We start from the raw sequence: 57,231 nt of genomic DNA, 5'->3' as shown, positions 1-57,231 counted from the left end.
CAGTAGGCCTTTGCGTTGCTGTCGCTATTCATAAAAGTCATCTCCTGAAGAAGTGATGCCTGTCGATCGGACGGCGTGGGCCGCCACACTTGTGCACGCCACGAACACACGGTCCGAGGCGCTACGCGGCGGACTTTGTTTTCGCTTGCTTACAGATAAATTGCGCTGGGCCACCTTTTCTCCCAAAGCTAGGGAATGCCCCTAGAAGAAAGCCGCGAAGCTGACGCGCAGCTTTCAAATCAGGAGCATGGGCCGCTCGGGGCGGGGGCAGTTGCCCGGCCTGGCTGGGCAAGCACGGGGGCCCGCGTGTCCACCGGCCGCCGCGCGCATTGCGGGAACTACTGACAATCACTTACACATTGCGATTTGCGTGCACCCAGCGATGCGTCCAGAATTTGTGACGAATCTCACATCTGGAAGCTGTCACCAGGGGGAGCCATGACCCGCAAGGCAAGCACCACGTCCCAGCGCAAACCCCATGCCCTTGGACTGCACATCGGCATTAACGAGGTGAGCGCCGACCACTACGCCGGCTGGACCGGCCCACTCGCTGCCTGTGAATTCGATGCCCACGACATGGCGGCGATCTCGAAGTCTGCGGGCATGAAGAGCACCGTGCTGCTCACGAAAAAGGCCACACGCGCCAGCGTCCTTGCAGCCGTCCGCAAGGCCGCCAGGGCTCTGGTGGCGGGTGACCTGTTCTTCATGAGCTATTCAGGCCACGGCGGCCAGGTGCCCGACGTGAGCGGCGAGGAACCCGACAAGCTCGACGAGACCTGGTGCCTGTTCGACGGCCAGTTGATCGACGACGAGCTCTACTACGAACTCAGCCGCTTCAAGGCCGGCGTGCGCATCCTGGTGCTCTCCGACAGTTGCCACAGCGGCACCGTGGTGCGCGCCGCGCGCCCCGCGCCGGGCACGCCCGAGCACCGCCCACGCATCATGCCGCGCGCCGTGGGCTTGCGCGTCTATGCCGAACACAAGGCTTTTTATGACCAGCTGCAGGCCGACGTGGCCAAAGCCGCCGGTGGCGCGGTGGACGATCCCGACACGGCGCTGGCCAACGTCACCGTGAGTCCCCGGCTCACCGCGATCGTCAAGGACTTCCATCCGGCGGTGATCCTGATCTCGGGCTGCCAGGACAACCAGTTCTCGATGGACGGCAACCACAACGGCGCCTTCACCGAACAACTGCTCGGTGTGTGGAACAACGGCAGCTTCAAGGGCAGCTACGCGAGCCTGCACGCGCGTGTGCGCGCCGGCCTGCCCCCCACGCAGTCGCCCAACCTGTTCACGCTCGGACCGGCCGCGGCGTTCCTCAAACAGCAGCCCTTCTCGGTCTGAACGCCGCGCGCCCACGGTCCCGTTTCCGCATCGCTGCCCAAGGGAGGGTTTCATGCTCGGCATCCAGAACCATCGACTCACCGGACCCGATGTGAGTTTTCGCCAGACACCGAATGTCGGCGGAACGCTCAAGCCCCGCTTCGTGCTGCTGCATTACACGGCCGGGCGCAACCTGGAGAGTTCGGTCGAGTCGTTGTGCACGAAGAAGCCTCAGGGCAATGCCTCGGCGCATCTGGTGCTGGGTCGCGACGGGCGCATCGTGCAACTGGCCGCGTTCAATGCCGTGACCTGGCACGCCGGCGCCAGCCAGTGGGGCGGCCTCGATGGCCTCAACCACCACGCCATCGGCATCGAGATGGACAACGCCGGCCTGCTGCACAGGGAGGGCGAGCGCTACGTGTCCTGGTTCGGCAAGTCCTACCCCGAGGACGAGGTGCACGTCGCGGAACACCGCCATGGGGGCGGCCTGCGCCCCTGGCACGGCTTCACCGAGGTGCAGATCGGGCGCGCGCTCGAGCTCTGCGAACTGCTGGTGGCGCACTACGGCCTGGAGGACGTGCTGGGGCACGAAGACGTGGCGCGCGGGCGCAAGGTCGACCCCGGGCCCGCCTTTCCGCTGGCTGCCGTGCGCAGCCGCGCCGTGGGGCGCGGTGCCGACGTGATGCCGCGATGGCTCGTCAACGCCAGCAGTCTCAATATCCGCAGCGGTCCGGGGGCGGACCACCCCAAGGTCGCGCCGGCACTCAGGCGCGGCACTGAGCTCGTGCTGCTGGAACCGAGGGACCGCTGGAGCCGCGTTGCGGTGGTGGGCGCGACCGATCTGGAAGGCTGGGTCTGCAACGACTTCGTCGCCCGCCTGCCGGCCACGCGCGCCAGCGCCGGGGCCCCGATCTCGCGCAGCCAGCGCGCCCTGGCGCCCGCGCCGCGCCAGCGGGCGGCGACCAAGACGACCACGAAACGCCCCGCGCGCAAGAACGCGGCGAAAAAGGCCCGCGCATGAACACACCCATCACCTTCATCGTGCGCGGCCAGCCCCAGCCACTGGCGCCCGCCACGCGCGGTGCCGGCGGCGCGGCGGACACTACGTCCTCGTTCGGCGGCACAGCCACCGTCACGCAGCGTGTTCGCGTGGGCGCACTGCGCGGCAGCAGCGACGAGGTGCGCGTGAGTGCGCGCCCCGGGCTCGACGCCGTGGTGCTGCACATCAGCAATGGACCTTCGCTGATGCTGCACCCGGAAACCGCGCGCGACCTGATGCTGGCGCAGTCCGGCCTCACGCGCGGTACCGCCGCCAGCCGCTCGCGCGGCGGCGCGGGGCTGCCCGACGAGGTCAGCGTGCCCACGCAGCTGGCCTGGCAGGGCCTGGAGCGGGCCGGCGCGGTCTCGCGCGGCGCGGCGCGCGGGCGCCTGGGCGAAGTCCTGCTCTCGGCCATCGAGGTTGTCACAGGTCTGCTCAAGGAACCGGCGGCCAGGCTGACCGCCGCGAAGATCGGCGCGCGCGTCGACGGCCAGGTCGACCCGGGCGTGTACCTGCTGCCGGTCGAGGCCTTCGCGGCGCCGCTCAAGGGGCGCCCGAAATTGCAGCGCATTCCCCTGCCGGAGCAGCCCGGGGACCCGGTTCTGGTGTTGCTGCATGGCACCTTCTCCAACACCCAGGGCACTTTCGGCAAGCTGTGGCAGGAACACCCGCACAAGGTGCGCGAGCTGTTCGCGCACTACGGTGGGCGCGTCTACGGCTGCGACCACCCCACCCTGCTGGCCAGCCCGATCGACAACGCGCTGATGCTGGCCCGCGCCCTGCCCAATGGCGCGCGCGTGCACCTGCTGACGCACTCGCGTGGTGGCCTGGTGGCCGAGGTGCTGGCGAGGGTGTGCGCGCGGCCAGAGCTGACCGAGCGCTCGCTCGCGCCGTTCAAGGCCCCGGCGCAACGCGCGCAGCTCAAGGCCCTGCGTGATCTGGCCGCCGAACTCAAGGGGCGCGACATCCGCATCGAACGGGTCGTGCGTGTGGCCTGCCCGGCGCGCGGCACGCTGCTGGCGTCCCGGCGCCTGGACGCCTATGTGTCGGTGCTGAAATGGTCGCTCGAACTCGCGGCCATTCCGGTCGCGCCGCTGCTGCTCGATTTCATCGCCGAGGTGGCCAGCCAGCGCACCGACCCGGCGCTGCTGCCCGGGCTGGAGGCCATGACGCCGCAAAGCCCGCTGGTGCAGTGGCTGCACGCCAGCGAGGGCGAAGGTGGCGGCCCGCTGCCGGGGCAACTGCGCGTGGTGGCCGGCGACATCCAGGGCGACTCCATCATGTCCTGGGTCAAGACCCTGCTGGCCGACGCGTTCTACTGGACCGACAACGACCTCGTGGTGCAGACCCGCTCGATGTACGGCGGCACGCCGCGCGCGCCGGCCGGCGGCCACGCGGCGGCCACCTTCGTGCTCGAACGTGGCGGCAAGGTCACGCACTTTGCCTACTTCAGCCACCCGCGAACCTCAGAGGCCATCTGCAGCGCACTGCTGGAGGAAACACCCGCGGGTTTTCGTCCCATCGGCCCGATGTCCTGGGCCGGCAGCACCAGCGACGGCCTGCGCGGCCGCGCGCGCGCGGGTGCCGAGGCACCGGCGGCCGACCGGCCCGCGGTGATCCTGCTGCCAGGCATCCTCGGCAGCCATCTCAGCGTCGACGGCAAGCGCATCTGGCTGAGCATGCGCATCCTCGGCGGCCTCGGCCGGCTCTCGTACCAGGAGGGCACGAGCAACGTGCAGCCCGATGGCGCAATCGGCATGGTCTACGACGACCTGGCCGAATTCCTCTCGGCCACGCACCAGGTGATCGAGTTTTCCTTCGACTGGCGCCGCCCGATCGAGGAAGAAGCAAGGCGCCTGGCCGGCGTGATCGACCAGGCCCTGAGCGCGCGCGCCACCACCGGCCAGCCGGTGCGCCTGCTCGCGCATTCCATGGGCGGCGTGGTCGCGCGCACGGTGCAGCTCGAACGCCCGGACGTGTGGCAGCGCTGGCTGGAGCGCCCGGGCTCGCGCCTGCTCATGCTGGGCACACCCAACGGCGGCTCCTACGCGCCCATGCAGGTGCTCACCGGCGACGACCGCATGGGCAACGCGCTCTCGTCATTCGGACTGCCGTTCCAGGACCACAAGGCGCGCAGCCTGATGGCCGCCATGCCGGGCCTGCTGCAGTTGCAGGCCGGGCTGCTCGACCCGGCCATCGGCCTCGGGCAGAGCGCGCGCTGGCAGGCGCTGGCCGATCAGGATGCACAGGTTCTGGAGCAGGCCAACTTCTGGCACGGCGCGGAGGGCCAGCAGGCCATCTACCGCTGGGGCGTTCCCTCGCAGGCCGTGCTCGATCGGGCCATTGCGCTGCGCCAGCGGCTCGACCGCCAGCGCGACGAGGCCCTGGCCGGCTTCCGCGACCGGGTGGTGATGGTGGTGGGGCATGCGCGGTCCACGCCAGCGGGTTTCGAGTTCGATCCGCGCGAGGGTCTGGTCTACCTGGACCAGCCCGAAGGCGGCGACGGGCGGGTCACGCTCTCCAGCGCCCTGCTGCCGGGCGTGCGCGCCTGGAAGGTCGACTGCTCGCATGGCGACCTGCCCGACGCCGAACAGGCCTTCGAGGCTTATCTTGAATTGCTTCGGCACGGCGACACGCAGCGACTGCCCATGGTGGCCGAGGCGCCGGCCACGCGCGGCACAGTGGCGCGTGCGGAAGCCCCGGCGCTGGTGCGCAGCCGGCCATCGCGCCAGCGCGGGCTGCCCGGCGAACCACCTGCCGACGCGGCCGAACTGTTCGGGTTCTTCGAGGAGGAGCCGAGCGGTGACACGCCCGCGCACAGCGCGCTGCGCATCAGCGTGCACAACGGCAACCTCAAGTTCGTCAGTCACCCCTTGCTCGTGGGCCACTACGTCTCCTCCGCGCTCACGGGCACCGAGGGTGTGGTGGACCACTTCATCGGAGGCGCCATGTCGGCCTCGCTCGCCGCCGGCCTGTACCCCGAGGCATCTGGCACGCACCAGATCTTCACCAACAACCGGCAGGACCCCGACAACCCACTGGCCCTGCCCAGGCCGCCGCATGTGGTGGTGGCCGGCCTGGGCGAGGAAGGCAAGCTGCGCAGCCTCTCGCTCACCGCGACCGTGCGCCAGGCCACGCTGGCCTGGGCCCAGCGCGTGGCCGAGACGCCGGGACAGGGAACGGCGCAGTTTGAACTCGCCGCCACGCTCATCGGCAGCGGCGGCAGCGGCATCAGCGTGACCGCCTCGGCGCAGGCCGTGGCGCAGGGCGTGCGCGAGGCCAACCAGAAGCTCGCCGCCGGCGGCTGGCCGCAGGTGAGCCATCTTCGCCTGATCGAGCTCTACCTGAGCCGCGCCACCGAGGCCTGGAGCGCACTGCGCCTGCTGGCGCAGGCCGCGCCCGAACACTTCGCGCTCACGCCCACCGTGGTCTCGGGCATCGGCGCGCTGCGCCGCCCGCTCGACAGCGGCTACCGCGGCACCGCCTACGACTTCATCAGCGCCACCACGGAGACCGACGAGGCGGGAGAACCCAGCATCGTCTACACGCTGGACACCCAGCGCGCGCGCGCCGAGGTGCGCGCGCAGGCCACGCAGGCCCAGCTCGTCGGCGAACTCGTGCGCCGCGCCTCCAACGACGCCAACCGGGACCCGCAGATCGGGCGCACCCTGTTCCAGTTGCTGGTGCCGGTGGAGATGGAGGCCAGCCTGGGCGACACCAGCGAGCTGCTGCTCGAACTCGACGACGGCACCGCCGGCATCCCCTGGGAACTGCTGGACGCGCCGCACGACGGGCGCGGTGGACCACGGGCACCCTGGGCCATCCGCAACAAGCTGCTGCGCCGCCTGCGCACGGTGGAGTTCCGCAGCCAGGTCAGCGACGCGCGGCGGGAGGACGCGGTGCTGGTGATCGGCGAGCCGCGCTGCGATCCGGCGCTCTACCCGCCCCTGCCGGCGGCCCGCGCCGAGGCCGAGGCAGTGCGCGACGCGCTGCGTGCCGTGCTAGACGGTGACCGGGTCAACGCGCTGATCGCACCCGACGAAGGCCTGGGGCCGGACGCGGCCGCCGTCACAACCGCCCTGCTCGCCCGGCGCTACCGCATCGTGCACATTGCCGGCCACGGCGAACCCGAGCTGGAGCGGCCGGGGCTGCCGCCGCTGCTGCGCGGCGTCGTGCTCAGCGACAACACCTTCCTGGGGCCCCGCGAGGTGCAGGCCATGCGCGTGGTGCCCGAACTGGTGTTCCTCAACTGCTGCCACCTCGCGGCCGACCCGGGCAAGCTGCTCAAGGAGGGCTACGACCGCGCGCGCTTCGCCGCTGGCGTGGCCAAGCAGCTCATCCGCGTCGGCGTGCGCTGCGTCGTGGCCGCCGGCTGGGCGGTGGAGGACGACGCGGCCAACCAGTTCGCCGCCGCGTTCTACAAGGCCCTGCTCTCGGGCCAGCGCTTCATGGACGCGGTGCAGGCCGCGCGCGTGGCGGCCTATGCCGCCAGCCCGGGCGGCAACACCTGGGCGGCCTACCAGTGCTACGGCGACCCGGAATGGGTCTGGCAGCGCGACGAGGCCGACCGGCGCCGCACCCCACCCCCGCTCGCGCAGGTGTATGCCGGCATCGCCTCGCCGGTGGCGCTGGCGCTGGCGCTGGAGACGCTGGCCGTGCAAAGCGCCACGCAGGGGGCCGCGCCCGAAGGCCAGCGCGAGCGAATCCGCTACCTCGAAGCCCGCTTCGAAGCCGAGTGGGGCGGCATGGGCGCCGTGGCCGAAGCCTTTGGCGTGGCCTGCGCGGCGGCCCATGACATTGACCACGCGCTGCAGTGGTACCGCCGCGCCGTGGCCGCCAACGACGGCAGTGCGTCCGTCAAGGCCAGCGAACAACTCGCCAACCTGATGGCGCGCCAGGCCTGGGAACGCGCCGATGCGGCCCAGCGTGCCCAGGTCGACGTCGCCCGGCTCAAGGCCCTGCTCGCGCAAGGCCGCGACGACATCGAAAGCGCGCTGCGCACGCTGGAGGCGCTGGTGGCCGTGGCGCCCACGGTGGAGCGCGAAAGCCTGCTCGGCTCGGCCTGCAAGCGCCTGGCCCTGCTCGAAGGCCTGGCACACCAAGGGGACGCCCGCCGACGGGCCGCCACCCGCATGGCCGAACACTACGCCCACGCAGAGGCGCTGGCGCTGCAGGCCGGCCTGAGCGACGCCTTCTATCCCGCGCTCAACCTGCTCGCGGCCGAGCTCGTGGCGCACGGGAGCGCGCCACGCTGGCCGGGCTTCCATGCCGAACGCCTGAGCCGCCTGCGCGAAAACCTGGAGCGCAAGCGACGCGACGACCCCGACTTCTGGAGCGTGGCCGGCCTGCCCGAACTCGGCGTGTACGAAGCACTGGCCGCGCGCAACCTGCACGCGCAGTTGCCTCGGCTGCTCGGAGCCTTTGAGGAACTGCACCGGCGCGCGGGCACCCCCTGGATGTGGGCTGCGGTCGCCGATCAGCTCGACTTCGTTCTGTCCGAGCACGTTGGCGGCGGCGCCGATGCGAAAGCCGCGCAGGAGCTGCGGTTGCGGCTGCACCAGTACGCGGGGCGCCCGGCCCCGCCCGGTGGCACCCCCACAGGACCATGAGCCGCATCTTCATCAGCTACCGGTCGTCCGACGGAAAGAAGGACGCGGACCGCCTGTGCGCGGATCTGAGCCGCCTCTACGGTGATGACCAGGTGTTCTTCGACAAGCAGGACCTGCGCGGCGGCACCGCCTGGCGCAGCGCCATCGTGGCCGCGCTCGGCGGCAAGCCCGTGGTGCTGCTGCTGTTCACGCCCGATCTGCTGGGCATGCAGCACCCCGAAGGCGGGCGGCGCATCGACCGGGACGACGACCCCATCCGCGACGAGATACTGACGGCACGACAACACGGCGCGCTCATCGTGCCGCTGTTCACCGAGGGCATGACAGCACCAGCCCGCGCCGATCTGCCCGAGCCGTTGCGCTTCCTGAAGGACGCGCACGGGCTGAAACTGCGCACCGAGGACTGGGCCACCGACCTCGCAAGGATCGTGTCCGACCTGCGGGACCAGGGCATCGTGCCGCGCGACGAACCCAACGGCGCCTCGGTGCCACGGCGCGGATTTGCCCAGCGCGTGCAGCGCGGCCTGATGTGGGTGGGCGCCTTCTTCGTGTCGCTCTTCGCGCTCGGTCTGCTGGTGTCGGCATTTGACGACGAAGACGAAGCCGCATCGACCCTGGCGTCGGACGCCGCCACGGCCGAGGCCCTCTTCAGGGCGCTGCAGGCGATCGCACCGCCCCCGGCACCGGTGGCGACACCGCAGTTGCCGGCCCCGCCCGACATCGCCGGCCTGTGGTGGTCCATCGACGAGAACAACCGGCGCCTGCGCGTGCTGTTCACGGTGGTAGGCACCACGGTGGAACTGCAGACCGATCCTTTCCCGGTGAACTGGTACCCGCACTGGCAAGCCTACGCCCAGGGCGTGCGCAGCCAGGGACTGGTCGTCAGCGAGGTGCGCTACGTCGGCAATGGCGTGCTCAGCCACGTCATGGGTGTGCCCCGCATCGAGATCCCATACCGCGCCGTCACCGGCGACGGCCGTGGCCCGCTGGACACCGGCAGCGTGGTGCTCAACGCCAGCGCCGATGGCCGCGAACTCACCGGCCAGCTCTGGAGCAATGGCGAACAGGCCGAGACACCGCTGCGCCTGGTGCGCACCCCATGAAGTTTCAGCAGGGACAGCCAAGGAGAACCCCATGAACCAACCCGTCCACGTCTGCACGCAGCGCGTGCTGCCCGCCGAACTCATGCGCTTTCAGCCTGTCGCGCGCAGCGGCGGGCGCACCCGCGCGATAGCCCTGCTCGGCAAGCTGTGGATGAACGGCAGCACGCTGCGCGTGCGCTTCATGGGTGGCACACCCGAGCAGCACGCCAAGGTGCGCGAACAGGCCGCCTGGTGGACGGCGCACGCCAACCTGGTGTTCGACTTCAACAACGCGGCGGACGCGGAAATCCGCATCGCCTTCGACCCTGGCAAGGGCGCGTGGTCCTACGTGGGCACCGATTGCCGTGGCATCCCGCTGGACCAGCCCACGATGAACCTGGGCTTCATGGACGGCGGCACAGTGGCGCATGAGTTCGGCCACGCCATTGGCCTGATGCACGAACACCAGAACCCGGCCGGCGGCATCGAATGGAACGAAGCGGCGGTGATCCGCGACCTGTCGGGGCCGCCAAACCACTGGAGCGAAGCCACCATCCGCCACAACGTGCTCAACAAGTACCGTGCCGACCAGATCAACGGGACGGCCTTCGACCCCGACTCCGTGATGCTCTACTTCTTCCCCGACAGCTGGGTAAAGAGCGGCGTGGGCACGCGCGCCAACCCCACGCTTTCAGCCGGCGACAAGACCTTCATCGGCAGCGCGCGCGCCTACCCGAAACCCGCGCCGACGGTGGTGAACGCGAAGGAGATCAAGGTGGGCGCGACGCGGCGCACCTCTGCCGCGATCGGCCAGTTCGGTGAAGAGGACCTGTTCCAGTTCGTGCTGACCGAAGGCGGCCCGCACATCATCGACACGCGCGGCTCCACCGATGTGGTGATGAAGCTGTTCGGCCCCGACAGCCCCACCGCCTTGATCGCCGAAGACGACGACAGCGGCGTGGACACCAATGCGCTGATCCGGGCCAACCTGATTCCCGGGCGCTACTACGCGCAGGTGCGGCACTACAACCGCACCGGTGGCGTCGGCAAGTACACCATCAAGGTGCGCCGGGCGGCGTGACCGGCCTCAGGCCGCGACGGCTTCGGCCTCCACCACCGGCTGGCGGATCAGGTAATCGAAGGCGCTGAGCGCGGCGGTGGAGCCGGCGCCCGCGGCGATCACGATCTGTTTGTACGGCACCGTGGTGCAGTCCCCGGCGGCGAACACGCCGTCCACGCTGGTATGGCCTTTGGCATCGATCTCGATCTCGCCAAAGCGGCTCAGCGCCACCGTGCCTTTGAGGAACTCGGTGTTGGGCACCAGGCCGATCTGCACGAACACGCCTTCGAGCTCGATGTGCTTCGCGTCGCCGCTCACACGGTCCTTGTAGCCCAGGCCGTTGACCTTGCCGTTGGCGCCGGTGATCTCGGTGGTCTGCGCGTTCACATGCACCGTCACATTGGGCAGGCTCCTGAGCTTGCTCACCAGCACGGCGTCCGCCTTGAGGGCGTCGGCGAATTCGATCAGCGTCACCTGCTGCACGATACCGGCCAGGTCGATCGCGGCCTCCACGCCCGAGTTGCCGCCGCCGATGACCGCCACGCGCTTGCCCTTGAACAGCGGGCCGTCGCAGTGCGGGCAGTAGGCCACGCCCTTGTTGCGGTACTCGGCCTCACCGGGCACGTTCACATTGCGCCAGCGCGCGCCGGTCGAAAGGACCACGCTGCGCGCGCTCAACGTGGCGCCGTTGGCCAGCTGCACCTGCACGAGGCCGCCCGGTTCACTGGCGGGAATGAGCTTCTCCGCGCGCTGCAGGTTCATGATGTCCACGTCGTAGTGGCGCACCTGTGCTTCCAGCGCCGCGGCGAACTTCGGGCCATCGGTCTCCAGCACGCTGATGTAATTCTCGATCGCCATGGTGTCATTGACCTGGCCACCGAAGCGTTCGGCTGCCACGCCCACGCGAATGCCCTTGCGCGCCGCATACACCGCCGCGGCCGCGCCGGCGGGGCCACCCCCGACGATGAGCACGTCGAACGGATCCTTCGCATCGAGCTTCGCGGCTTCGCGTGCGTCGGCGTTCACGTCAAGCCTGGCCACGATCTCCTCGGCCGTCATGCGGCCCGAGCCGAACACCTCGCCATTGAGGAAGACGATGGGCACGGCCATGATTTCGCGCGCGTTCACCTCGTCCTGGAAGGCGCCGCCTTCGATGACCGTGGTCTTGATCTTCGGGTTCAGGATGGCCATCAGGCTCAGGGCCTGCACCACGTCCGGGCAGTTGTGGCAGGTCAGGGACATGAAGACTTCAAAGTTGAAGTCACCATCCAGCGTGCGGATCTGCTCGATCAGGTCCTGCTCGACCTTGGGCGGGTGACCGCCGGTCCACAGCAGCGCCAGCACCAGGGACGTGAATTCGTGGCCCAGCGGCAGGCCGGCAAAGCGCAGCGATGTGCCGCTGCCGGCGCGCTGAAGGGTGAACGAGGGCCGGCGTGCGTCCTGTCCATCGGTCCTGAGGGTGATCTTGTCGCTGCGCAGGCCCTGGATGGTCTGCAGCAGTTCCAGCATTTCGCGGGAGTTCTCAGAGTCGCTCAGCGAGGCGACGAGCTCGAAGGGTTGCGTCACGCGCTCGAGATACGCGCCGAGTTGTGCCTTGAGGGTGTCGTCCAACATGAGTGTTTCCTTTTCAAGCGACTTTGAGAACCGGCCTCCTCATATTTCCAGAGGCGGCCAGGGGCAAGCCCGGCAGGCCTTGTGGGCCTGCGGGTTCTTCGGGGGCAAACCGGTGAGGGCAGGCCTCATCACGGTTTCACTGCCTGGTGGATCAGATCTTGCCGACCAGGTCCAGCGATGGAGCGATGGTCTTGGCGCCTTCGTTCCACTTGGCCGGGCAGACCTGGCCAGGATTCTTGGCCACGTACTGGGCGGCCTTGAGCTTGCGCAGGGTTTCCTTGACGTCGCGAGCGATCGCGTTGTCGTGGATCTCGGCGGTCTTGATCACGCCATCGGGGTTGACGATGAAGGTGCCGCGCAGCGCCAGCCCTTCTTCCTCGATGTGCACGTCGAAAGCGCGGGTCAGCTGGTGCGTGGGGTCGCCGACCAGCGGGAACTTGGCCTTGCCCACGGCGGGCGAGGTCTCGTGCCACACCTTGTGCGAGAAGTGGGTGTCGGTCGTGACGATGTAGACCTCGGCGCCGGCCTTCTGGAACTCGGCGTAGTTGTCGGCCGCGTCTTCCACTTCGGTCGGGCAGTTGAAGGTGAAGGCCGCGGGCATGAAGATCAGCACCGACCACTCACCACGCAGGCTGGCGTCGGACACGGGCACGAACTTGCCGTTGTGGAAGGCCGTGGCGGAGAAGGGTTTGACGGTGGTGTTGATCAGGGACATGGTTTTTCCTTGGTGGAGTTGAGAAAAAGGGACGCTTGCGGAACAAGCAATGGGCCAACTATAGACACAATCTATCGATGTGTCGAATTGATAGTGCCAATCCGCATCATAGCTTTTGTTGCTGTGCAGCATGGACGAGTCGCCACGACATGTCCATGAAAACGCTTCTGTTTGCTATGAATTTTTACAATTTAATGCGAATCGTTCTTGTTTGATTTATGATCGCGGGCTCCAGCCAGCCAGAACGCCCGTGCGTTGCAGCCAGCCGACAACCTCCTCTGCTCGTTGCCACCATGTCCCACCGGAAAAACCGCCAGCGTCCTGCACGCCGCCTGCCCAGCCCCCAGACCCCGACCAGCGCCCCCGCCCTCCTGCCCTTGGGCGCCATGCTGCTGGCCGGCTCCATGAACGCCATGGCTCAGACCGCGCCAGCCACTCCGTCCAACACCCTGGCCACCGTCGAGGTGCGTGAACAGGCGGAAGCGCCCGAGGGCAAAGACTCGGTTCGAGCGGTCGAAACCGGCATCGGCAAAGGCCGGCAGCAGCTGCGCGATATCCCGCAGTCGGTGACCGTGGTCACGGAAAAGCTCATTGACGATCGCAACCTGGACACACTCAAGGAAGCGCTGAAGAACACTGCGGGCATCACCTTCCTGGCGGCGGAAGGCGGCGAGGAAGACATCCGCCTGCGCGGCTTCGCTCTGCAGTCCACCGGAGATTTGTTCATCGACGGTATGCGCGATCCGGCCTTCTACGATCGCGACACCTTCAACCTGGACCGCATGGAAGTGCTGCGCGGTTCGGCCTCCATGTTGTTCGGGCGGGGATCCACCGGCGGCGCGGTCAATCAGGTCAGCAAGGTGCCGCGCCTGATCGACGAACACCAGGTGGACTTCACCCTGGGCAGTCACGCCTACCGCCGCGTCCAGGGTGACTTCAACCTCAAGACCGGCGAAAGCGCGGCGCTGCGCATCAACGCCATGATCACCAAGGCCGACAACAACGGCGCGGGCTCCAGCATCGACAAGAATGGCGTGGCGCTGGCCTACCGCTGGGGTATTGGTGAGCGCGACGAATTCCAGGCCAGCCTCTACAACCTGGACAACAACAACGGCATCAACTACGGCATTCCGTACATTGCGCCGTACGCGGGCGCACCCAACACCGAACGCGTGCTGCTGCCGCTGGACCCCAAGAACTACTACGGCCTGGCCAGCGACTACAGCGACGGCAGCGCCACCTTCGGCACCTTCAGTCACATCCACCGATTCGACCGCGAAAGCGAGCTCAAGTCCCAGGTCCGCGTGGGCACGTTCAAGCGCGACCAGCGCTCGGGCGCGATCCGCTTCGGCAACGCTGGCCTGCAGCCTGGCGGAGTGGCCGCCGACCTGACCAACTTCGGGCCCAATACCGTGCTCACCCGCGGCACGCACCTGAAGATCCAGGACATGGACAACATTCATGTGCAGAGCGACTACAACGGCAAGTTCGAGGCCCTGGGCTACAAGCACGAGTTGCTGGCGGGTGTGGACGCCTCGCGCGAGAAGAAGACCGTCTACGCCGCGCGCAACGCGGCGCAAGGTGGCGTGGTACCCACCAAACCGACCACCACCATCGGCACGCCCAATGACGGCGCCTGGGTCGACGAGTCCTCGCGTGTGCTGCGCGTGAGCAACCAGTACGTGGCCACCGGATGGGGCGCCTACGTGCAGGACGTGATGCAACTCACCCCGGCCTGGAAGCTCGTCGGCGGTCTGCGCTACGACAACCTGACGGGCGACTACGACGCGTTCTCCATCCCCAACGGTGCGCCTGGACCTGTCACCGCCACCAGCTACCGCATGAAGGTCTCGGAGGTCTCGCAGCGCGTGGGCGCTCTCTTCCAGCCGAACGCGCTGCACTCCTATCACTTCTCAGCGGGCACCTCATTCAACACGTCGGGTGACGCGTATTCGCTGGGCGCCTCGAACGTGGACACGCCGCCCGAAAAGAGCATCAACCTCGAACTGGGTGCAAAGCTCGACTCGGCCGACAAGCGTTTCACCACCCGCCTGGCCCTGTTCCGTTCCACCAAGCTCAACGAGCGCAACACCGACCCCGATCTGCCTGTGGTCACCCTCTCGGGCAGGCGCCACGTCGCCGGCTTCGAGGCCGACCTGGCAGGACGCATCACGCCGAAGTGGGAAATCTTCGCCTCCTACATGTGGATGCCGGTCGCCAAGGTGGACGAAGCCGCCCCCTGCCCGGCCGTGGGTTCGTGTTCGCAGAACACCCCCGGCGAGCGCGTGGGCGATCGCCCGGCGCTCACACCCGAGCACAGCGGTACGGTGTGGAGCACGTGGCAACTCACCCCGAAGTGGCGCGTGGGCGCCGGCCTGAACTTCCGCGGCAAGCAGAAGCCCACGCGCTCTGAATTCCATGTGCCGAGCTATGTCACGGCCGACCTGATGGCCGAATACAAGTTCGACTTCGACCGGGTTGTCCTCAAGGCCAACCTGACCAACATCGAAAACAAGCTGTACGCCGACCAGCTCTATCCGGGACACTACATTCCCGGCGCCGGTCGCACCTTGCAGGTGACCGCCAGCGTCAAGTTCTGAACGCGTCATACTCCAGGGAACTTGCCGCCCCGCTTTGCGAGGGCGGCTTTTTCGTCTTGTCGACCTCGACCCTTCGCCACCTGCCCGATGCTGCTGACCCTGCCCGACATCCTTGACGCCGACGCACTGCGCCAGAGCCGCCTTCTGCTCGATGGCGCACCCTGGGGTGATGGGCGCGAGAGTGCCGGCAGCCAGGCCGTAGAGGTCAAGAACAACCAGCAGTTGCCGCACGATTGCGAAGCCGCTCGCGGCATTCGCGAACTCGTCCTGCGCGGACTGGACCGCAGCCCGCGCTTCTTTTCGGCCGCGCTGCCACTGAAGGTGTTTACACCGCGCGTCAACCGCTATGGCGGAGACACCAACGCCTATGGCGACCACATCGACAACGCGGTGCGTGCGCTGCCCGACGGCCGGCGCGTGCGCACCGACATCTCGTGCACCGTCTTCCTCAACGAACCGTACGAATACGACGGTGGTGAACTGGTGGTGGCCGACACCTACGGTCAACACAGCGTGAAGCTGCCTGCCGGTCATGCGGTGCTCTACCCCGGCACCAGCCTGCACCAGGTGCGACCCGTCACGCGCGGCGCGCGCATCGCCTGCTTCTTCTGGGTCGAGAGCATGGTGCGCAGCGACGAACAACGCCGCCTGCTGTTCGACCTCGACATGAATCTGCTCGCACTGCGTCAGCGCCATGGCGAGAGCGCCGAGACCACCGCGCTGACGGGCACGTATCACAACCTGCTGCGGCTGTGGGCGAACACATGACGCGCACTGACGGGCGCGCCGCACCGACCACCTTGCCCGAAGGCGTGGTGAGCTTGGCCGACCACGAGCGCCACAGCGCGAAGTGGCTCGACGCGGCGGTGCAGGCCTACTTCAATGGCGGTGCGGCCGACGAGATCACGCTGCGCGCCAACATCGCGGCATGGCAGCGCATCGAATTGCTGCCGCGCGTGATGCGCCGGCTGGAAGGGGGACACACCCGGGTCGAATTGCTGGGTCGCACCCTGGTGCACCCGATGCTGGTTGCACCCATGGCCTACCAGCAACTGGCGCACCCGCAGGGCGAACAGGCCACCGCGCTCGCGGCGGCGACCCTGGGCGCAGGCCTGGTGCTGAGCACGCAGGCCACCACCTTGCTCGAGGACGTGGCGCGCCTGGTTCTGCCCGAGCCCCTGCGCGGACCGCTGTGGTTTCAGCTCTACCTGCTGCCGGACCGGGACTTCATGCGCGAACTGATCCACCGGGTCGAAGCGGCCGGGTTTGAAGCCCTCGTGCTCACGGTGGATGCGCCGGTGCAGGGCGCGCGCGACCGTGAGCGCCGCGCGGGCTTCCGTCGCGCCGGCGAGTTCAGCGCCGTCAACCTCGCGGGGCGCCGCGCCCCGAAGCCGCTGCCCCTGCAACCCGGCCAGAGCGCGCTCTTCGACGACCTGCTCACCCATGCACCCACCTGGGACGACCTGGGCTGGCTGCGCTCCATCACGCACCTGCCCATCCTGCTCAAGGGCGTGGTCCATCCGGACGATGGGCGCGAGGCCGTGGCCCATGGCGCGGCCGGGCTGATCGTCTCCAACCACGGCGGCCGCACACTCGACACCATGCCCGCCACCGCCGCGCTGCTGCCTCCCATGGTGCAGGCGGTGCAAGGCGCCGTGCCGGTGCTGGTGGATGGGGGCATTCGCCGGGGCACCGACGTGCTCAAGGCGGTCGCGCTGGGGGCCTCGGCGGTGCTGGTGGGCCGACCGGTGCTGCATGGCCTGGCCAACGCAGGCGCCGTGGGCGTGGCGCATGTGCTGCGCCTGCTGCGCGACGAGCTCGAGATCGCCATGGCCCTGAGCGGCTGCCGCACGCTTGCCGATGCGCCGGGTGCGCTCGCGCCCGACGGACGCTGAACCGCCACGCCCCGGGGGCGAGCGCCGATCGATTCAGGACAGCGGTGGCGGCTCGACCCAGTCGCCGCCCAGGGCCTTGTACAGATCCAGGGCCGCGGTCAGCCGCGAGAGGCTCTGCGTCGACAGCGCGTCGAGCGCGGCGAACAGCGTGCGCTGCGCGTCCAGCACCGACAGCAGGTCGCCGCTGCCCTCGCGGTAGCGCAGCTCGGCGAGCTGCAGCGACCGCCGCGCCTGCGCCACCACCTCGCGCTGCAGGGCTTCCTGCCGCTGGCTGCGCTCGACGCTGCCCAGGCCATCATCGACTTCCTTGAGCGCGGTGCGGATGGCCTTGCCGTAGTTCTCGATCAGCACCACACGCTGCGACTCGGTGCCACGCACCTGCAGGCGCTGGCGCCCGCCGTCGAAGATGGCCTGCGCCAGCGACAGGCCCAGCGAGACGCTGCGCGTGGGATCGGCCAGACTCAGCAGCGCCGAGCTGCCCAGGCTGCCCGAGGCAGACAGCGACAGGCTGGGCAGCAGCGCGGCGCGCGCGGCCTCCACGTTGGCGTCTGCGGCGGCCAGTTGCGCCTCGGCCGAGGCCAGGTCGGGCCGGCGCGTGAGCAGCGACGACGGCAGGCCCGCCGCGAGCTCGGGCACGCGCAGCTGGCCGAAGTCGCCCGCCTCGGGCGCATAGCCCTGCGGCACGCGGCCCAGCAAAAGGGCCAGCGCGGTGGCGGTCTGGCGCTGCTGCAGTTCCAGCGGAATCAGCGCGGTGCGCTGCGACAGCACGGTGGTGCGCTGCTGCGAGACCTCCAGCGCGGTCGCCACGCCGTTCCGCTGGCGCGCCTCGACAATACGCAGCACGCGCTCGGCGATGGCCAGGTTCTCGCGCGCGATGCGCAGGCGCTCGGCCGTGTTGAGCCAGAGGAAGTAATTGTTTGCCACGCTCGTGAGCAGGGTCAGGCGCGCGGCCTGCCAGTCGTGCTGGCTGGCCTGGAACGAGGCCTCGCCCGCGCGCACGCCTGCGGCGATGCGGCCCCAGAGGTCGACCTCGTAGCTCACGGACAGCCCGGCGCTGCTCGATTCGCGCGAGCTCGCTGGCGTGCCCGGGGCGTCGGAGCGGCTGGCACTGGTGCCCAGGCTGCCGTTGACCGATGGCAGGCGCGAGATACCAGCCTGCTGCAGGGCGACGTCGGCCTGGCGCATGCGCTCCACGGCGATGCGCAGGTCGGCGCTGCCGGCCTGTGCTTCATCGATCAGCCGCTCCAGCGGCGCCGAGCCGAACGATTGCCACCAGGCGGTCGAGAGCGGCAACGCCTCACTGGCCGGCGTGTCGGGCAACCAGGCCGGGGGCATGTCGACCACCGGCGCGCGCGCCGGTTCGCGGGTGACGGCGCAGCCCTGCAGCACCAGCGCGCACGCCAGCGCCACCAGTTTCAGGTTCGCAGAAGCAGCTTGCTTTTTCATCGGATTCATTCGGAAGACAGGGCCACCACCGGGTCCAGCCGCGCGGCCTTGCGCGCCGGCAGGTAGCCGAAGATCAGGCCGGTGGCGAAGGCACAGCCAAAGGCCAGCACCACCGGCAGGAGGGAGAACTGCACCGGCGTGCCGGTGGCGCCGATCACGCCGGCCACGCCCAGGCCGATCGCCACCCCGATGACGCCACCCAGCGCGGAAACCACCAGCGCCTCGATCAGGAACTGCTGCAGGATGTTGCGCGTGCGCGCGCCGGTGGCCATGCGGATGCCGATCTCCCGGGTGCGCTCGGTCACGCTCACCAGCATGATGTTCATGACACCAATGCCGCCCACCAGCAGAGAGATCGCGGCAATCGACCCGAGCAGGATGGTCAGGGTGTCCTGGGTCTCGGTGACCGAGTCGATGATGGACGCCATGTTGCGGATCTGGAAATCGATCACCCCATGGCGCTCGGCCAGCAGCGACTCCACCGCCGACTGCGTCTCGTCGATGCGGCTCACGTCGTCCACCGCCACGGTCACGTTGCGCAGGTAGCGCTGGCCCGAGAGGCGCAGCTGGCTCGTCGCGTACGGCACCATCACCACGTCGTCCTGGTCGTCCCCGTTGGGCGAGGCACCGCGCGTGCCCATCACGCCGATCACCTGGAAGATCAGGTTGTTGACCAGGATGTACTTGCCCAGCGGTTCCTGCCCGTCAGGAAACAGCGCGCGGGCCACGGTCTGGCCGAGCACGGCCACGGTGGCGTATTCCGCCTCGTCCTCCTCGCTGAAGAAGGTACCGCGCGCCACCGGCCACTGGCGCGCGATCGGGAACTTGGACGAGGTGCCGCGCACGCTGGTGGAATAGTCGGATTCGCCAAAGCGCAGCGTGGCGTTGCTGCTTTGCTCGGGCACGGCCGCGAGCACGTTGGGCACTTCCTTGTCGATCGCCTGCACGTCGGCCAGCACCAGCGTGGCGATGTTCTGGAAGCCGCGCTGGTTGGGCGCGCCCGGTCGCACCAGCAGCAGGTTGGATCCCATGGCGCTGATGCGGTCGATCACCACCTGCTTGGCGCCGTCGCCGATGGCCAGCATGGCGATCACCGAGGCCACGCCGATCACGATGCCCAGCAGCGTGAGGATGGCGCGGAAGACGTTGGCGCGCAGCGCGCGCACAGCGGTTCGTGCGGCCTCCACCACATCGCCCAGGTGCGAGATGCGCCCGGCGCGCGGCGTCCAGTTCTGCGCGGCCTGCGCCGCCGCGCCCTCGGGTGGGCGCGGCCCCGGATCGGACACGATCTCGCCGTCCTTGATCTCGATCACGCGGTGCGCGTGCGCGGCCACCTCGGCGGCGTGGGTGATCAGGATCACCGTGTGGCCCTGTTCGGCCAGCTGCTTGAGCAGCACCATCACGTCGGCACCGCTCTTGCTGTCGAGCGCGCCGGTGGGCTCGTCGGCCAGGATGACGCGGCCGCCGTTCATGAGCGCGCGCGCGATCGACACGCGCTGCTGCTGCCCGCCCGAGAGCTGGTTGGGCCGGTGGTGCATGCGCTCGTCCAGGCCCAGCGAGGCCAGCAGTTCCGAAGCGCGCTGGTGGCGCTCGGCCGGCGGGATGCCGGCATACACCGCGGGCACCTCGACGTTCTCGGCCGCTGTGCCGGTGGCGATCAGGTTGTAGCTCTGGAACACGAAACCGAAGGCGTCGCGGCGCAGCTCGGCCAGCTCGTCGCGCTCCAGCTCGGACACATCGCGCCCCATGAAGCGGTAGCTGCCGGTGGTGGGCTTGTCCAGGCAGCCCAGGATGTTCATGAGCGTGGACTTGCCCGAGCCCGAGGCACCCATGATGGCCACCAGTTCGCCGGGGTAAATCTGCAGGTCGATGCCGTGCAGCACCTCGACCGCCAGGTCGCCGTTGCGGTAGGTCTTGGTGATGCCGGCGAGCTCGATCAGCGGTACGCCTGCCCCCGGGCCATGCGGCGCGGCCTGCAGCGCTGCAATCTCGGGCGAGCGCGGCAGCTGGCTCATCGACGCACCCCGGCGGCCATGCCGGCGGGCAGTGGCCGCGGGCCTCCCCCCTGCGAGGCGGTGCCGCTGCGCTGCGCCGTCTCGGCCTCGCGCGTGCCGGCGATCACGCGCTCACCCTCCTTCAGGCCCGAGAGCACCTCGGCGTGCACGCGGTTGCTGATGCCGATGGTGACGTCGCGCTCCTCAATGCTGCCGTTCTCCAGCATGACTTTCACCCTGGCCTGGCGCGGCCCGCGTGGCACGCGGCCTGGCCCGGACGCCATGCCGCTGCTGACCGTGGCCGATGCCCCCCCGGCCGGCGCCTGCGCCTGCTCGCGTTGCTTGCGGCGCTGCTCGCGCAGGCGTTGGCGCTCTTCCTCGCTCAGGTTCTGGAACGCTTCGCGGCTCATGCGCGGGCGCTCGCCGCTGGCCGAAGGCGCTGCGTCGGTCACCGGTCTGAGCGCCGCCGGTGACGCGGCGTCCGGGGGCTGCGCTGTCGACGGGGTCGCATCAGGCCCCCGCCCCCCCGCACCACCCGGCGTGCCCTGCGCGCCACGCTGGATCGTCAGCGCCGACATCGGCACCACCAGCACGTCCCGGGCCTCGGCCACCACGAAGAACACCTGGGCCGTCATCTGCGTCATCAGGTTGCGGTGGGTGTTGGGCACCTCGAACAGCGCGTTGTACAGAACCACGTTGTTGGTTACCGTGGGGGTGGGTTCGATCTTCTTGAGCTCGCCATACCAGCGCCGGCCCTGCCCGCCCAGCGTGGTGAAGTACACCGGCATGCCACCGCGCAGCTTGCTCACATCGGCTTCCGACACCTGGGTCTGCACCGTCATCACCGACAGGTCGGCAATGCGCATGAGCGTGGGCGCGGACTGGTTGGTGTTGAGCGTCTGGCCCTGGCGCGCGGTGATGCTCACCACGGTCCCCGACATGGGCGCGTAGATCCGGGTGAACTTGAGGTTGGCCTCTTCCACCCGCATGCTGGCCCGCAACTGCTCCATCGACGCCTTGAGCGACTGGATCTGCGCGCGCGCGGTCTTCACCGCCGTCTCGGCGTTCTGCAGGGTCTCGGCGGTGGTGGCTTCCTCGGCCATCAGGTTCTTCTGCCGCTGCAGGTCGCGTTCGGCCTTGGCCAGCGTGAGTTCGCGCTCGGCCATCTGGGCCTGCTGCGAGCGCAATTGGGCGCGGCTGGCGTCCACACGCGCCATCGAGGTCTCGGCATCGATCTCGGCGAGCAGGTCGCCCGCCTTCACCTCGCTGCCCACTTCCACAAGAATCTTGCGCAGTTGGCCCGACACCTGGGCGCCCACGTCCACGTAGTCGCGCGGCTGCAGCGAGCCTGTGGCGCTGACCTGGTCTTCGATGTCGCCGCGCTGCACGGTGGCGGTGATGTAGGCGCTCTCGGTCCTGGCGCCCGGACCCCAGCGGTACCACGCGTACCCGCTGCCGCCCAGCACCGCCAGCCCCACCAGCGCGAGCAGAGCCAGCCGCCAGAGGCTGCGGCGAGGGACAACGGGGACTTTGACTGGGTTCATGGCGCTGGTCTTCGTGATGGGCATGGGCCCTGGATGAGGCTGGATACTGCCCGAGAAATATGGAAGGAATGCGCAAGTGCGAGGCCGGCGCTTGCACAAAGTTTGAAAGATTTGGGTTTAGTCTTGGCCCACCATGCCCCACGACCGCCCTGCTTCGCCGTCCACCGCCCGCACCTGGCTCTCGCGCTTCGACACCCTGCGCGTCAAGCTGTTCCTGGCCATTGCGGGTGCCAACGTTGTGCTGGTCATGGCCGCCTACCTGATCCACGGCTGGAGTTTCGACAAGGGGCTGGTCGAGTACCTGAACCAGGCCGACGAGGCCCGCTTGCAGCCCCTGATCGTGCGGCTGGCCGAAGGCCACCGCCAGAACGGCAATTGGGACTGGATCGCACAGGACCACCAGCGCTGGCAGGACCTCTCGCGCGAGGTGCTGGGCACCGGCCGTATCCCCCGCCGCGCGGCCGAGCCGTCGGCGGCAGCGGGCGACATGCCGGCCGCCCCACCCGAGCCACCCCCGCCAGTCGGCCCGGAAGCGCCGCGCGTGCCACCCGCCCTCACCATCGACCCGCGGCTGCTGCTGCTCGACCCCGCTCAGCAGGTACTCATAGGCCCCGCTCACCGGGTCGAGCAGGCCGTGCTCAAGCCCATTCGGGTGGACAACGCCCTGGTCGGCTACCTGGGCTACGTGCCGCGCCTGCAGATGGTGACCTCGCTGGAGCGGGTGTTCCTCGCGCAGCAGACCCGCACCTTCGCCGCCATCGCGCTGGGCATGCTGGCGGCGGTGCTGCTCAACGCGGCGCTGATCGCGCGCTGGCTCTCGCGGCGGCTGCGCGTGCTGGGCGAAGGCACGGCCGCCATTGCCCAGGGCGACTACGGCGTGCGCCTGCCCGCGCGGGGGCACGATGAACTCGCCCAGCTTGCCCTGGCCTTCAACCACATGGCCACCTCGCTGCAGGCGGCGCAGCAGGCGCGCCAGCAGTGGATCGCCGACATCGCGCACGAACTGCGCACGCCACTGGCCACGCTGCGCGCCGAGATCGAGGCCCTGCAGGACGGCGTGCGCCGACCCGACAGCGCCAACCTGGATTCGCTCGCACAGGAGGTGCACCGCCTCACGCGGCTGGTGGACGACCTCAGGCTGCTCTCACTCTCCGACCTGGGCGCGCTCGACTACCGACTGGCGCCGGTCGACCTGGGCCGCTTCGTGAGACACCACCTGGGCGACACCGCTGCCCTGCCAGGCCGCGCGCTGCAAGTGCGCAGCGAGCTGGACGAAGGCGTGGAAGTGCGCGCCGACGGCGATCGCCTGGACCAGGTGCTGTCCAACCTGCTGCAGAACACGCAGCGCTACAGCAGCACACCGGCCACCTTGCACGTGCAGGTGCGCCGCGAAGGCGCCGAGGCCCGGCTCACCTGGGAAGACACGGGGCCGGGCGTGCCCCCCGAGGCACTGCCTCGCCTGACCGAGCGCCTGTACCGGGTGGACGAGTCTCGCGCCAGCGCCAGCGGCGGCTCGGGCCTGGGCCTGGCGATTGCGCGCGCCATCGTCGAAGGCCACGGCGGGCGCATGCGGGCTTCGGCCAGCGCGCTCGGCGGGCTGCGCTGGGACATCTGGCTGCCCCTGGCCCCGGAGGCGACCCATGGCTGAGCGCATCCTGATCGTCGAGGACGAGAACAAGATCGCCGGCGTGCTGCTGGACTACCTGGCGCAGTCGGGCTTTCGCACGCACCACCTCACGCGCGGCGACGAGGTGGAAGCCTGGCTGGCGCACAACCCGGTCGATCTCGTGCTGCTGGACCTGATGCTGCCCGGCAAGAGCGGCCTGGACATCTGCAAGGACCTGCGCGCCGGCGCGCCTGGCCGGCCGGCACCGGCCATCATCATGGTGACCGCGCGGGTGGAAGAAATCGACCGGCTGCTCGGCCTGGAGCTCGGCGCCGACGACTACATCTGCAAGCCCTTCAGCCCGCGCGAGGTGGTCGCCCGCGTGAAGGCGGTGCTGCGCCGCGGCACGCATGCCGTTGCGCCCGCCGACGAAAACCCCGGGGGACTGAAACTGGATGACGCGGCCTGGCGCGCCACGCTGGCAGGGCACGATCTGGGCCTGACCGCCGTGGAATACCAGTTGCTCAAGGTGCTCGCCGCGCGGCCCGGGCGCATCTTCTCGCGCGAACAGCTCATGGACGCGATGTACCAGGACGAGCGCATCGTCTCGGACCGCACGGTGGACAGCCACATCAAGAAGCTGCGCCGCAAGATCCAGGAACACCTGCCTGAACAGGAGCTGATCCACTCCGTCTACGGCCTCGGCTACCGGTACGACCTCCCGGAGTAGCACGACCCTCAGCGGTGCATCCGCCGAGGCAACCCATATGGGGCCATTTTTTTGGTGACGTCATGAGAATGCGAAAGATTCTCGTTTAGAATGGCTGCTCGTTCCTGTCACACGCTGCATCCGCCGCTCAAGCGAAAGGAGTCTCATGATCACCGGTCTCGCCTTCCTTGGCGCCAGCCTCATGTTCATGCTGATCGCCGCGTGGTGGATTTTTCGACTCAGGTAGTTCATAACAAGGCCTCAACCCAGGCCCGGGCCCCCGTTGCGCAGCGTTTACCCTCCACCGATCATGCCTTCCGCCAGCGCCAGTCTCGCGTCCCCCATGTCCTCGCCATCCAGCCCGCAACCGCGTCGCCTCAACCGCCGCATTCTGGTGGTGGGCGCCGTGGTGGGTTTTCATGTGCTGGCCGTGTGGGCGCTGCAGACCGGTTTGCTGCGCCGTGCCGTGGAAATGGTGATTCCGGTCCAGGTGCTGGCCGAAATGATCGAACCCGCGCAACCCTTGGTGACCCCCGAGCCGCCTCCGCCGGCGCCGGTCGTGCAACCGCCCAAACCCAGGCCGAAGCCCCGACCTGTCGCGCGGCCCGAGCCGGTGCCCCAGCCCGTGCTGCAACCCGAACCCTCCCCGGTGGCCCCGGTCGTCGCACCCCCTGAGCCCGCGCCACCCGTGGTCGTGAGCGCGCCCACGCCAGCGCCTGCGCCGCCCGCTCCACCAGCGCCACCAGCGCCCCCTCGAATCGAACTGCCTTCCAGCAGCGCCGACTACCTCAACAACCCGCGCCCGCCCTACCCGCCCCTGTCGAAACGCATGGGTGAGCAGGGCAAGGTCGTGGTGCGCGTGTTCATCGAAACCGATGGCACGGCCAGCAAGGCCGAGATCCGCACGTCCAGTGGCTACGACCGACTGGACCAGACCGCCCTGCAAACCGTGCTGCGCTGGCGCTATGTGCCCGGCAAGCGCGCCGGGGTCGCTGAAGCCATGTGGTTCAACATCCCCATCAATTTCGTTCTGGAATAAACCTTTCCCCTGGAGTCACAGAATCATGGATCCGCAAATCGCATCAACAGGCCTCGCCCACGTCTGGTCGCAAGGCGACTGGGTCACCCGCTCGGTGGCCATCGTGCTGCTGGTGATGTCGCTCGCCACCTGGATCATCATCCTGTGGAAGGCGCTCGACCAGCGTGCCCAGCGCGCCCAGGCCAAGGCCGTGGAGGGCTTCTGGCACAGCGTCGATTTCGCCGAAGGGCTGGACAAGCTGGGCTCCTCCACCGAGGGCAACCCGTTTCGCGCCGCGGCCCTGGAAGGTCGCGAAGCCACGCGCCACATCCTGCACAAGGATGGCCACAACGGCAGCCCGCCCCAGCGCCAGCTGCACGACAGCCTGGACGTGAGCGACTGGGTCGAACGCTCGCTGCGCAAGAGCGTGGACGACTTCACCGCCCGCTCGCAGAGCGGCCTCTCGGTGCTGGCGTCGGTGGCGTCCACCGCGCCATTCGTGGGCCTGTTCGGCACCGTCTGGGGGATTTACCACGCCCTGCTGGGCATCGGTGCGGCCGGCCAGGTCAGCATCGATCGTGTGGCCGGCCCGATCGGAGAGGCACTGATCATGACCGCGCTGGGCCTGCTGGTCGCGATCCCCGCCGTGCTGGGCTACAACGCCCTGGTGCGCGGCAACAAGGGCATCAGCCACCAGCTCAACCGCTTCGCGCACGACCTGCACGCCTACTTCGTGACCGGCGCCCGTGTGAGCACCAGCACCCCCGACGGCAAGGTTCTGCCGATGAAGAAAGCCTCCTGAGGAGTCACGCCATGGCCATCGGAACCCAACAGGACGGCGACGAAGTGATGAGCGAGATCAACATGATCCCGTTCATCGACGTGATGCTGGTGCTGCTGATCATCTTCATCATCACGGTGCCGGTGATCAAGCACGCGGTCAACATCGAACTGCCGCAGGCCAGCATGGAGAAGGTGCTGGACAAGCCGGACAACATCCGCCTGTCGGTGGATGCAGAGGGCACCTATTTCTGGAACGACCAGCGCGTGGACGATGCCGACTTCGCTGCCCGGTTGCAGGCGGCCGCGGCGCAGGAGCCCCAGCCCGAGTTGCACATCCGGGGGGACAAGGCGGTGCGCTACGAACGCGTGGCACAGGCCATGGCCACGGCACAACGCAGCGGCGTGCGCAAGATCGGCTTCATCACCGAGCCCGCGCCATGAACGCCACGCCCACCCCTCGCCAGGAACCTGCGGCAAGCGACGCGCCCGCGACCGACACCCCCGGGGTCGTTGCGCCGGTCGTCCCGGTGCTGCCCAGCGCCGAATTGCTGCGCGGCCAGAAGGCGGTGGCCATCGACCACAACGGATCGCTCTACCGGCTGCAAACCACGCGCCAGGGCAAGCTGATCCTCACCAAGTAGACGGGGCATACCGCCACCAACCGGTTCTTCATCGTGGGGCGACCCGGGGATCACACCTCCCCGTGCGTCGTTTTTGGCCAGCCAGGGGGCATCTTGCCCCGGTAGCCAGGCATTTTTTCCCCGCGAATCAGAGGCCGATGGCCGCGATGCCGGCCCGCGCGATCTGGGCGTCCTCGGTCGACTTCACGCCGCTCACACCCACCGCGCCGATGCACTGGCCGTCCTTCATGATCGGCACACCACCCTCCAGCATGCCGGCCAGCAGGGGCGCGCTCAGGAATGAGGTGCGGCCCTGGTTGATCACGTCCTCGTAGACCTTGCTCTCGCGCCGGCCCATGGCGGCGGTGTGGGCCTTGGCGGGCGCGATGTGCGACGAAATGGCGGCTGCGCCGTCCAGGCGCTGCAGCCACAGCAAGTGCCCGCCATCGTCGACGATGGCGATCGTGACCGCCCAGTGGTTCTTCAGCGCCTCGGCTTCGGCCGCTGCGGCAATGAGTTTGACGTCGGCGATTTCCAGAACTGCCTTGTTTTTCATGAACTTGGTCCTAAATGGTGAATCAGAGTGGCATTGCAGGCCGGAGCTTGAACGCGCCGGCGCGATGCGGGAACGATAACGCGTGCATTGGCAACCTGCCAGTCACAAGTGCCCTGACCAGAAAGGCCTGTTCCGCAAACGCCCGTCGATTCTGCCCCCTACAATGCAAGCTCGCCGGTTGCGCGTCATTCCGACGCGCAGCGACCGGCTCAAGGCGTCAGATGATGAAGGAGATCACCACCATGACCGACCACGTACAGACCAGCGGCCGCTTCGGCACCGCCGTCTCTTCCGATGCACTGCGCAACAAAGTCATGCGCAACACCTACTGGCTGCTGGCCCTGTCCATGCTGCCGACCGTGCTGGGCGCCTGGATCGGCGTGCAGACCGGCATCACCGCCGGGTTGACGGGTGGCATGGGCCTGATCGTCTTCCTGGGTGGCGCCTTTGGCTTCATGTTCGCGATCGAGAAGACCAAGAACTCGGCCGCCGGCGTGCCGGTGCTGCTGGCGTTCACCTTCTTCATGGGCCTGATGCTCTCGCGCCTGCTGGCCATGGTGCTGGGCTTCTCCAACGGCTCGAGCCTGATCATGACCGCCTTCGGTGGCACGGCCGGCGTGTTCTTCATCATGGCCAACCTCTCGACCGTGATCAAGCGCGACCTCTCCGGCATGGGCAAATGGCTCTTCGTCGGTGCCCTGGCCATCATGGTGGGCGCGATCATCAACGTGTTCGTGGGCAGCCCGGCGGGCATGGCCGTGATCGCCACCCTGGCCATCATGGTGTTCAGCCTCTATCTGCTGTACGACCTCAAGCGCATCGTCGACGGCGGCGAAACCAACTACATCACCGCCACCCTGGGCCTGTACCTGAGCCTGTTCAACATTTTCCAGAGCCTGCTGATGCTGCTGGGCCTGTTCGGCGGCGACCGCGAGTAAGCGGGCCTGTTCCGCTCCAGAGACGAAAAAGGACCTCCGGGTCCTTTTTCTTTGCCTGTTGCCAGTGCCATGATTTTTTATGGCGCAAGGCGTCAAGTTCGGCCGCGAACCGCCGAAACAGGTGTGAACCGACCCGAACAGCCATGCGACACACCGCCCTGACCCTCTGCCTCGTGTCTGCCGCCAGCCTGCTGGCCGGCTGCGAGGCCCTGGGCATCGAAACGGCCACGCAGATCAATGCGAAGAAGGAAGCCGAGGGCAAGGCCATCGGCAGCGCCTGCCGCCATGCGGTGCGCAGCATCGAGGACTGCTTTGGCGCCTATCCTCGCGCGGGCAAGGCCGCCGTGTTCGCCGGCTGGCGCGAGATGGACCAGTACATGCGCGACAACGCGGTGGTCGGCATGCCCGCCGAACCCGAGGCGGGCGAAACGCCCGCGGCGGCCGAAGCCGGCAAGTCCGGCGGTGCTTCGCAGAAGTCCTGAGCCGGCTCAGGCAACGCCATCCGCAGTCGCGGCCAGGCCGGCGCCCGGCTCACGTGCCGCATCCAGCTCGAACACCGCCATGCTTTCCACATGCGCGGTGTGCGCGAACATGTTGACCACCCCCGCAGCCACGCAACGGTAACCGGCCTGGTGCACCAGCAGGCCCGCGTCCCGCGCCAGCGTGGCCGGATTGCAGCTCACGTAGACGATGCGCCCGGGCGGCACCCAGGCGCCACGCTGCGCAGGGTTCTGGTGCAGATCGGCCAGCGCCTTGGCCAGCGCGAACGCGCCTTCCCGCGGTGGATCGACCAGCCATTTGTGCGCCACGCCATCGCCCACGAGCTGCACGGGCGTCATCTCGAACAGGTTGCGCGCGGCGAATGACGTGGGCGCCAGATGCTGTCGGCGCGCGGCCTGATTGCTCGCCAGGTTCTCGCGCGAGCGCGCCACCAGGGTCTCGCTGCCTTCAATGCCCAACACCTCCGCCGCCGTGGTCGCGATCGGCAAGGTGAAGTTGCCCAGGCCGCAGAACCAGTCGATCACCCGCTCGTGCGCCTGGGCATCCAGCAGGCGCAGGGCACGGGCCACCAGCACGCGGTTGATGAAGGGATTGACCTGCGTGAAGTCGGTCGGCCTGAACGGCATGTGAATGCCGAACTCGGGCAAGGCGTATGACAGCGCCGGCCCACCCTCGTCCAGCAACTTCACCGTGTCCGGCCCCTTGGCCTGCAGCCACCATTGCACGCCGTGCTGCGCACCGAAGGCCCGCAGGCGTGCCAGATCATCGTCGCTCAAGGGTTCGAGATGGCGCAGCACCAGCGCGGTCACGTCATCGCCGCAGGCCAGTTCGATCTGTGGACAGGTCTCGCGGGCATCCATGTCGAAAATCATCGAGCGCAGGGGCACGAGCATCGCGCTCACGTGGGCAGGGAGCACCGGGCAGACCCGCATGTCGGCCACGTAGCGGCTCTTGCGTTCGTGGAAACCGATCAGCACTTCGCCTTTCTTGTGCACGTAGCGCACCGACAGGCGGGCGCGGTAGCGGTAGCCCCACGCCGGGCCCTCGATCGGGCGCAGCAGGGTCTCGGCCCGGACCTTGCCGAGGTGCCAGAGGTTGTCTTCCAGCACACGCTGCTTGACCGCAACCTGCGCGGCCTCGTGCAGGTGCTGCATCTTGCAGCCGCCGCACGCGCCTGCGTGCAGGCCGAAATGCGGACAGCCGGGTCGCACGCGCTGGGAGGACTCGCGGTGCACCGCTGTCACGGTGCCGGCCTCCCAGTTGTTCTTCTTGCGGTGCACGTTCACGCTGACCTGCTCGAACGGCAGGGCCCCTTCGATGAACACTACCTTGCCATCGGGTCGGTGGGCGATGCCCTGGGCATCAATGTCGAGGGATTCCACTGCCAGCCAGCCATCAGGCAAGGCTGGGGCGGCATCCGGATCGGTCTGGGGCGCGCTGGCGGTGGTGAGAAGGCTGTTTTCGTAGGTGGATGACGCTGTCATCCAGCGATTGTCTCAGGCCCAGGCCTTGAGATATTCGCCCCAGTGCGATTCGGTGCGCGCCAGGTCGCCCAGTGTCTCCCTCACCATCGCGATTTCCTGCCCGTATTCGGCCTCGGTGAAGCCGCCGCGCATCTTCTGGAAGCGGCAGTAGACGAGATAGGTGTTCATCACGTCCGTCTCGCAATAACGCCGGATGTCATCCGTCTGACCGGCGAGGTACTGCGCATACACCTGCGAACCGTCCATGCCGAGCTTGCCGGGAAAGCCGCAGAGCTTGGCCATGGCGTCCAGCGGCGCGTTGTTCTTCGGCGAGTACATCGCCAGCAGGTCCATCAGGTCGAGGTGCCGCATGTGGTACCGACCGATGTAGTTGTTCCACTTGAACTCGCGGTCGTCCTCGCCCATGTCCCAGTACTTGCTGGCTTCCACGCCATGGCGCAGGCCGCGGTAGTGCAGCACCGGCAGATCAAAACCCCCACCGTTCCAACTCACCAGTTGCGGCGTGTGTTTCTCGACCGCGTGAAAGAAGCTTTGCACCACCTTGCCTTCGCTCTGGCCGTCGCGGTCCACGAAGGAATGGATGCGCAGGCCCTCGGCGTTGCGGAACACGCAGCTGATGACCAGCACGCGCTGCAGATGCAGCGGCATGAAATCGCTCTGGCCCTTTTCCTTTCGCTCGGCCAGCCAGGCCGCGTGGACCTGCTCGTCGCTGTGATCAGCCGGAGCATCGCGAAGGGCGCGCAGGCCTTCAACGTCGGGGATGGACTCGATGTCGAAGACGAGAACAGGCCAGGACATGGGTGTCGAGCGATTGGCGCTTGCCTTGAGCCAGGGGTGACGCGGGGGCCTCAGCGCTCAACGCCGAACGCCCGACGCTCAACAGCCGTCAGCGCTTGGGCAGATGACCGATTGGATCAACGGGCTTGCCCAGCCGGCGCACCTCGAAGTGCAGCTTCACGCGATCGGTGTCGCTGCTGCCCATCTCGGCGATCTTCTGACCCTGGCGAACGGCCTGATCCTCGCGCACCAGCAGCGCCTGGTTGTGCGCATAGGCGGTGAGGTAGGTGTTGTTGTGCTTGAGGATGATCAGGTTGCCGTAACCGCGCAGCCCCGCTCCAGCGTAGACCACGCGGCCATCGGCCGCGGCCACCACCGGGTCACCCACCTTGCCGGCGATCGACACGCCCTTGTTGTTGGCTTCGTCAAAGGGCGTGATCACCGCGCCCTGCGCAGGCCACACGAAGGTGAGCTCATCAGCGCCCACCGGTGCCGGTGGTGGCGCAGGCGGTGTCGACGGCGAGTTGGAAGCCACTGGCGGTGGTGGCGAGCTTTCAGTCAGCGGACGCGAAACCACCCCCGGACTGGCAACCGGGCTGGTCGATGGGCCGCTGGGCGCGGCGGGAGCCGCGGCGGCAGTCCCGTTGGTGGGCGGCAGCACACGCAGCACCTGTCCCACTTCCAGGGCGTTCGGGTTGGGCAGATTGTTCCAGGCCTGCACGTCGCGCCAGTTCTGGCCGCTCTCCAGGGCGATGCGGAACAGGGTATCGCCCGGCTTGACGGTGTAGTAGCCGACCTTGCCGGCATTCTCCGCTCCTGGAAGGGGCGGCAAGTCGGCCGGGCGCGCCATGGCGCCACCGCGGTCTTCCACCGGGGCCGGGCCGGCCACCCGGGTGGTGGAACAACCGGCCGTGATCATCAGCACGGCCAGCACCGACATGGCCACCCCGCCATGCCAGGCAGGTCGCCCAGGCGTGCGGGGCACACCCACGCAATGGAAAACTCGTTCGTTCATGAAAACTCCCACGAATGGCTGGCCACCCTGGCGACAGATACAGCCAGGGTTCCGAAATAGACACGCTGCGCCGTGCTGTACGGCCGCAACGTCATGCGACACCCGATTTTAGAGGCACAAAGAGCACGGCCTCCAGCTCTGTACGGACGATGCCGGCAGCGGTCTTGTCGATCACCACGAGGTTCTGGCGCCCGGCCACCGTCACCGCCGGCGCCACCAGACGACCGCCCACGGCCAACTGGTCGATCCAGGCCGCCGGAATGTCGTTGCCACCGGCAGCCGCGATGATGCCGGCGTAAGGCGCACCCCTGGCATAGCCCACCATGCCGTCACCGAACAGCAGGTGCAGATTGGACAGGCGAAACCAGCGAAGGTTCGCGCGCGCTTTCTCGTGCAGGCCCTTGAGCCGTTCGATGCTGTAGACCTCGCGCGCCAGATGGCTCAGCAAGGCGGCCTGGTAGCCGCAGCCGGTACCGATCTCCAGCACCCTGCCCAGCTTTTCGGTGCGCCCCTGGCAGAGCAGTTCCAGCATGCGGGCAACGACACCGGGCTTGGAGATGGTCTGACCGAGACCAATGGGCAGGCTGGTGTCCTCGTAGGCCTGGTTGACCAGCGCGGTGTCGACGAAGCGATGGCGTTCCACCGCCTGCAGGGCGGCCAGCACCCCCGGATGCGTCACACCTTGCCCCTGGATCTTGCGCACCATGGCGGCGCGCACCGCCTGCGACTCCATGCCGACGCCCGTCGGCATCGGCGCGGACCGGGCCCCCCGCAGCGCGGCCTGGGGCGGCGGCGCGTGCGGTGCGGCGGGGCTTCTCGAAGCGACACGCGCGAGCGGCTGGGCCGCGCCTCGCGGCGTGGACGGGGGCGTGCGATCCGTCCCCGGCATCCGCGCGGGAAATCCTGGCCGGGGCTTCACGAAGCGCCGCCCTCGGCTGCACCAGCGGCTTGCGACGGGACCGACATCCGGGCCGCGGTGGGCGCCCAGTAGGCCAGGCGATCGTGATCGGTCAGATCGACCTGCAACGGGGTGATGGTCGCATAGCCCTGCAGCGAGGCGTGGAAATCGGTGCCCTCCGCATCGTCCTTGGCCTTGCCGGCGCTGCCGATCCAGTACATGGTGTCACCGCGCGGGTTGGTCTGCGAGATCACCTGCTCGGCCGCGTGGCGCCGCCCCAGGCGCGCCACCTTGAAGCCGCGAATGTCGGCCAGCGGCCGACTGGGGATGTTGACATTGAGCAGCCAGGGCTGGTCCGGTGGCCCATCCTGCAGCGAGGGCAGCAATTGCGAGACGAGCCGAGCCGCCATGGCGCCCGCCGCATCCAGATGCGCCCAGCCCTTCTCGGTCTGCGAAAAAGCAATGGCCGGAATGCCGAAGAGATATCCCTCCATCGCGGCCCCCACGGTGCCGGAGTAAATGGTGTCGTCGCCCATGTTGGCGCCGTTGTTGATGCCCGAGACCACCAGGTCGGGCCGGTAGCCCAGCAGGCCGGTGAGCGCAATGTGCACGCAGTCGGCCGGTGTGCCGTTCACATAGCGAAAACCGTTGTGTGCGGTGTGCACGTACAACGGCGAATGCAGCGACAGCGCGTTGGACTTGGCGCTGTTGTTGTGCTCCGGGGCCACCACCTCCACCTCGGCCAGGCCCTTGAGGGCCTCGTACAACGCCACGATGCCCGGCGCCTGATAACCGTCGTCGTTGGAGATGAGAATTTTCATTGCGGCAATTCTAGGTGGATCGGGGGGTCTCGCCCGTGACAAGCAGCGGGACAACCCGCTGCGGCAAGCGTGCCTGGCTGCCTATCATGGAAAACTTTCCGACAACCCGAACGAGGAATCCACCATGCATGCCTGGCTCTGCGAAAACCCTGTGGGCGTCGAGGCCCTGAGCTGGAAGGAATTGCCCACGCCCGAGCCCAAGGCCGGCGAGGCGCTGATCGAGATCGAGGCCGCGAGCCTGAACTTTCCCGACCTGCTCATCGTGCAGAACAAGTACCAGATGAAGCCCGCCCTGCCCTTTGTGCCCGGTTCCGAATATGCCGGCGTGGTGCGCGCCGTGGGCGATGGCGTGAAGCACCTGCAGGTGGGCCAGCGCGTGGCCTGCCTCAGCGGCACGGGCGGCTTCGGCACGCACACCATTGCCCCGGCCGCGCTGTGCATGCCGCTGCCAGCAGGCTTCCCCGCCGTGGACGCCGCGGCCTTCATCATGATCTACGCCACCTCCTGGCACGCACTGATGGACCGCGCCGCGCTCAAGGCCGGTGAGACGGTGCTCGTGCTGGGCGCGGCCGGCGGCGTGGGCACGGCAGCGATCCAGATTGCCAAGGCGGCCGGCGCGCGCGTGATCGCCGCGGCTTCAAGCGACGAGAAGTGCGAACTGTGCAAGCAGCTCGGTGCGGACGCGACCATCAACTACAGCGTGCACACACCGAAGGAAGGCCTGCGCGATGCGATCAAGCAGCTCACCGACGGCAAGGGCCCGGACGTGATTTACGACCCGGTCGGCGGTGACTTCGCCGAACCGGCGTTCCGCTCCATCGCCTGGCGCGGACGCTATCTGGTGGTGGGCTTTGCCAGCGGCCCCATCCCGGCCCTTCCGCTGAACCTCACCTTGCTCAAGGGCGCGAGCATCGTGGGCGTGTTCTGGGGTGATTTCGCGCGCCGCGAGCCCAAGGCCAATGCGCAGATGATGCAGACCCTGGCCGAGATGTACGCCAAGGGCCAGGTCAAACCGGTGATCGACCAGACCCTGCCCATGAGCGAACTGCACAAGGCCTACGCCATCATGGGCTCGCGCTCGGTCAGGGGCAAGCTGGTCATGGTCAACTGACGCCTTTGAACCCCGCCGGAGCCATGTGAACGCCACGCCACCCTCCAACGCCAGCAACCGTCCCGCCCATGCAAAGTACCTGGGCCGGTACGAACTGCGCCAGATGCTGGGCCAGGGCCCACATTCCACGGTCTGGCTCGCGCACGACTCCCGGCTCGATCGGCTGGTCGTCATCAAGGTGCTGGCGTCACCGCAACCGGGCAGCAGCGCCAAGGTGGAAGCCTGGCTGAGCCTGGCGCGCCAGGTGGGCCGCCTTTCACACCCACACATCGCCACGCTGGTCGAAGCCGACGTCATTGACGGCCGACCGGCGCTGGTGTTCGAGCATGTGACGGACCAGACGCTGGCCGGTCACTTGCAGAGCGACGGAGCCCTGCACCCCACGGACGCGGTCAACCTCATGATCCCGGTGCTCGAGGCGCTGCAGGCGGCCCACGCGGCCGGGGTGGTGCACCGCAATCTCAAGCCCTCCAACATCCTGCTCGACCGCGCCCTCCGCCCCTGGGTGACCGACTTCGCCATGGCCGCGCGCATGGGCGCCGCGGACGAAGGCGCCCGCAACGTACAGGGCACGCCCGGCTATCTCTCTCCCGAGGCCGCCAGGGGACAAGGCGTGGCCGCGGTGAGCGACGTGTTCTGCGCCGCGCTCGTGCTCGCCGAAATGCTGTTCGGCAAGCCGCTGGTGGATGGGCGGGACCCCTTGCACGCAATCCATCGCGTCACGCACGAAGACCTTGCCCTGCCCGCGGATGGCGTGCACGAGGTGGACGACGCGCTGCGCAGCGTGCTCATGCGCGGCCTCGCGCGCGACGCGCGGCTGCGCGTCGAAAGTGCTCAGGCCTTTGCACAGGCGCTGCGCGACTGGCAGGGCCAGCAACAGCCAGAAAACACCCTCACGCCTGCGCCGCAAGGCAGCCACGCCACGCTGGGCTTCCTGCTGCGGCGCATGCGCCACCGGAGCGATTTCCCGGCCATGTCCGAGTCCATCGGGCGCGTGCAGAGCATGGCCGCATCGGAGAACGAAAGCCTGAATTCGCTGACCAGCGAAATCCTCAAGGACGTGGCACTCACCAACAAGGTGCTGCGCCTGGTCAACACGGCGCAGTTCGCTCACGCCGGTGGCGGCAGCATCAGCACGGTCTCGCGCGCGGTCAGCCTGATCGGCTTCGTCGGCATCCGCAACATCGCCATGAGCCTGGTGCTGCTCGAACACATGCAGAACAAGGCGCACGCCAACCTGCTCAAGGCCGAATTCCTGCGCGCGCTGCTGGCCGGCTCGCTCGCCAGCGACCTGTGTGCCGTCTCGCGCGAGGGCGAAGAGGTGTTCATCGGCTCGCTGTTCCAGAACCTGGGTCGGCTGCTCACGGAGTTCTACTTCCCTGAAGAAGCCCAGCTGATCCGCCAGGCGATGACCGCGGGCAAGAGCGAGGACGTCGCCGCCCTGGGTGTGCTCGGCATGACCTGCGAAGACCTGGGCCTGGGCGTGGCGCGCGTGTGGGACATGCCCGCCAGCATCCAGCGCCTGATGCACAAACCCCTTGGAAGCCCTCCGGCGCGCCCGCCTGCCGAACCCGAGGAACGCCTGCGCTGGCTGTGCCTGGCGTCCAACGAACTGGCCGATGCCTTCCTGCACAAAGAGGGTGAGGCCCAGGCGCGCGAGCTTGCACGCCTGTGCGCCCGCTACGCCCACGGGCTCGGGCTGGAGGACAGGCACATCCAGACCGTGGCGCTGGCCGCGCGCGAGAGGCTGGCCCAGACCGCTGAAGCCATGGGTTTGCAGGTGGCTGCCGATTCACCGGCCGCCCGCTTGCTGCGACCCTCTTCCGCGAAGCCCGCGCCCGTGGATGCCCTGCAACCCCACGCGCTGACGGCCAGGCCCCCGGAAGCGCAGGCATCCCCCAGCACGGACACCCCGGCGATGCCGCACGCGGTATCGGCCGAGCTGCTGGCCACCGGCATCCAGGACATCACCAACGCCATGGTCGAAGACGTCGAGCTCAACGACGTGCTCCGCATGGTGCTGGAAACCATGTACCGCGCCCTGGGTTTCCGGCGCGTGTTGCTGTGCCTGCGCGACGCCGGCAGCCACAGGCTGACCGGGCGGTTTGGCCTGGGCGAGGACGCCACGTCCGTCGCACAGCTGTTCCAGGTGCCCCTCAAGGACGCGCAAGACCTCTTCGGCATGGTGTGCAACAAAGGGCTGGACACACTGATCCGCGACGCCCGCGTGTCGTCCGTCGCGCAACGGCTGCCGGTCTGGTACCGCAGCCAGATCAACGCACCGGCCTTCCTGTTGCTGCCCTTGCAGATCAAGGGCGCGCCCTTCGGGCTGATCTATGCCGACAAGGCCAGCGCGTCCGACATCGCGCTCGATGAAAAGGAACTTGCCTTGCTCAAGACGCTGCGCAACCAGGCGGTGATGGCGTTTCGCCAGTCGCGGCACTGAGTCGCGGGGCCGCGGACAGGCCCGCGCCGCTTCAAGCCACGATCCGCTGCGCCAGTTGCCAGACGGCTGCGCGGTGTCCGGCGGCCAGGGCATCGACCGAGTTGTCAGCCAGCGGCACGTCGAGGTTCGCCTGCCCCAGTTCCGGCGCGGCGGCATCGGCGCGCTCGTCACTCAGCCACCAGCGCGCCTGCAGGCGCAGCGAGCGGCGAGCGGCGTCGGCGATCAGGACGTCGATCTGCACGCGCAGACGCCGGCCCACCGCCACGCCTGCCGGCGCCGGCGCACGCCAGACCAGTCCTTCTCCGCGCAAACGCGCCAGATCCGCCACGAGGCGGCTCGGGATGCTGTCGCGCAGCGGTTCCACCCAGCGATGCCCCACCAGCGGCAGCAAGGTCGCCGCGCCGCTGGCCACCACCAGCGTGTCGCGGTCCAGCGCGCCCGGCAGGCGCACCACGCCCGCCACTTCCCACACCGCACCGTCACCCGGCCGTGGTGCCACCGCAGGCCCCGGCGGCTCGGCCCGCAGTTCATACCAGTGCGTGGCATCGACGCTGCCGGCACAGCCCGACAGCACCCAGGGGGCCAGGCAGAGACTGGCCAGCGTTGCACGGCGCTTCATTCCGCCACCTTTCTGCCCCGCAGGAGCGCGTCGGGTTGTTGTTCCAGCGTCTCGGCCAGATCGCGAAGGGCGCGCGCCGCACGCGACAGATCCGCCAGCGCACGGTCGGCTCCCACGGCGAGTCGGGAGTCGCTCGATGTGGTCTCACGCAGCGCGGCCGCACTGCGCGCCACCTCGTCCGCCGCGCGCTGCAGGTTCTGCACCAGCGGTGCGTCCGGCGCGATCAGATCGGCGACGCGCTCGGACGTGCGCCCCAGTCCGATGGCCGTGTTGTCGACCGAGCGCGCCGCCTCGCCCATGCTGTCCATGGCGCGCCGGGTCGCGGCGAGCGAACGCTGCAGCTCGTCGGCCAACGGGTCCAGGCGCTGGTCCAGGCGGGTCGACACCCGCCGGATCGCGGCCATGGTTTCGGCCAGGTCGTCCAGCGCCTGCTTGAGCTGCGGCCCGGAGACCACCGCGCGGGCCGACGCGGCGATGGCGGCGATGTCGTCGGTGATCCGGCGCAGGTCCAGGCCCTCGATCTGGTCACGCAGGTTCTGAATCGCCGTGGCCGAGGTGGGAATCTCGATGGCGTCCGTGTGACCGCCGCGCAGCCTGCTCGCCCGATCGGGGCGCAAGTCCAGGTCCACGTAGAGCAACCCCGTCAGCAGGCTCTGTATCGAGAGCTGCGCGCTCAGCCCACGATCCACCAACGCGGGCAAGGCAGGCCGCGCCTCGGCGCGGGAGCGTTCACCATCCAGACCCCGGATCGCGTCGCTGTCGAGCACGGCCACCACGGGAATCGAGAAACTTTCTGAAGCGGGGTCATAGGCGACGGCGACGGACTCGACGCTGCCCACCCGGACGCCGCGAAACACCACCGGCGCGCCCACCTGCAAGCCATACACCGACTCGCTGAAGTGCATCACCACGCGCTCCCGCTGGGTGAAGTACGTGTTGCCCGCGAGCGCGATGATGCCAATGGCTATCACAGCGATGCCCGCGACCACGAAGGTGCCGATCAGCGTGGGATTCGCCTTGCGTTTCATGCGTGTGCCTCCTTGGCGTTCGGGACCGCGCCGCGCCGCAGGAACCGCTGCACGTCCTCGGGACCATTGCTCCGCAGCGCCTTCGGTGGACCGAGTGCCGTCATGGTCTTGCTCCGCGCATCCAGGAACAGCAGGCGGTCCGCGAGCGCAAAGATGCTCTCCAGTTCGTGGCTGACCATGACGACCGTGGTGCCAAGGTCGTCGCGCAAATGCATGATGAGTTCGTCCAGGTGCGCCGAGGTCAGTGGGTCCAGGCCGGCCGAGGGCTCGTCCAGGAACAGCAGCGGCGGGTCCAGCGCAAGCGCGCGCGCAATGGCGGCGCGCTTGCGCATGCCGCCGCTGAGCGTGGCCGGCTCGGCATCGAAGCTGCCGGCCAGTCCCACGAGCGCGAGCTTGAAGCGCGCCTCACGTTCGCGCGACCCCGCGTCCATGTCTGTCAGCACCTGCATCGGCAGCATGACGTTCTCGCCCACCGTCATGCTGCTCCACAAGGCGCCGGCCTGGAACATCACGCCGAACGATTGCAGCAGGGTGGTCCTGGCGTCATCGTCGGCCTCGTACAAATCCTGCGTGCCGTACAGCACCCGCCCTTTAGCGGGCGTCTGCAGGCCGATGAGGTGGCGCAACAGCGTGCTCTTGCCGCAGCCGCTGCCGCCCGCCAGGGCCAGGACCTCGCCGGGCAGAATGTCGAAGCTCAGGTCGCGCTGGATGACCGCGCTGCCGAAAGCCATGGTCAGACCCTGCACGCGCACCAGCGGCTCACGCACCGGGGCGGTCGCGGCGGGCTGGGTGGCATGGGAGGGGTTGAACGGTTCGTGCATCAGACGTCCAGTCGTTGAAACACCACCGTGAGCGCGGAGGCGACCACGACGATCCACACAATGGCTTGTACCACCGATGCCGTGGTGGCATCCCCCACGGCCTGCGCGCTGCGCCCGGCCGACATGCCCTGCAGGCAACCGGCGAGCGCCACCAGCACTGAGTACGACGTGCCCTTGATCAGCCCCACCAGCACGTGTGGCAAGGTCAGTGCCTGCATGCTGGCGTACACATACTCCAGCGGCGTCACACCATAGATGACCACCGCCACCAGCCAGCCCACCGCCATGCCGACCAGTGCACCGAACGCGGTGAGCATCGGCCCCACGATGAGCAGGGCCAGCACACGCGGCAGAACCAGAAAATCCACCGGATTCACGCCCATGGTGGCCAGCGCATCCACCTCCTCGTTCGCGCGCATGCTGCCGATCTGCGCGGCGAAGGCCGCACCCACGCGACCCGCAAGCACTATGCCCACCAGCAGCGCCGCCACTTCGCGCACCACACCCACCGTCACGAGGTCCGCAATGTAGTTCTGTGCGCCAAACCGCTGCAGCTGCGCCGCACCCATGTAGGCCACGATGAGGCCGACCAGAAAACACACCAGCGCCACGATGGGAAGGCTGCGAGGGCCTGTCTGCTCGATCTGCCAGGCCAGGTCGGCCGCGCGCATGTCGCTGCGACCACGGCACCAGCGTCCCAGCGACAGCAGCACCTCGCCAAAGAAGGTGAGCGTCTTGCGGCGTTGCGCCCACCAGGCCGTGAACCAGATGCCCAGACGCGCAACACGACCGGGCGAAGAAGCGTCGGCGGCGTTGGCCGCAGGCGGCGCGGTGCCCAGCGCGAGAAGAAGGATCTGTTGCAGCCCTTCGGGCAGGCTTTGCAGGTTCACGTCGGCCTGGCGACGCGCGAACGGCTCCAGTCGATGCCACAACGCCGAAGCCAGCGCAGCGTCCCAGGAACGCAGCCGATCTGCGTCAATGCGCACACGGCCTGTCACTTCCGAAGCCGGAAGGCGCGGCACCGCGGCGCGATGCCCGCGCCAGGCGCCAGCCAGCTCCAGCACCCAGTCGTCGCCGATCGAGACCCAGCGCGCATCCGGTGCAAGCGTCTCGTCATTCACCGCCATCTTGTCCGACGAGGCATCTGCGCCGGGGACATCGTGCATGGAAGAACCCATTCATCTTCGGAATCCGGATTCTATCGACGGGCTTGCCGGTCGACCGAAGTCCTCCTGTAGGACAACGCCGCATCGCGCCACCACAGGCGCAACCGTCCTCATGCCGGCCTTCCCGGCCCGCGCGAACATCCCGGATCACACGGGTGTCACTGGCCAGACGCGCCAGGCAACGAAAATGGCCGGCATGACGACAATTTCGCCGCCCAACCACACCCCCATCGAAAATGAGCGCGATCCGCGTCGACTGCTGCCGGGCGCTTCCAACTTTCGCGACCTTGGTGGCCACACCGGACACGGCGGACGGCGCGTGCGTTACGGCCGCGTCTACCGATCCGACCACCTCGCGGGACTCACGTCAGAGGACCTGCGTCTCCTCAAGGGAATGGGGCTCACTCACCGCATCGACTTCCGCGGAGTGGCCGAGTGCGCCGCCCTGCCTGCGAACGTTGCAGGCATCTCCACACTGCCACTGCCGATTGAACCCACGGTGGTGCATCGCGTGGAAGCCCTGCTGGCGCAGGGCACGGTGCCCACCGAGGCCGAGACGGTCGCGCTGATGTGCCAGACCTACCAGGGTTTCGCGCGCGAGGGCGCGCCGGTGTATGCGCGATTCTTCCGGCACCTGCTCGAACACTCGACACCGCTGGTATTTCACTGCACGGCGGGCAAGGACCGCACCGGTTTTGCCGCCGCGCTCTTGCTTGGTGCGCTGGGCGTGGCGCACGACGACATCGTGCAGGACTACCTGCTCACCAACTGCCTCTACCGCCGCAGCCCCCTGGTGCACACGCGTGGCCCGGATCATGTGATGGACGTGCTCTGGGGTGTGCAGCCCGCCTTCCTCGAAGCGGCATTCACCACCATCGAACGGGAATTTGGCGGGCTGGCGCGCTACCTGGCGGGCCCCATCGGCCTGGCGCCCACCGACCTCGAACGCCTGCGGGCTTCGCTGCTGGAAACCGGCAACTCCCCCACATGAATGCCACCGCCGCGCCGAAGCCCGCCTGATACCGTTGTTGCGCGCCCCCTCTTCAACCATCCCAGGTGAACCGTGACCCAATCCAGACCCCAGACCCTGCACAAGCACCGCTCGAAAGCCGTCACCGACGGCATTGCCCGCGCGCCCCATCGCGCCTTTCTGCGCGCCACCGGCTTTGACGATGAGGCCTTCGGCAAGTCCATCGTCGGCATCGTCAGCACACAGGGTGAGAACACACCCTGCTCCATGGGACTCGCGCCCCAGGCAGACCGCGCCCGGCTTGGCGTTGCCGCCGGTGGCGGCGTGCCGGTGACATTCACCACGATCTCCGTGTCGGACGGCACGTCGATGAACCACGGCGGCATGCGCATGAGCCTGGTGTCCAGGGAAGTGATCGCCGACAGCGTGGAGGTCGCCGTGCGTGGACACGCCTACGATGGCCTGGTGGCGTTCGCGGGATGCGACAAGACCCTGCCGGCCATGATGATGGCCATCGTGCGGCTCAACGTGCCGGCCGCCTTCGTCTACGGTGGCGCCACGCTGCCTGGCCATGCCCACGGCCAGCAGGCCACCATCCTGACAGCCATCGAATCCGTGGGCGCGGTGCAGACCGGCACGATGACGCCGCAGCATCTGCAGGGCATCGAAAGAACCTGTACCCCCACGGCAGGCTCCTGCCCCGGCCAGTTCACCGCCAACACCATGGCCATGGTCGGCGAGGCCCTGGGCCTGTCGCCACTGGGATCGTCCATGATGCCCGCCGTCTACAGCGAACGGCTGGCGATTGCGCAACGCGCCGGTCAGTCCGTGATGCGCACGATCGAACGCGGTGGCCCCCTGCCCCGCGAGCTCGTGACACGCAAGAGCCTGGAGAACGCCTGCGCCGCCGTGGCAGCCACGGGCGGATCGACCAATGCAGCGCTTCACATTCCGGCCATCGCACACGAGGCGGGGATCGACTTCACGCTCGACGACGTGGCCGCCGTGTTCCAGCGCACCCCGCTGATTGCCGACCTGCAGCCCGGGGGCAAGTACCTGGCGCGCGACCTGCACGAAGTGGGCGGCACGCCGATGATCCTCAAGACCTTGCTGGCCTCCGGGCATCTGCATGGCGACGTGCTGACGCTGGACGGCGAGCCACTGGCCGACGCACTGCAACGCTGGCCCGATGCCGACGGCACCATCGTGCGCCCCAGCGAACAGGCCATTCTGCCCACCGGTGGCGTGACCGTGCTGCGCGGCAACCTGTGCCCCGATGGCGCGCTGCTGAAGGTCGCCGGCCTGCGCTCGCTGCAGTTCAAGGGGCCGGCCCGTGTGTTCGAAAGCGAGGAAGACTGCATGCGCTCGGTGGCCGAACGCAGCTACCGGCCGGGCGAGGTCCTCGTCATTCGCAACGAAGGCCCCAAGGGCGGGCCCGGCATGCGGGAGATGCTGAGTGTGACGGCCGCACTCTACGGCCAGGGCATGGGTGAGGCGGTGGCCCTGCTCACCGACGGCCGCTTCTCCGGGGCCACCCGGGGCCTGTGCATCGGCTACGTGGGCCCCGAGGCCGCGCAGGGCGGGCCGATTGCGCTGGTGCAGGACGGCGATGTGATCCGCATCGACGCTGCGGCGGGCCTGCTCGAACTCGAAGTGAGCGCCGAGGAACTCGCCGCCCGCCAGGCCCGCTGGACGCCGCCCCCGCCCGCCCGGCTCGGCGGCGTGCTCGAAAAATACGCCATCGTCGTGCGGCCTGCCCGGCAAGGTGCGGTCACCCATTCGGGTGCGGTCGAATGGCCTTATGAGGACACGGGCCATTGATACCGCTCCAGGACACGTCTGGCTTCGGTGGCCTGGACGGGTGGGCGCGGAACACCCATCGGAAACAAAAAAAGCCCGGTCGCGACCGAGCCGTTCAATTAAAGTGTTGAACTAAACATTGCATTCGATTGACTGATGTAAGGGCTGCAGCCATGCAGCCCTTTTTTTGTTTGCGCTACTCAAATTGCGCGAAGGTCAGGCTCATCGTAGGCGTCCGTTCATCCCATCTCGACAGAGATTGAGATGCGTGTTGCGGGCGGCTTCCGAGGGCAGCGGTATCTCAGATTGCCACAAGGTCTGGCAACAGACGCTCGTACTCTGCTCTCACTACCTCATAGCACTCGCAGGTGCGCAACTCCAGCTTCGGGCGATCAAGGACCGTGATGTGGCCCCGCGAGTAACGGATGACTCCAGCGGCCTGTAACTTGAGCGCCGCCTCCGTTACGCCCTCGCGCCGCACTCCCAGCATGTTTGCAATGAGCTCCTGGGTCATCACCAGCTCGTTGCCCGTCAAGCGATCCAAGCTGAGAAGCAGCCAACGACAGAGTTGTTGATCAAGGGAGTGGTGGCGGTTGCACACTGCGGTCTGGCACATCTGCGTGAGCAGCGCTTGCGTGTAGCGCAACATCAAATGCATCACCGGCCCGGCAGTGTCGAAGTCACGCTTGATGGTGTCAGCGCGGAGACGGTATCCCATGCCAGCACTCTGAACCACAGCCCTGCTTGGAGTGGTGTTCCCGCCCATGAAGATGGAGATGCCAACCACGCCTTCATTTCCAACCACTGCGATTTCGGCCGAAGAGCCGTTCTCCAGCACGTACAGGAGCGAAACGATACCGGTCGTGGGGAAGCAGACGAATGTCATCTGCTCCCCGGATTCGTAAAGGACCTTGCCAAGGGGCAAGTGGACCAACTCGAGCATGGGCTTCCAACGCTGCCACTCTGCATCCGGTAAACACGCAAGCAGTTGATTCTTGCGAGGATCGTCGGGTTCAGTCATGTGGCTCACCTCCAAGTTGACTACTGTCACAGGACGAGGCTCGCCGATAGATTTGTAGATCTCGCAGGATCGGCCAGAATCAAATGACGGTCTGTCCGATACCGTACATAGGCCGTAACTGTACCTGCTGACCGTTGTTGATTTCATTGATCAACCCGAAATGCTAACCGGGTGAGTTGCACGAGGTGTCATCACTGTGCTCTGACTCTGAAGCGCAGACCGGTGCTTGCCAATTGGGGCATGCGCCATTGGTGCGCGCGTGCCAGTGCTTGCACAGTGCATGGTTCTGGTGGCCAAGTACGCCGACCACCTGCCGCTGTACCGCCCGGAAGCGATCTTCAGCCGAGCTGGCCTCGCCATCCCCCACTCCACCCTGGCGCAATGGGTGGGCTGCTGTGGCGTGCAGTTGCAGCCGTCACCGACTGGCTTGGTGTCAGGGGTGAACTCAGGCATCAGCAACGCCCAACTTTTGAGCAGCAGCCCGCATATCATGCTGGCCGTGGCCTGCGGGCGTTGTCCACTTGGTTATCCACAGGTTAGAGCACAGTCCCTGTGGGTAACGAACGGAAAAATACCCGCTCGACTCAGTGGGACGTGTTGTAAGGCCGTCATCAGCGTTCGCTCGCCACTCACCTGACTCAGCGCGGCCTCCGCATCAACCGGTAGACCACAGGCACCACCAGCAGCGACAGCAAAGGCGCGCTGATCATCCCGCCGATCATGGGCGCTGCAATGCGCTGCATCACCTCGCTGCCGGTGCCCATGCCCCAGAACAGCGGCAGCAAGCCAGCCACGATGGTGGCCACCGTCATGGCCTTGGGCCGCACCCGCAGCACTGCGCCCTCCCGGATCGCCTCCAGCAACGACAGCTCGTCCGTGCGCCCGGCGTCCAGCCGTTCCTGCCACGCCTGCTTGAGGTAGATCAGCATGATCACGCCGAACTCGGCCGCCACACCCGCCAGCGCAATGAAACCCACCACGCTGGCCACCGACAGGTTGTGCCCGAGCAGCCACAGGAACCACACCCCACCCACCAGCGCGAACGGCAGCGTGGCCATGATCAGCAGGGCTTCGTCGAAGCGGCGGAAGATCAGGTACAGCAGCACGAAGATGATGAGCAACGTGACCGGCACCACCAGCTTGAGCTTGGCGGTGGCGCGCTCCAGGAATTCGAACTGCCCCGACCACGACACGGAGTACCCCGCGGGCAGCGCCACCTGCTCGGCTACCGCGCGCTGCATGTCGAGCACCGCGCCGCGCAGATCGCGCCCGCGGATGTCCACGTACACAAAGCCGGTCAGGCGCGCGTTTTCGCTGCGCAGCATGGGCGGGCCTTCGGTAATGCGCAGGTCGGCCACGTCGGACAGCACCAGGCGTTGCCCGGTGGGCGCCACGATGGGCAGTGCGCGCAGCTCGGGCAACGAGTCTCGCAGCTCGCGCGGGTAGCGCAGGTTGATCGGGAAACGCTGCAGGCCCTCCACCGTCTCACCGATGTTCATGCCGCCCACGCTGCCGGCCACGATGTCCTGCACGTCGGCGATGTTCAGGCCGTAGCGCGCGGCGTCACTGCGGCGGATGTCCACGTCGATGTAGCGTCCGCCAGTCAGCCGCTCGGCCAGCGCGCTGCTCACACCGGGCACGTTCTTCACCGCGCGCTCGATCTCGCCGGTGAGGCGGTCGATGGTGGCCAGGTCGGGTCCGGCCACCTTCACGCCCACCGGGCTCTTGATGCCGGTGGCCAGCATGTCGATGCGGTTGCGGATCGGCGGCACCCAGATGTTGGAAAGACCCGGCACGCGCACGGTGCGGTCGAGCTCTTCGATGAGGGCTTCGGGCGTGAGGCCGGCGCGCCATTCGCCTCTGGGTTTGAACTGGATCGTGGTCTCGAACATCTCCAGCGGCGCCGGGTCGGTGGCGGTCTCGGCGCGCCCGGCCTTGCCGTACACGCTCTGCACCTCGGGAATGGTCTTGATGAGGCGGTCGGTCTGTTGCAGCAGCTCGGCCGCCTTGGCGGCCGAGAGGCCGGGCAGCGCGGTGGGCATGTAGAGCAGATCGCCTTCGTCCAGCGGCGGCATGAACTCGCTGCCCAGCTGGCGCAGCGGCCAGATGCTGATCACCAGCACCAGCGCCGCCACCGCCAACGTGAGCTTCGGCGCCTTCAACACCGCGTCCAGCACGGGGCGGTACAGCGCGATCAGCGCGCGGTTCAGCGGGTTGGCGGCCTCAGCCGGTATGCGCCCGCGAATCAAATAGCCCATGAGCACCGGGATCAGCGTGACCGCCAAGCCGGCAGAGGCCGCCATGGCGTAGGTCTTGGTGAAGGCCAGCGGTGCAAACAACCGGCCTTCCTGCGCCTCCAGCGTGAACACCGGGATGAAGCTCAACGTGATGATGAGCAGCGAGAAGAACAGCGCCGGCCCGACCTCGGCCGCGGCGTCGCCGATCACGCGCCAGCGCGGCTCGCCTTGCAGCGTTTCGCCGGGGTGCTGATCCGCCCAGCGCTCCAGGTGCTTGTGGGCGTTTTCGATCATCACGATGGCCGCGTCCACCATGGCACCGATGGCGATGGCGATGCCGCCCAGCGACATCACGTTGGCGTTGATGCCCTGCTGCTGCATCACGATGAAGGCCATCAACACGCCCAGCGGCAGCGAGATGCTGGCCACCAGCGCGCTGCGCAGGTGGAACAAAAAGGCCAGGCACACCAGCGCCACCACGATGAACTCCTCCAGCAGCTTTTCACCGAGGTTCTTCACCGCGCGCTCGATCAGGCCCGAGCGGTCGTACACCGGCACGATCTCCACACCGGCGGGCAGGCTGCGCTGCAGCTCGGCCAGCCGCGTCTTCACCGCCGCGATGGTCTGCAGCGCGTTCTTGCCCGAGCGCATCACCACCACACCGCCCACGGCTTCGCCCTCGCCGTTGAGCTCGCCAATGCCGCGCCGCATCTCGGGCCCGGTCTGCACCCGCGCCACATCGCCCAGGCGCACCGACACACCGCTGGCGCTGGTGATCAGGGGGATGGCGCGAAAGTCGTCCAGCGTCTTCAGGTAGCCACTGGCGCGCACCGCGTACTCGGCCTCGCCCAGCTCCAGTACCGAGCCCCCGGCCTCCTGGTTGCCGCGCGCCACCGCCTCGGCCACCATGGCCTGCGTCACGCGGTAAGCGGCCATCTTGTCGGGGTCGAGCACGATCTGGTACTGCTTGACCATGCCGCCCACGCTGGCGACCTCGGCCACGTCCGGCACGGTCTTGAGCTCGAAGCGCACGAACCAGTCCTGCAGGGCGCGCAGCTGTGCCACGTCCTGCCCGCCGGTGCGGTCGATCAGGGCGTACTGGTAGATCCAGCCCACGCCAGTCGCGTCGGGCCCGATGGAGGAAGACGCCCCGCGGGGCAGCCGCGCCTGCACCTGGTTGAGGTACTCGAGCACGCGCGAGCGTGCCCAGTACGGGTCCACCTCGTCTTCAAACAGCACGTACACGAAGCTGTCGCCGAACATCGAGAAGCCACGCACCGCGCGCGCGCCCGGCACCGAGAGCATGGTGGTGGTCAGCGGGTAGGTAACCTGGTTCTCCACGATCTGAGGTGCCTGCCCGGGCCAGGTGGTGCGGATGATGACCTGCGTGTCGGAGAGATCGGGCAGGGCATCCAGCGGCGTGCGCTGCAGGGCCACCACGCCCCAGGCGCTCAGCAGCGCGGTGGCCAGCAACACCAGAAAGCGGTTGGCAATGCTCCAGCGGATCAGACCGGCGATCATTTGCGAGGCTCCGGCGCCACGCGCTGCAGGCTGGTGATGCGCGGCACCTCGCCGTCCTGCATTTCAAACTCGATCTGCAGCCGGTCGCCGGCTTCCAGATCGCGCGGCTGCTGTGCGCGCGGCGGCAGCTGGAAGTCCATCTGCATCTGCGGCCATTTCAGCGCGGGGATGGGTGGGTGCGTGAGCGTGACCGTGTCTCCGCTGAGCGCATCGATCACCGCGTCGGTGGTGTAGCGCGGAGGTGTGGGCGCGGGTTCCTGGTTGAGACGTGCTTCGAGCCCGCGCAGGCTGGCTTCGGAGTCGATCAGGAACTGCCCCGACAGCACCACGCGCTGTCCCATTTGCAAACCAGCGCTGATCTCGGTCTGGCCGCCCACCTCCAGGCCTGCGGTCACTTCCACCGGGCGGAAGCGCCCGCCGTCTTCGGCCACCATCACCACGCTGCGCCGCCCGGTGTGGATCACGGCGTCGCTGGGAACCAGCAGCGTGGCTGCGGCCTTCGGGCGGTCCAGCCGCATGCTCACCAGCATGCCGGGCACCAGCCGCCCCTGCGGATTGGCCAGCTCGACCCGTGCGCGGATGGTGCGCGTGACGGCGTCCACCTCGGGCAGCAAGGCCTGCACCTGGCCTTCGAACGTCTGACCCGGCGCGCCGGGGCTGGTGGTGCGCACGCGCGCACCCGGTCGCAGCAGCGCGGCCTGGCTCTCGGGCAAGGCCCCCTCGGCCCACACCGTGCGCGTGCCCTGCAGGCGCATCAGCGTCATGCCCGGCATCACGGTGGCGCCCTCGCGCACCATGAGCTCGCTCACGATGCCGGCGATGGGCGCGGTGAGCGTGAAGCGCGGCTGCACCAGGCCCGAACTCACCACGCGCTGGATGTGCGCGGGCGCCATGCCGGTCTGGCGCATGCGCTGGCGCGCGGCATCCTTCAATGTGTCGGTGCCATCACCGCTCAGGCGCGCCAGCGCCAGATACTCCTCCTGCGCGGCCACCCAGTCGGGCACGTACAGCTCGGCCAGCGGCGCGCCGGCAGCCACGCGGTCCAGCGCCGCTTTCACATGCAGTTTTTCCACGAAGCCCATGGCGCGCGAACTCAGCACCACCTGCTCACGCTCGTTCCAGACCACGTTGCCGACCGCCGTCACCTCCGACACCAGCGAGCCCTCTACCACCGGCGCGGTGCGCAGCCCCAGGTTCTGCTGGATGCGCGGGCTCACCGTGACGGTGCTGGCGTCCGCCGCATCGCCGCCGGCGTAGCGCGGCACCAGCATCATGTCCATGAAGGGCGACTTGGCCGGTGCCTCGAAGTTCTTGCCCGGCACCATGGGGTCGTGGTAGTTCAGGATGCGCCGGCCGGTGGCCGGGTCCACGTCCCCCGCCTTGAGCGATTCGCGGATGTGCCGGCGCGTGGCCTCCTCGCCTTGCGGGATGGTCCAAAGCGACGGGTCGTCGCTGGCGGTGGCACTGCCGGTGATGCCCGCCGCCGGCTGTGGGGCCGGCGTTGTGTGGCCCATGCCCTGCTGCATGCCCAGCCACCAGGCACCACCACCCACCGCAGCGAGTGCGGCCACAGCGGCCAGCGCAATGAGGGACGTCGTCTTGTTCATGGCTTCACTCCAGTCAAGGTGTCGGGGAACAGGTATTCGAGTTGTGCCCAGAGGCCGGCGGTTTCACGCTCCAGCGCCAGGCGCTCCAAGGCCAGGTTCAGCGCGTCGCGGCGCGCCTGCATCACGGCGCCCAGGCCTTCGCGCCCGCCCCGGTAAGCGGCCAGTGCCACCTCGGTGCGCTGCTTGGCCAGCGGCTCGCGCTGCGCATCCAGGTGCGCGAGCCGGGCCTGTCCCGCTTGCCAGTCCTGCCGCCAGCGCTGCACCTGCAGCACACGCGCGCGCGTCTGCTCCTCGCGCTCAGCCTCCAGTTCGTTCACGCGCGCCAGGCGCGCGGCGAGCTCTCGTTGTTGGCGCTGCGGCTTGTCCCACTGCAGCGGTACCGACACGCCGATCGACACCATGTTGGAGAACTGCGAGCCTCGCTGGCTGAACATGATCTCGGCGCTCCAGTCGGGCTTGAGTTCCTGGCGGGCCACCTCGGCCTCCGCCCGGGCCACCGCTTCGCGGGCTTGCAGGGCTTTGAGGTCTGGCAACTGGTCTGGGGTGTTGACTGGTGCGGGGTTAAACTGCATCGACGGCGGATCGGCCAGCGGCTGGTCGGGCGGACCGCCGGTGAAGCGCGCCAGCGTCAAGCGTGCGTTGGCGCGCTCGGCCTGCGCGCCGATCAGGCTTTGCTCCAGCTGGGCCAGCGCTTCGCGCGCGCTGAAGGAATCGGCCGTGGAGCCGCGCCCACCCCGCAGGGCTGCCTCGGTTGTCTGCACCAGCACACGCGTCTCGGTGATCTGCGCCTGCAGCAACCCAATGCGCTGCTCTTGCATGCGCCGCTCCAGCCAGGCCTGCGCCGCTTCGGTCTGCAGCACGGCTACACGCTGTGCTCGTTCGCTCAACGCCGCGTCTGCCTCACGCTCGAATCGCTCGCCCCGGGCGCGGCGCTTGTCCGCGTTGGGCAGGGTCTGCATGAGCGCGACGGAGCGCATGGTCATGAAATCGCGCGTGGTGCTGAAGCGCTCAGGCCCATCCACCGGCAGGTTGTCCAGCGAGAGGCGCAGCACCGGGTCGGGCCGCTGTGCAGCAGCCACCGCCATCTCGCGGGCGCCATGCGCAGCAGCGGTCGAGGCATCAAGACTGCGAGAGCGCGCCACGGCTGCGCTCACCGCGCCGCTGAGGCTCAGAGGTTCGTCGGCGGCGACGGCGGGTGTGAACGCCACGAGAAAACCCGCGAAGGCGAGCCCAGCACGTGCGAGAAAAAAAGAAGGGTGTCCCATGTCTGAACTCCGGAGCAGGCACGCCCGGGCTCAATGACCCTGGCAGCGTACGGATACAGCACCACCGGAAGGTGGCCTGCGCTTTGCGGGATTTCAGACGGAAGTGGGAGGACGCCAGAGGCGCGACGTCGCGCCCGGAGGTAGGCTGCGCCAAGCGGGCGCTTGAGGGTCCTGGGTGACCGGGGTCTGGGCCACGAGGGATGGGAAAGACGACAAGCCTGCAGCGGGCGCGACGCAGCTCTGAACACTCTTGCAGGGCTGGCCGGTGCGCTCAAAGGTGGCCATGTTGTTGCAGCAGTCTTCCACGGCCTCGGCCAAGGTGGCTGCCATCACGTCGGGTTCATCCGACATGGCCATCATGCGCTGCATGGGACATGGCGCGGCAAAGCCCTGCACAGCCGCAAATCCCTGCAGGGGCAGCAGCAGACACAGGACGAGGACGAGCAAGCGGCGCATGGCTGTATTCTATGGCGCGCAGACAGACTGCGCTTGCCTGATTGGAAAGCCTGCCCGAACAAGGCACCATAGACTGTTCAGAGCGAGCCAATCTGTACTTGGAGGCCAACGTGGACATTGCTGCGCATGCGCTGTGGGCGGGAGCGGGCGTCGTCCTGCTGTTGCGCCACCGTCCAATACCCGTTGCAACTGGTCTTGCCACTGCCGCAATGGCGGCGTTGCCGGATCTGATGCACATGTTGCCTGTGGCTACGTGGGCTCTCTTGAACGGGCTGCCGGCCGAGTTCATGACCTATGTCCGAGCGCTGCCGGAAAGGGTACAGCCTTTACCCGAGAGCGTGGAACTGTGGTCGCACCATCTCCATTGCATCTTTCACAGCGGGGTGATCGCCATGGCAGTGACGCTGGTCGCTTGGCGATGGACTCGTGCCTTCTGGCTGCCGTTGGCCGGATGGTGGTCGCACATCCTCATTGATGTATTCACCCACTCGGACGACTTCTTTCCGTCTCCAGTCCTCTACCCGCTCACCTACCGAGGATTTGATGGCGTTGCCTGGAACACGCCTTGGTTTGTCGTCGCCAACTACTCGGCGCTCGCGCTCGTCTGGGTTTGGCTGTTGGCGACGCGAAGAGAACGAGATCCATGAGAGCCCGGAAACTGCAGGCAGAACCGCGTTGTTCCCTCCGACGAAGTAACCGACGCGCTCCCGCCGTGAGCGAGCATGATGGCCTTGGTAATGGCCAGACCCAGGCCAGCACCATCGGATGAGGGATGCGCGCGCGCCTTGTCCACGCGATAGAAGCGATCAAACAGGCGCGGCAGGTCGACCGCATCAACGGGGTCGCCGGTGTTCGTGACACACAGGTTGGTGCCATCCCCCTGAGGCTCGACGGTCAGTGCAACCTCGGAGCGAGGGTGCGCGTGCCGCAGTGCGTTGGACAGCAAATTGCTGATGGCTCTTCGAATCATCAGTCGATCACCCACCACGCTACCCGCTCCCACCACCCGAAGGCGAAGTTCTTTGTCCTCGGCGACCGCATCGTAGAAATCCAGAAGGCTCTTCGCCTCGTCTTCGAGTGCGACGTCTTCGCGATTCGGCAGCTGGATGCCGTGGTCCGTCTTGGCGAGAAACAGCATGTCAGACACCATGCGCGCCAGGCGCTGGAACTCCTCGGCGTTGGACGCGAGGATGTCGCGGTAGGTTTCTGGATCACGGTGCTGCGACAGGGACACCTGTGTTTGTGTCAGCAGGTTGCTGATGGGGGTGCGCAGCTCGTGGGCGATGTCGCTTGAGAATTCCATGAGCTTCGCAAAATCCTGCTGCAGCCGCTCCAGCATGGTGTTGAGGCTGTTGGCCAGCTCGGCCATCTCCACGGGCACAGCGTCGATCGGCATGCGTTGGTCGAGCTTGTGGGCCGTCACCTTGAGCGCGCGCTCCTTCATGGTCCGCAGCGGGGCCAAACCGCTACGGGCCGCCCACCACCCCAGCAAACCGCTGAGCAGGGTGGCCAGCACCACGTAGATCGCCAACTGCTGGCGCAGCATCTGCATGAAATGGGTGTGGTGTTGCGTGTCCAGCGCGAGTGTGAGGCGCATGCTCTGCCCTGGACCTGCCGCGCCACCGGGTATCTGTGCTACGGACAGCTCGGTGCTCATGCCTCGCAATTGCCGTTCACCAGCGGCCCAGTCCAGGGGCTGGTCTGCGGCGCTTCGCCCAGCGAGTTCCGCTGGAAACGTGATGCCGCCGGTGCCAAACAGCAGCTCGTCACCGCGCGTGAGCGAGATGAAAAGGCCTTGATGGCTGTTGAGCGATTCGTCCAGCTTGGCAGACAGCTCGGCTGACTTCGGCGTCTCATCCACGATCTTCTGAATGAGCTGCACCTTGTCCAGCAGGTAGTCGCGGTCAAGGTCGATGAAGTGCAGATGCGTGGACCACGCCACCAGGACACCAAGGCCCAGCAGCACCGCAGCCGAAACCAACGTGTACAGAAACGTGAGTCGTGCGGTGAGGGTCAAGCGCCGGATCATCAGGATTGCTCCGGCACTTCCAGCACGTAACCCATGCCTCGTACCGTCTGCAACAGGCGGCATTCAAACCCGTCATCCACCTTGACACGCAGCCGTCGCATGGCCACTTCGATCACGTTGGTGTCGCTGTCGAAATTGACATCCCACACCTGGGAGGCGATCAGCGAACGTGGCAACACCTCACCCTTGCGCCGCATCAGCAACTCCAGCAAGCCGAACTCCTTGGCGGTCAGGTCGATGCGCTTGCCCGCGCGGGTGACCCGGCGGCGCAGCAAGTCCAGCTCCAGATCCGCGACCTGCAGGGTGGTGGGCTCCATCCCCGAGCGCCCCCGGCGCAGGATGGTGCGCACCCTGGCCAACAGCTCGGAGAACGAAAACGGTTTGACCAAATAGTCGTCCGCACCGAGTTCCAAACCTTTGACGCGGTCATCCACATGGTCCTTGGCGGTCAGGAACAGCACCGGCATCTCCCGGCCCTGGGCGCGCAGACCCTTGAGCACCTGCCAGCCGTCCATGCCGGGCAGCATGACGTCCAGGATGACGAGGTCGTGGTCGCCTTCCAGCGCCTGGTGCAGCCCGTCCACGCCGTTGTTGAGCAACTCAACCGCGTAGCCCGCCTCGCGCAGGCCCATGCACAGGTACTCGCCCGTCTTGCGCTCGTCTTCAACAATCAAGATTTTCACATTCACTCCTGGCGTGATTTTCACTGCCAGCGCCCTCCTGCAACCGAACCTGACAACTTTGTAATGAAACCGACAGGTTCATGACGGGTTGCCCTTTGCACACTGCCCTCAGCTTGAAACAGTTGAACAGGAGCAAATCAGTGATACATCGACTTCCCCCCTCTCCATCATTTCGGACCCTAGTGTTGGGTGTGCTGGCGCTTCCTTTGGTGGTGTCTGCCCAGATCGCACCGGCGCCTGCCGAGAAGAGCTGGCGTGAAGCCAACGACGCCGTGGGCCAGTACAAGCGAGGCCACGCCGACATTCTCAAGTGGGAAAAAGAGAACGTTCCGGTTGCGCCAAGCGAGGAGCAGGCAACCCCCAGTCTGAGCCTGATGACGGCTGAAGACGCGGTGCGCCAAGCCTGGCGGGCACACCTTGAGCTGGTGAAGCCCATGAATCGGATCGGAACTGCGAATGTGGACCTGATCGCCAAAGGCCAGTGGGTCGAGCTTGATCCCATCCATCAGCGCAAGGTCGATGACATGGACGAGCTGCTGGAAGTCGCCGCGCAGGGCCGCAAGGCGTGGTTTCAGGCGGTCGCCGCCCGCCAGGTGCTCAAGCAGCACCGCGATGCCCTGGACGCGGCCGAGGCCGGCAACGAACTGGGTCGCCGCATGGTGAGCGTGGGCAACTGGAGCAAGCTCCAGCAGGCCCAGGTTCAGCTGGCCCAGTCATCCGCAAAGATGAATATGCGACGCGCACAGAACGCCGCCACGCAGGCAGAGGCCTCACTCATCAAAACGTTGGGCCTCACCGGCATGCACAGCACTGTTGCGCTGCCTGACCGTCTGCCCGATGTACCGGTCCAAGCCTTGTCACCACAGGTTCTGGATACACGCGCCGCAGCCATCGCATCTCAACTGCCGCGCGCCGAGGGTATGCGCAACGGCGCCAACGCCCGCTTGGCTCGCCAGGCCTACCTCTCAAGCCACGCCCTGGCCGTGAGTGCGCGCGAGGAAGTGCTGAAGGTTCGCGAGTTCATCACCGAAGAAACCGTTCTTCACTACAACGGCATGCTCAAGAGCGTGTGGGACTTGTTGGGTGAGGTTTCCAGCCAGTCACAAGCCGTGGCCAGTGCCATCGAAGCGCAGCGCGACTTCTGGATCGCCGAGACCGATCTGCAGTGGGTCCTGCAAGGCGGGGCTCCGGACAGTTTTGTCTCCCTGGGTGGAGGCGGCGGTGAGCCCGCTGCCGCCGCTGGCCACTGATCGCATCGAACACACAGAAAGAAAACCAACATGAGTCTCCTCAATTCACGTCGCCAGTTTTTCGCGGGTGCTGCAGCTTCGGTGGCGGGTCTTGCAGTCGCCCGCTCTGCCATGGCCGCCCTGCCTGAACCTGTCTACCAAACGTCTGTGGACACAGCACCTCCCTTGGTGCCCACCACCGGGCGCCCGTACAACCCGGTGGTCACACTCAACGGCTGGACCCTGCCCTGGAAGATGAACAACGGCGTCAAGGAATTCCACTTGGTGGCGGAGCCTGTGGTGCGGGAAGTCTCGCCAGGCTTCAAGGTCAACATGTGGGGCTACAACGGCCAGAGCCCGGGACCGACCATCGAAGTGGTCGAGGGCGACCGTGTGCGCATCTTCGTCACCAACAAGCTGCCCGAGCACACCACCATCCACTGGCACGGCCAGCGCCTGCCCAGCGGTATGGACGGTGTGGGCGGCCTCAACCAGCCCGCCATCCCCGTGGGCAAAACCTTCGTGTATGAGTTCGAGGCGCGTCGCCCCGGCACCTTCATGTACCACCCCCACGCGGACGAAATGGTCCAAATGGCCATGGGCATGATGGGCATGTGGGTCACCCACCCCAAGGGCAAGCATCCCCACATCAGCGAGGTGGATCGCGACTTCTGCTTCCTGCTCAATGCCTTTGACGTTGAGCCTGGCAGCAAGACGCCCAAGACCGCCACGATGACCGACTTCAACATCTGGTGCTGGAACAGCCGGGTGTTTCCCGCGATCGACACCCTCAACGTGCGTCTGAACGACCGCGTGCGGATCCGCGTGGGCAACCTCACCATGACCAACCACCCGATTCACCTGCACGGGCACGAGTTTCTGGTGACCGGAACCGACGGCGGCCCAACGCCCCCAAGCACGCGTTGGTACGAGGTCACGACCGACGTGGCCGTGGGACAGATGCGCCAGATCGAACTGATCGCCGACGAAGAAGGCGACTGGGCCATGCACTGCCACAAGAGCCACCACACCATGAACGCCATGGGCCACGACGTGCCCACCATGATCGGCGTGGACCACCGTGGCCTGGTCAACAAGATCCAGAAAGTGGTGCCCGACTACATGATGATGGGCGAGCGCGGCATGGCCGACATGGGCGAGATGCAGATGCCCATTCCCGACAACACCGCGCCCATGATGACCGGCACGGGCCAGTTTGGCCCGCTGGAGATGGGTGGCATGTTCACCGTGTTCAAAGTGCGCAAGGACCAGAAGCCGGGTGACTACAAGGACCCTGGCCCTTACAAGTTCCCCGAGGGTACCGTTGCGCACGAATGGACCGGTGCACCGCTGCCCGCAGTCAGGCCCAAAGCCAGCGCAGACACGACGCCCGCCGCCGCCAGTGCGGTCAAACCCACAGGCTCAACCATGAAGCACTGATCAGACATTCACGCCGATCCTACTCAACCAGACCACAGTCAACAAGGAAACTTCACATGCACATCACCAAAACCTTGATCGTGTCCGCCATGCTGGCGGCCTCAACTGCTTCATTTGCTCATGGCGAAAAGGAGC

General features: G+C 67.6%; 47 protein-coding genes and 1 pseudogene (2 of these 48 running past the window's edge). 25 read left to right on the top strand and 23 right to left on the bottom strand.

Features of this window, described 5'->3' with window-relative positions; translation table 11 throughout:
- Window positions 1–32: the 5' end (the start) of a DUF4212 domain-containing protein gene (locus AB7P10_RS04905; RefSeq protein WP_428292719.1), read on the bottom strand. 229 nt of this gene lie to the left of the window's left edge; the window shows 32 of its 261 coding nt (coding positions 1–32); its start codon is at window positions 30–32; its stop codon lies off the left edge, out of view.
- A gap of 406 nt (window positions 33–438) precedes the next feature.
- Between AB7P10_RS04905 and AB7P10_RS04900 the strand changes: the two genes are divergently transcribed.
- From AB7P10_RS04900 to AB7P10_RS04880, 5 genes are read left to right on the top strand one after another with little or no spacing between them, the layout of a single operon-like run.
- Entirely contained in the window at window positions 439–1,344 is a 906-nt protein-coding gene (locus AB7P10_RS04900) for a caspase family protein (RefSeq protein ID WP_428292718.1), read from the top strand.
- A gap of 52 nt (window positions 1,345–1,396) precedes the next feature.
- Complete coding sequence (locus tag AB7P10_RS04895) at window positions 1,397–2,344, top strand: N-acetylmuramoyl-L-alanine amidase (RefSeq protein ID WP_428292717.1); 948 nt, start codon at window positions 1,397–1,399, stop codon at window positions 2,342–2,344.
- Window positions 2,341–7,971: a CHAT domain-containing protein gene (locus AB7P10_RS04890; RefSeq protein WP_428292716.1), complete on the top strand. Its 5,631-nt coding sequence runs from the start codon at window positions 2,341–2,343 to the stop codon at window positions 7,969–7,971. Before AB7P10_RS04895 ends, AB7P10_RS04890 begins: the two co-directional genes overlap by 4 nt.
- Entirely contained in the window at window positions 7,968–9,074 is a 1,107-nt protein-coding gene (locus AB7P10_RS04885; RefSeq protein ID WP_428292715.1) for a toll/interleukin-1 receptor domain-containing protein, read from the top strand. Before AB7P10_RS04890 ends, AB7P10_RS04885 begins: the two co-directional genes overlap by 4 nt.
- A 31-nt stretch (window positions 9,075–9,105) precedes the next feature.
- Complete coding sequence (locus AB7P10_RS04880) at window positions 9,106–10,134, top strand: M12 family metallopeptidase (RefSeq protein WP_428292714.1); 1,029 nt, start codon at window positions 9,106–9,108, stop codon at window positions 10,132–10,134.
- 6 nt (window positions 10,135–10,140) lie between these two features.
- Here the strand turns inward: AB7P10_RS04880 and ahpF are convergent, their stop codons facing one another.
- Both ahpF and ahpC read right to left on the bottom strand, forming a co-directional pair.
- The gene (gene ahpF, locus AB7P10_RS04875; protein WP_428292713.1) at window positions 10,141–11,727 is read right to left on the bottom strand and encodes an alkyl hydroperoxide reductase subunit F; all 1,587 of its coding nucleotides are present in this window, start codon (window positions 11,725–11,727) and stop codon (window positions 10,141–10,143) included.
- Window positions 11,728–11,878: 151 nt separating this feature from the next.
- Window positions 11,879–12,442 carry an alkyl hydroperoxide reductase subunit C gene (gene ahpC / locus AB7P10_RS04870; protein ID WP_428292712.1) on the bottom strand — a complete coding sequence of 188 codons (564 nt, stop codon included), beginning with the start codon at window positions 12,440–12,442 and terminating at the stop codon, window positions 11,879–11,881.
- Between the two features lie 293 nt (window positions 12,443–12,735).
- Here ahpC and AB7P10_RS04865 point away from each other — a divergent pair, with 293 nt between their 5' ends.
- The 3 genes from AB7P10_RS04865 (at window position 12,736) to AB7P10_RS04855 (ending at window position 16,937) form a co-directional block, all read left to right on the top strand.
- Window positions 12,736–15,042, top strand: coding sequence for a TonB-dependent receptor (locus tag AB7P10_RS04865; RefSeq protein WP_428292711.1), 2,307 nt, complete (start codon window positions 12,736–12,738; stop codon window positions 15,040–15,042).
- Between the two features lie 87 nt (window positions 15,043–15,129).
- Complete coding sequence (locus AB7P10_RS04860) at window positions 15,130–15,810, top strand: Fe2+-dependent dioxygenase (RefSeq protein ID WP_428292710.1); 681 nt, start codon at window positions 15,130–15,132, stop codon at window positions 15,808–15,810.
- Complete coding sequence (locus tag AB7P10_RS04855; RefSeq protein ID WP_428292709.1) at window positions 15,807–16,937, top strand: alpha-hydroxy acid oxidase; 1,131 nt, start codon at window positions 15,807–15,809, stop codon at window positions 16,935–16,937. The genes AB7P10_RS04860 and AB7P10_RS04855 overlap by 4 nt, the downstream gene beginning before the upstream one ends.
- Window positions 16,938–16,970: 33 nt before the next feature.
- Here AB7P10_RS04855 and AB7P10_RS04850 read toward each other — a convergent pair whose 3' ends face one another.
- From AB7P10_RS04850 to AB7P10_RS04840, 3 genes are read right to left on the bottom strand one after another with little or no spacing between them, the layout of a single operon-like run.
- Window positions 16,971–18,383 (bottom strand): efflux transporter outer membrane subunit, encoded by a 1,413-nt coding sequence (locus AB7P10_RS04850; protein ID WP_428292708.1) that lies wholly within the window; start codon window positions 18,381–18,383, stop codon window positions 16,971–16,973.
- Window positions 18,384–18,388: 5 nt separating this feature from the next.
- On the bottom strand, window positions 18,389–20,398 hold the full coding sequence (locus AB7P10_RS04845) for a MacB family efflux pump subunit (RefSeq protein WP_428292707.1): 2,010 nt from the start codon (window positions 20,396–20,398) through the stop codon (window positions 18,389–18,391).
- Window positions 20,395–21,945: an efflux RND transporter periplasmic adaptor subunit gene (locus AB7P10_RS04840; protein WP_428292706.1), complete on the bottom strand. Its 1,551-nt coding sequence runs from the start codon at window positions 21,943–21,945 to the stop codon at window positions 20,395–20,397. Before AB7P10_RS04840 ends, AB7P10_RS04845 begins: the two co-directional genes overlap by 4 nt.
- 109 nt (window positions 21,946–22,054) lie before the next feature.
- Here AB7P10_RS04840 and AB7P10_RS04835 point away from each other — a divergent pair, with 109 nt between their 5' ends.
- The 6 genes from AB7P10_RS04835 (at window position 22,055) to hemP (ending at window position 26,678) form a co-directional block, all read left to right on the top strand.
- Window positions 22,055–23,569, top strand: a complete 1,515-nt coding sequence (locus AB7P10_RS04835; protein WP_428292705.1) for an ATP-binding protein — start codon at window positions 22,055–22,057, stop codon at window positions 23,567–23,569.
- Window positions 23,562–24,257, top strand: a complete 696-nt coding sequence (locus AB7P10_RS04830) for a response regulator (protein WP_428292704.1) — start codon at window positions 23,562–23,564, stop codon at window positions 24,255–24,257. Before AB7P10_RS04835 ends, AB7P10_RS04830 begins: the two co-directional genes overlap by 8 nt.
- 322 nt (window positions 24,258–24,579) lie before the next feature.
- A complete protein-coding gene (locus AB7P10_RS04825; RefSeq protein ID WP_428292827.1) occupies window positions 24,580–25,275 on the top strand; it encodes an energy transducer TonB in 696 nt (231 codons plus the stop codon).
- A gap of 25 nt (window positions 25,276–25,300) precedes the next feature.
- Complete coding sequence (locus AB7P10_RS04820) at window positions 25,301–26,056, top strand: MotA/TolQ/ExbB proton channel family protein (RefSeq protein ID WP_428292703.1); 756 nt, start codon at window positions 25,301–25,303, stop codon at window positions 26,054–26,056.
- Between the two features lie 11 nt (window positions 26,057–26,067).
- Window positions 26,068–26,478, top strand: a complete 411-nt coding sequence (locus AB7P10_RS04815; RefSeq protein ID WP_428292702.1) for an ExbD/TolR family protein — start codon at window positions 26,068–26,070, stop codon at window positions 26,476–26,478.
- Window positions 26,475–26,678 (top strand): hemin uptake protein HemP, encoded by a 204-nt coding sequence (gene hemP, locus AB7P10_RS04810; RefSeq protein WP_428292701.1) that lies wholly within the window; start codon window positions 26,475–26,477, stop codon window positions 26,676–26,678. Before AB7P10_RS04815 ends, hemP begins: the two co-directional genes overlap by 4 nt.
- A 127-nt stretch (window positions 26,679–26,805) precedes the next feature.
- Here the strand turns inward: hemP and AB7P10_RS04805 are convergent, their stop codons facing one another.
- The gene (locus AB7P10_RS04805) at window positions 26,806–27,213 is read right to left on the bottom strand and encodes a GlcG/HbpS family heme-binding protein (protein WP_428292700.1); all 408 of its coding nucleotides are present in this window, start codon (window positions 27,211–27,213) and stop codon (window positions 26,806–26,808) included.
- Between the two features lie 242 nt (window positions 27,214–27,455).
- On the opposite strand from AB7P10_RS04805, the gene AB7P10_RS04800 reads away from it, so the two are divergent.
- Window positions 27,456–28,151, top strand: a complete 696-nt coding sequence (locus AB7P10_RS04800; protein WP_428292699.1) for a Bax inhibitor-1 family protein — start codon at window positions 27,456–27,458, stop codon at window positions 28,149–28,151.
- 143 nt (window positions 28,152–28,294) lie between these two features.
- Complete coding sequence (locus AB7P10_RS04795; RefSeq protein WP_428292698.1) at window positions 28,295–28,633, top strand: hypothetical protein; 339 nt, start codon at window positions 28,295–28,297, stop codon at window positions 28,631–28,633.
- 6 nt (window positions 28,634–28,639) lie between these two features.
- Here the strand turns inward: AB7P10_RS04795 and rlmD are convergent, their stop codons facing one another.
- The 5 genes from rlmD to surE form a co-directional block, all read right to left on the bottom strand.
- The gene (rlmD, locus tag AB7P10_RS04790) at window positions 28,640–30,136 is read right to left on the bottom strand and encodes a 23S rRNA (uracil(1939)-C(5))-methyltransferase RlmD (protein WP_428292697.1); all 1,497 of its coding nucleotides are present in this window, start codon (window positions 30,134–30,136) and stop codon (window positions 28,640–28,642) included.
- Between the two features lie 12 nt (window positions 30,137–30,148).
- The gene (locus AB7P10_RS04785) at window positions 30,149–30,934 is read right to left on the bottom strand and encodes a 3'-5' exonuclease (RefSeq protein ID WP_428292696.1); all 786 of its coding nucleotides are present in this window, start codon (window positions 30,932–30,934) and stop codon (window positions 30,149–30,151) included.
- 88 nt (window positions 30,935–31,022) lie between these two features.
- Window positions 31,023–31,853 (bottom strand): peptidoglycan DD-metalloendopeptidase family protein, encoded by an 831-nt coding sequence (locus tag AB7P10_RS04780; protein ID WP_428292826.1) that lies wholly within the window; start codon window positions 31,851–31,853, stop codon window positions 31,023–31,025.
- Between the two features lie 166 nt (window positions 31,854–32,019).
- Entirely contained in the window at window positions 32,020–32,847 is an 828-nt protein-coding gene (locus AB7P10_RS04775; RefSeq protein WP_428292695.1) for a protein-L-isoaspartate(D-aspartate) O-methyltransferase, read from the bottom strand.
- Complete coding sequence (surE, locus tag AB7P10_RS04770; RefSeq protein WP_428292694.1) at window positions 32,844–33,647, bottom strand: 5'/3'-nucleotidase SurE; 804 nt, start codon at window positions 33,645–33,647, stop codon at window positions 32,844–32,846. Before surE ends, AB7P10_RS04775 begins: the two co-directional genes overlap by 4 nt.
- A gap of 124 nt (window positions 33,648–33,771) precedes the next feature.
- Here surE and AB7P10_RS04765 point away from each other — a divergent pair, with 124 nt between their 5' ends.
- Both AB7P10_RS04765 and AB7P10_RS04760 read left to right on the top strand, forming a co-directional pair.
- Entirely contained in the window at window positions 33,772–34,758 is a 987-nt protein-coding gene (locus AB7P10_RS04765) for an NADPH:quinone oxidoreductase family protein (RefSeq protein ID WP_428292693.1), read from the top strand.
- A 25-nt stretch (window positions 34,759–34,783) separates the two neighbouring features.
- On the top strand, window positions 34,784–37,204 hold the full coding sequence (locus tag AB7P10_RS04760; RefSeq protein WP_428292692.1) for a protein kinase domain-containing protein: 2,421 nt from the start codon (window positions 34,784–34,786) through the stop codon (window positions 37,202–37,204).
- A gap of 31 nt (window positions 37,205–37,235) precedes the next feature.
- Here AB7P10_RS04760 and AB7P10_RS04755 read toward each other — a convergent pair whose 3' ends face one another.
- The 4 genes from AB7P10_RS04755 to AB7P10_RS04740 are packed head-to-tail and all read right to left on the bottom strand — an operon-like array spanning window position 37,236 to window position 40,838.
- Window positions 37,236–37,823, bottom strand: a complete 588-nt coding sequence (locus AB7P10_RS04755) for a PqiC family protein (protein WP_428292691.1) — start codon at window positions 37,821–37,823, stop codon at window positions 37,236–37,238.
- Window positions 37,820–38,851 (bottom strand): MlaD family protein, encoded by a 1,032-nt coding sequence (locus AB7P10_RS04750; protein WP_428292690.1) that lies wholly within the window; start codon window positions 38,849–38,851, stop codon window positions 37,820–37,822. The genes AB7P10_RS04755 and AB7P10_RS04750 overlap by 4 nt, the downstream gene beginning before the upstream one ends.
- On the bottom strand, window positions 38,848–39,672 hold the full coding sequence (locus AB7P10_RS04745; protein WP_428292689.1) for an ABC transporter ATP-binding protein: 825 nt from the start codon (window positions 39,670–39,672) through the stop codon (window positions 38,848–38,850). Before AB7P10_RS04745 ends, AB7P10_RS04750 begins: the two co-directional genes overlap by 4 nt.
- Window positions 39,672–40,838, bottom strand: a complete 1,167-nt coding sequence (locus AB7P10_RS04740) for an MlaE family ABC transporter permease (RefSeq protein ID WP_428292688.1) — start codon at window positions 40,836–40,838, stop codon at window positions 39,672–39,674. The genes AB7P10_RS04745 and AB7P10_RS04740 overlap by 1 nt, the downstream gene beginning before the upstream one ends.
- Before the next feature lie 196 nt (window positions 40,839–41,034).
- On the opposite strand from AB7P10_RS04740, the gene AB7P10_RS04735 reads away from it, so the two are divergent.
- Together AB7P10_RS04735 and ilvD are read left to right on the top strand one after the other, a co-directional pair.
- Window positions 41,035–41,829: a tyrosine-protein phosphatase gene (locus AB7P10_RS04735; protein ID WP_428292687.1), complete on the top strand. Its 795-nt coding sequence runs from the start codon at window positions 41,035–41,037 to the stop codon at window positions 41,827–41,829.
- Window positions 41,830–41,901: 72 nt separating this feature from the next.
- Entirely contained in the window at window positions 41,902–43,629 is a 1,728-nt protein-coding gene (gene ilvD, locus AB7P10_RS04730) for a dihydroxy-acid dehydratase (RefSeq protein ID WP_428292686.1), read from the top strand.
- Between the two features lie 280 nt (window positions 43,630–43,909).
- Here the strand turns inward: ilvD and AB7P10_RS04725 are convergent, their stop codons facing one another.
- Window positions 43,910–44,629 (bottom strand): Crp/Fnr family transcriptional regulator, encoded by a 720-nt coding sequence (locus AB7P10_RS04725; RefSeq protein WP_428292685.1) that lies wholly within the window; start codon window positions 44,627–44,629, stop codon window positions 43,910–43,912.
- Between the two features lie 283 nt (window positions 44,630–44,912).
- Between AB7P10_RS04725 and AB7P10_RS04720 the strand changes: the two are divergent.
- Window positions 44,913–45,044 (top strand): annotated as a pseudogene (locus AB7P10_RS04720) (IS66 family transposase); the annotation flags it as partial.
- A gap of 223 nt (window positions 45,045–45,267) precedes the next feature.
- Here AB7P10_RS04720 and AB7P10_RS04715 read toward each other — a convergent pair.
- From AB7P10_RS04715 to AB7P10_RS04700, 4 genes are all read right to left on the bottom strand, one after another.
- Window positions 45,268–48,387, bottom strand: coding sequence for an efflux RND transporter permease subunit (locus AB7P10_RS04715; protein WP_428292684.1), 3,120 nt, complete (start codon window positions 48,385–48,387; stop codon window positions 45,268–45,270).
- Window positions 48,384–49,994, bottom strand: a complete 1,611-nt coding sequence (locus tag AB7P10_RS04710) for an efflux RND transporter periplasmic adaptor subunit (protein ID WP_428292683.1) — start codon at window positions 49,992–49,994, stop codon at window positions 48,384–48,386. The genes AB7P10_RS04715 and AB7P10_RS04710 overlap by 4 nt, the downstream gene beginning before the upstream one ends.
- Window positions 49,991–51,259, bottom strand: coding sequence for a TolC family protein (locus tag AB7P10_RS04705; protein ID WP_428292682.1), 1,269 nt, complete (start codon window positions 51,257–51,259; stop codon window positions 49,991–49,993). Before AB7P10_RS04705 ends, AB7P10_RS04710 begins: the two co-directional genes overlap by 4 nt.
- A gap of 93 nt (window positions 51,260–51,352) precedes the next feature.
- Window positions 51,353–51,715 carry a hypothetical protein gene (locus tag AB7P10_RS04700; RefSeq protein WP_428292681.1) on the bottom strand — a complete coding sequence of 121 codons (363 nt, stop codon included), beginning with the start codon at window positions 51,713–51,715 and terminating at the stop codon, window positions 51,353–51,355.
- 41 nt (window positions 51,716–51,756) lie between these two features.
- Here AB7P10_RS04700 and AB7P10_RS04695 point away from each other — a divergent pair, with 41 nt between their 5' ends.
- A complete protein-coding gene (locus AB7P10_RS04695) occupies window positions 51,757–52,362 on the top strand; it encodes a hypothetical protein (RefSeq protein WP_428292680.1) in 606 nt (201 codons plus the stop codon).
- Here the strand turns inward: AB7P10_RS04695 and AB7P10_RS04690 are convergent.
- Window positions 52,299–53,732, bottom strand: a complete 1,434-nt coding sequence (locus AB7P10_RS04690; protein ID WP_428292679.1) for a heavy metal sensor histidine kinase — start codon at window positions 53,730–53,732, stop codon at window positions 52,299–52,301. The genes AB7P10_RS04695 and AB7P10_RS04690 overlap by 64 nt on opposite strands.
- An 11-nt stretch (window positions 53,733–53,743) precedes the next feature.
- Complete coding sequence (locus AB7P10_RS04685; RefSeq protein WP_428292678.1) at window positions 53,744–54,427, bottom strand: heavy metal response regulator transcription factor; 684 nt, start codon at window positions 54,425–54,427, stop codon at window positions 53,744–53,746.
- Window positions 54,428–54,612: 185 nt separating this feature from the next.
- On the opposite strand from AB7P10_RS04685, the gene AB7P10_RS04680 reads away from it, so the two are divergent.
- The 3 genes in view from AB7P10_RS04680 to AB7P10_RS04670 are tightly spaced (at most 56 nt apart) and all read left to right on the top strand, a layout consistent with a single transcriptional unit that may run on beyond the window.
- Window positions 54,613–55,677 carry a hypothetical protein gene (locus AB7P10_RS04680; RefSeq protein ID WP_428292677.1) on the top strand — a complete coding sequence of 355 codons (1,065 nt, stop codon included), beginning with the start codon at window positions 54,613–54,615 and terminating at the stop codon, window positions 55,675–55,677.
- A gap of 30 nt (window positions 55,678–55,707) precedes the next feature.
- Window positions 55,708–57,096: a multicopper oxidase family protein gene (locus AB7P10_RS04675; RefSeq protein WP_428292676.1), complete on the top strand. Its 1,389-nt coding sequence runs from the start codon at window positions 55,708–55,710 to the stop codon at window positions 57,094–57,096.
- A gap of 56 nt (window positions 57,097–57,152) precedes the next feature.
- On the top strand, window positions 57,153–57,231 hold the beginning of the coding sequence (locus AB7P10_RS04670; RefSeq protein WP_086122172.1) for a cupredoxin domain-containing protein. 413 nt of this gene lie beyond the right edge of the window; only the first 79 of its 492 coding nucleotides appear in the window; the start codon lies at window positions 57,153–57,155; its stop codon lies beyond the right edge, outside the window.

Origin of the sequence: Hydrogenophaga sp. (assembly GCF_050182545.1) — a bacterium.
Lineage (GTDB): Bacteria > Pseudomonadota > Gammaproteobacteria > Burkholderiales > Burkholderiaceae_C > Hydrogenophaga.
This window is presented reverse-complemented; position numbering and strand designations above follow the sequence as displayed.

Coding starts and splice junctions, on each gene's coding strand:
- AB7P10_RS04900 (WP_428292718.1), top strand. CDS start 439: ATGACCCGCAAGGCAAGCACCACGTCCCAGCGCAAACCCCATGCCCTT.
- AB7P10_RS04895 (WP_428292717.1), top strand. CDS start 1,397: ATGCTCGGCATCCAGAACCATCGACTCACCGGACCCGATGTGAGTTTT.
- AB7P10_RS04890 (WP_428292716.1), top strand. CDS start 2,341: ATGAACACACCCATCACCTTCATCGTGCGCGGCCAGCCCCAGCCACTG.
- AB7P10_RS04885 (WP_428292715.1), top strand. CDS start 7,968: ATGAGCCGCATCTTCATCAGCTACCGGTCGTCCGACGGAAAGAAGGAC.
- AB7P10_RS04880 (WP_428292714.1), top strand. CDS start 9,106: ATGAACCAACCCGTCCACGTCTGCACGCAGCGCGTGCTGCCCGCCGAA.
- ahpF (WP_428292713.1), bottom strand. CDS start 11,727: ATGTTGGACGACACCCTCAAGGCACAACTCGGCGCGTATCTCGAGCGC.
- ahpC (WP_428292712.1), bottom strand. CDS start 12,442: ATGTCCCTGATCAACACCACCGTCAAACCCTTCTCCGCCACGGCCTTC.
- AB7P10_RS04865 (WP_428292711.1), top strand. CDS start 12,736: ATGTCCCACCGGAAAAACCGCCAGCGTCCTGCACGCCGCCTGCCCAGC.
- AB7P10_RS04860 (WP_428292710.1), top strand. CDS start 15,130: ATGCTGCTGACCCTGCCCGACATCCTTGACGCCGACGCACTGCGCCAG.
- AB7P10_RS04855 (WP_428292709.1), top strand. CDS start 15,807: ATGACGCGCACTGACGGGCGCGCCGCACCGACCACCTTGCCCGAAGGC.
- AB7P10_RS04850 (WP_428292708.1), bottom strand. CDS start 18,383: ATGAAAAAGCAAGCTGCTTCTGCGAACCTGAAACTGGTGGCGCTGGCG.
- AB7P10_RS04845 (WP_428292707.1), bottom strand. CDS start 20,398: ATGAGCCAGCTGCCGCGCTCGCCCGAGATTGCAGCGCTGCAGGCCGCG.
- AB7P10_RS04840 (WP_428292706.1), bottom strand. CDS start 21,945: ATGCCCATCACGAAGACCAGCGCCATGAACCCAGTCAAAGTCCCCGTT.
- AB7P10_RS04835 (WP_428292705.1), top strand. CDS start 22,055: ATGCCCCACGACCGCCCTGCTTCGCCGTCCACCGCCCGCACCTGGCTC.
- AB7P10_RS04830 (WP_428292704.1), top strand. CDS start 23,562: ATGGCTGAGCGCATCCTGATCGTCGAGGACGAGAACAAGATCGCCGGC.
- AB7P10_RS04825 (WP_428292827.1), top strand. CDS start 24,580: ATGTCCTCGCCATCCAGCCCGCAACCGCGTCGCCTCAACCGCCGCATT.
- AB7P10_RS04820 (WP_428292703.1), top strand. CDS start 25,301: ATGGATCCGCAAATCGCATCAACAGGCCTCGCCCACGTCTGGTCGCAA.
- AB7P10_RS04815 (WP_428292702.1), top strand. CDS start 26,068: ATGGCCATCGGAACCCAACAGGACGGCGACGAAGTGATGAGCGAGATC.
- hemP (WP_428292701.1), top strand. CDS start 26,475: ATGAACGCCACGCCCACCCCTCGCCAGGAACCTGCGGCAAGCGACGCG.
- AB7P10_RS04805 (WP_428292700.1), bottom strand. CDS start 27,213: ATGAAAAACAAGGCAGTTCTGGAAATCGCCGACGTCAAACTCATTGCC.
- AB7P10_RS04800 (WP_428292699.1), top strand. CDS start 27,456: ATGACCGACCACGTACAGACCAGCGGCCGCTTCGGCACCGCCGTCTCT.
- AB7P10_RS04795 (WP_428292698.1), top strand. CDS start 28,295: ATGCGACACACCGCCCTGACCCTCTGCCTCGTGTCTGCCGCCAGCCTG.
- rlmD (WP_428292697.1), bottom strand. CDS start 30,136: ATGACAGCGTCATCCACCTACGAAAACAGCCTTCTCACCACCGCCAGC.
- AB7P10_RS04785 (WP_428292696.1), bottom strand. CDS start 30,934: ATGTCCTGGCCTGTTCTCGTCTTCGACATCGAGTCCATCCCCGACGTT.
- AB7P10_RS04780 (WP_428292826.1), bottom strand. CDS start 31,853: ATGTCGGTGCTGGCCGTGCTGATGATCACGGCCGGTTGTTCCACCACC.
- surE (WP_428292694.1), bottom strand. CDS start 33,647: ATGAAAATTCTCATCTCCAACGACGACGGTTATCAGGCGCCGGGCATC.
- AB7P10_RS04765 (WP_428292693.1), top strand. CDS start 33,772: ATGCATGCCTGGCTCTGCGAAAACCCTGTGGGCGTCGAGGCCCTGAGC.
- AB7P10_RS04755 (WP_428292691.1), bottom strand. CDS start 37,823: ATGAAGCGCCGTGCAACGCTGGCCAGTCTCTGCCTGGCCCCCTGGGTG.
- AB7P10_RS04750 (WP_428292690.1), bottom strand. CDS start 38,851: ATGAAACGCAAGGCGAATCCCACGCTGATCGGCACCTTCGTGGTCGCG.
- AB7P10_RS04745 (WP_428292689.1), bottom strand. CDS start 39,672: ATGCACGAACCGTTCAACCCCTCCCATGCCACCCAGCCCGCCGCGACC.
- AB7P10_RS04740 (WP_428292688.1), bottom strand. CDS start 40,838: ATGCACGATGTCCCCGGCGCAGATGCCTCGTCGGACAAGATGGCGGTG.
- AB7P10_RS04735 (WP_428292687.1), top strand. CDS start 41,035: ATGACGACAATTTCGCCGCCCAACCACACCCCCATCGAAAATGAGCGC.
- AB7P10_RS04725 (WP_428292685.1), bottom strand. CDS start 44,629: ATGACTGAACCCGACGATCCTCGCAAGAATCAACTGCTTGCGTGTTTA.
- AB7P10_RS04715 (WP_428292684.1), bottom strand. CDS start 48,387: ATGATCGCCGGTCTGATCCGCTGGAGCATTGCCAACCGCTTTCTGGTG.
- AB7P10_RS04710 (WP_428292683.1), bottom strand. CDS start 49,994: ATGAACAAGACGACGTCCCTCATTGCGCTGGCCGCTGTGGCCGCACTC.
- AB7P10_RS04705 (WP_428292682.1), bottom strand. CDS start 51,259: ATGGGACACCCTTCTTTTTTTCTCGCACGTGCTGGGCTCGCCTTCGCG.
- AB7P10_RS04700 (WP_428292681.1), bottom strand. CDS start 51,715: ATGCGCCGCTTGCTCGTCCTCGTCCTGTGTCTGCTGCTGCCCCTGCAG.
- AB7P10_RS04675 (WP_428292676.1), top strand. CDS start 55,708: ATGAGTCTCCTCAATTCACGTCGCCAGTTTTTCGCGGGTGCTGCAGCT.